Below are 52,919 nucleotides of genomic sequence, written 5' to 3'. Positions count from 1 at the left end.
TGGCAACCGGAAAGATTGAAAGTATTTTAAAAAGCATTTCACCTTCCCCATCTATAAATTTATCCCTTCCCAGGGTACTGATAAATCGCATGATTTTCATATCCGCATTCCAGACAAAGGCGGGAGGGTAGCTACTGATATATTGTTCAGCATCAGCTTTGAACCATTCATTTTGATCAGGTTTTAGTTTGATTTCAAATGTCTGTTCCATTTGGACTATCTTGATGGCAGGTTTACCCACGATCCCACTTTTATCTAACCAATTTCTAACAGGGAAAGGTAAGTCCACAATCATTTCTTTGGTGATGGTTTTTTTGTCTTGTATTGAAGATTCTTCTTGAATAAAACCGATCTCTTGGTTGACCATTTGCTTAAAATTGAATTGAGCGTAGGCAACTATTGATACCAAAATGATGATAAGGTTTGGTATAGAGCCAAATTTAGCCTCTGACCAAAATTGAAAAATCAGAATTTGGGAAAGAACAGCCCCAACAATTCCCCAAATCCACCAATTGGAATGATTGATAAGAAATAGGATGGCAGAGATGGATATTATGATAAGCACTAGGAGCCAAATTAAACCCATAGGTTTAGATACTGGAAGCGTAAATTCTTTCAATTCGGCCAATTCGAAAGCTTTTAAAAATGCCAAAATATGTATGAGGGCATGAATCAAGATGAGAATAATAAAGAGGACTTTCATTGAAGTAGGATTTAATGGGTGAAAGTTAGTTTGAAAAACCCCAAATTCTCCTGACAAGAATCATGTATTCAATTGATTTTGGTTTTGACTAAAAGCAGCAGTACAGGATATATTTACAATTCAAGAAAAACTTAAGGGAGTCCTGAATTTCTTAAATTCATTTCCCTTTACTCTAAACAAATACTTAGACTTTGAATTACTGAAAAATGGCACATTCTCAGACCATATACCTCAATGAAAAAAACAAAGGGTTATTGAATCCATTTTCCTTTCAAGTTGACCCTATGGAACGGTTGCTTTTGGTCAATTTTGAAAGTGACCCTGATGTCATTTACAAGGGATTTGAGCCTCAATATTTTGACGATCAAATTCATGGAAAGGGACTTCTGGTCATAGGTTGGAGGAATGACCTGAAAGTGGATGTCTATCATGAACCAGGGTTAAAGCTCCGAGAGGAGACCTATGATATTGCCGGTAAAGGTCTCAATCAAATGAGTGAAAGGAATTTCGAAAGCGCTGTTTGCGAAATATTGGATGCAGGGGTTTATGCTGATATTATTTTTGAAGATAATCTTGGGAGGAAGGTTGAAATCAGGATTTTAGAACAGCATCCAAAAAAGAGGAATCCATTTGGTCTATTGGCACCAATGGGGGATGCAGCAGAGAATCCTTCGGCTATGCCTTTGGTATATGTACATGATTTTTATTTTGTAAGGAGAAGGCATTCCAATTTTCAATTAAAAATTGATGGGAAACACCACAAACCGGATAAATTCCCGATCCCATTGGATGGTACATGGATGTATTTTACCAGATATTCGGGAGATCCATTTATTGTCACATTTAATCCTGCCATAGATGGAAATTTAAAAACCATGGAGAATATTGAAAACCAAAAGGTAAAAAATGGCAGCACTGAACTGGAATTATCTGAAAACGGTCCGGCAATGGAAATTAAAAAGATGACAGAAAAGACATCTAACCACGAAATAAATGTGGTTTTTGCGCCCGCTTTTCCCCAGTTGAATCTGCTCCGTAATTCGGTAGAAGTGTCAGGAGTCTTTTCAATAAAAGGACATAGCAGTACCGGAAGGATTGGTGGGGAATACCATGTCAAAAAATATGGAAACAAAATTAGTATAATACTTGAACCCTCTGAAGGCTGGATTCCCAATGAATCCAAACTTACTATCAGGTTTCTTTATGCGGTTGTCAAGATATTTAAGCATTGGCCAAAGACATACAGATGGACAGCCGAATTGGAAGAGGTGGATGGTAGTTGGGAAATGAAATCCGATTGGAAAAGGTTAAAATAATCCTCTAGATTTTCAATGAAGGCCTGAACCTGATTTGGTCCGGATAAGGGAAAGCATGGATGAATTCTCCATCCAGAATCCTTTTTTGGATTTTCTGCCAAAATTCAGGATCAAATAGATCTTTGTGGTATTCAAAAAAATATTCCCTGACATCTAACCTTCCGATCATAAATCTTTTGAAATCTTCAGGGAACACATCATTTGGGGCGATATCATACCAAGGACTTGATGCATAGATTTGCTCATAGTTTTCGGGTTTAGGTTTCCATCTAAAATTTATATCTGTCATGAATTCGATCTCATCATAATCATAGAATATAACCCGCTTTTGTCTGGTCACTCCAAAGTTTTTGGTCATCATATCTCCTGGAAAAATATTGGCTTGAGCCAATTGCAATATTGAATTACCATATTCTTCTACAGCTGCTTTAGCTTCCTCATGGGTACAGGTTTCCAAATAAATATTCAAAGGAGTCATTCTCCTTTCGATATATACATGTTTGATGATCAGTTCATTATTGTTGATTTCTATTAAGGAATTGACCGTATTCTTTAACTCTTCCATTAGCTTTGGATCAATTCTGTCCAAGGGAAGGTGGAATTCTTCAAATTCATGGGTATCGGCCATTCTTCCGACCCGGTCATGAAGTCCGACCATTTTATATTTCTCTCTTACTTCTTGTCTAGTCATTGTTTTGGGAGGATCAAAATAATCTTTGATCATCTTGAATACAATATTGTAAGACGGCAAAGTAAATACTGTCATCACCATCCCTTTAACACCTTCGGCAATTATAAACTGATCTTGACTTTGGCCCAAATGGTTCAAAAAATCTCTATAAAATTCCGTTTTACCGTGTTTGTTGAATCCTATTGAATTATATAATTCATGGATTTTTTTGTTGCTAATAACTGAATTGAGGAAAGAAACTAATTGAGAAGGAATGTCAGTTTCGACCATGAAATAGGATCTTGTAAAACTGAAAAGGCCACTCATCAAATTGGGATTGAATACCATTGTATCTACAGCTATGCCTTTCTTTCCATGAATGAAAGGTATTACAAAAGGCATCCATTTATTATCAACCCGAATTCTCCCAATAAGGTAAGCAGCTTTGTTTCTATAAAACACACTTTTCAAAACATGGGTTGTGGTGTCTTCAGTTGCCTTGTATCTTGTCAAAATCACATCTTTGATACTTTTGACAAGAAACCGGACATCCTCGTCCTTGTTTAAATAAGGAACTCCAAACTCAAAGTCATCAAGGATTTTCTCAATGATGGTTTCGATATCCCATTCTGCGGAATAACTATTAAAAAGATTTTCCGAAGCGTAAATTTCGCAGGCATTGTAGCCTTCATGAACAAACATAAGGGAATCATTGATGGCAAGACCGGGGTAGGTTTTTCTGATAACAGAATTAAAATATGTTTCAGCGAGTTCTTTGTCTTTTCTATTTGAAATGACTTCGGAATATTTTGATTTTGATTCGTGCCAAAAATCAAAATCAACAACAGCTTCCCCAAGGAAATCGCTTAACTTTTCTCGTGTTGATCTAACTTGATCTTTATAAAGTCTGAGCCTTTTGCGGTGGTTCAGTTGCATACCAGTCCAATCCCTTTTTTTGAAATATTGAGGTGCGGATATGGTGAGTTCCTTGAATGTTTTAAAATAAGACTCAAAACCACCGAATATCAGCTGGACCGAATGTTCAATTTTTTGTTTATCTATAATTTTTTTTTTCATCATTTTCCAAAGGGATTTTTAAGGTAAACCCGTGCGAAACTTGATAGGAAATATAGTTAGAATTAAAATTTATCCTGTCCAAATGAAATAAAACTCTTGAAAAAATGCAGTTCGAAATGCGCATAATTGGATTTGACAATCAACATTTTTTATTTGAAATGAAATGGGTAGCCAGAAAAATTTTTAATGGATATAGATATAATTTACAGGCTTTTGCATAAATAAATCAATGCCAATTTCAACCATTTTCTTTTGAAAATTATCTTTAGATTTTGACAAAATAAAATTTTCGCAATCGATTGTTTGGACATTCTAAAAACATTATTTACCTTTCTAGCGTGTTATTCATACAATGAATATCTACAATAGGTTTAATAGGTTTGAGAGATGAAAAAGGTCGGCGCAATGTTCCGACCTTTTTTGATATTTGGGATTTTTATGTTTCATTCGTAGTCATTTAGCCCATAAGAGATGAACCTTTTTTCCTTTTACACCATCAGACATTTGATGATACTTTCATTGGCCCTACTCGGTGCCTGTACTTTTGAGAAAGAAAAAAAAGAAGAGATAGTTTTAGAAACAGAAATAAGTCTTGAAGAGGAACATAGACAGTTGCTTTCGATAGGTCTGCAGCAGATTCCGAAATGGGGAAGTTTTTGGAAAAAAACAGACCCAGGTTTTGATCCTTCGAGGTTCATCTTGAGCAGAGAAATACCTTATGAATCATTGGAGTGGCCGGAAGAAAATTTTATACAGCCAGGAAGTCCATTTTACAAATATTTGATACCTCATCCGGAGGGCGAAGGTGTTGTGGATATTTACAGCTACAAGGTAGTGATTCCGGAGGAGGACAAAGTTTCTTTTAATCCCGATTCTGAGGTGATTTATTTCAAATCTAATGGAATGCGGGAAAGGTTACTGTTCATGGGACCATCAGGGGGTTTTGAAGAAGCAGTATGGATCAGCCCTGAGTTATTGATGGTGACTGGTTTTTTTGAAGATGAAGAAGGAGTAACTCCTAAGATCTGGCTGATCAATCCAGAAGAACAGATTTATTTTGAATATATTCATCCCTACCACACAACCCAATATCCTAAAACAAAGTACCTAGTAGAGAAACTTGACAACATTGATTTTTAATGGATCTAGGGGAAGTAATAAAAAAGCTTGAACTAATGCTTCAAAACCCTTTACCTGGAAGATTGGGGCAAATCACCATGGCGCCCCAACCTGTAGATGAAGAGCGTTTTGTGTCTATGATCAGGGACGACCATAGAAAAGGGGCTGTATTGATGCTTTTTTACCCTGATGCAGGAAAAAGTTTTGTTCCATTTATCAAGAGACCGAGTTATCCAGGTGTCCATGGAGGTCAGATTGCTTTTCCAGGAGGAAAGTGGGAACCTGAAGATGCGGACCTCAGTATCACAGCTATCCGGGAAGCTGAAGAGGAAATCGGAGTAGATGGGAATAAAGTCCAGATTTTGGGAAAGCTTTCGGATGTTTATATCCCCCCTAGTAATTTCATGGTTTCTCCATATATCGGTTATGTCGAAGAAAAACCAAAATTCATTCCAGATCCCAAAGAAGTTGAAAGAATCATCAGCTGTCCTTTTTCATTGATTTTGGATAGAAATATCAGAAAAATAACAAAAGTAAAGGCTAGCTCTGGACTGAACCTTGAAGCACCATATTTTGATATTGAAAAGGAAATAGTCTGGGGTGCAACCGCAATGATGCTCGGAGAATTCACTTACCTATGGGATTCCCAAGAGTTTTGAAGTTTGTGGCTTTTGTGGTATTGTTGTAAGCCTAACAATAAAACTATGGAATTGGATGCACCTTTGATCAGCAATGATGCTGTTGTATTTGGATTGTTGATGACAGTTTTGGCTTTGGTGTTTACCACCTCCTCGAGCAAATCTCCCTTTTGGGTCAAATTCTACAGGATAGTTCCTTCTATCTTACTCTGTTATTTTATTCCTGCATTACTAAATTCATTTGGGGTGATCTCCGGGGAAACCTCAGACTTATACAAGGTTGCCTCTAGGTATTTGCTTCCTGCATCTTTGGTGTTATTGACATTGAGTATAGATTTTAAAGGTATCATCAAGCTGGGGCCAAAAGCATTGATTATGTTCCTTGCTGGAACTTTGGGTATAATAATAGGAGGTCCATTGGCCTTATTGACTGTATCAACTTTCCACCCGGATATCCTAGGTGGTGCTGGGCCCGATGAGGTATGGAGAGGTTTGGCAACCATAGCTGGAAGCTGGATAGGAGGGGGTGCCAATCAAACCGCCATGTTGGAAGTATTCGGTGCAAGTCCCTCCCTATTTTCGCAGATGATAGCTGTTGATGTATTGGTGGCCAATGTATGGATGGCAGTATTACTTTACTGGGCAGCAAAACCAGGGATCATAGACAAAATTTTCAAGGCTGATAGTTCTGCCATTCATGCCTTGCAGGAAAAGGTTGAGAATTACAGAGCCAATCTACTCAAAATCCCAACCATGGCAGATACCATGAAAATCTTTGGGATTGGATTTGCCTTAACTGGATTTTCGCATTTTATCGCAGATATTGTCGCTCCATATATAGGAGCAAATTACCCACAGCTAAGCCAATATTCATTGGATTCACCATTCTTTTGGATTGTGGTAATTGCCACAACAGGGGGATTGATCCTTTCCTTTACCAAAGCAAGGGAATTGGAAGGTGCTGGTGCCTCAAGGTTAGGCTCCGTACTTCTTTATGTGTTGGTAGCGACTATTGGCATGCAGATGGATCTGATGGCGATATTTGATAGTCCCATATTATTCCTGATAGGAATCCTTTGGATGATATTCCATGTATTGGTCATGTTGATCGTCGCATTCTTGATCAAAGCGCCGTTCTTCTTTGTAGCGGTAGGTTCACAGGCCAATGTCGGCGGTGCAGCTTCCGCACCGATAGTTGCTTCAGCCTTTAATCCATCTTTGGCACCGGTTGGCGTGTTGATGGCAGTTTTGGGTTATGCAGTTGGAACTTATGGTGCGTATATTTGTGGGTTATTGATGCAGATGGTGCATGGGTAGGGGTTGTGAGATTTTAGATTTAAGATTTTAGATTTGAGATTTGAGAAATGAGATTTGAGACTAAAGACACAAGACGTAAGATACAAGATGCAGAAGCTAGGCGAGATGCGAAAGCTGAGAAAGAGACATTATGACGCTTTGATAATTTATGCAATAACTACTTAAAAAGACCTCTCCTTGTCATGTCGACGAAAGGAGACATCTGAAGAGACGTAAGAACCAATAGTCAAGAAATAAGATGCAAGTTGCAGGAGCAAAACTAGATGAGAAAAAATAAGCAGGCAGGTATGTCAACTTGACTTCCACTAAAACAATTACAACCGTCCGCTAAGCCGAAACCACTATAACAATTACAACTTTACTAATTCCTATGGCAACCTACCGCAAATTTATTTTTATCTGCAACGGATCTGATTGTAAAAAGGGAGGATGCAAGAAATTGCAAAAGGAAATCAAAGACCTGATTGCATCTGAAGATCACAAAGGCCGGTACAAAATCATCAAGACAAAATGTATGGATTTCTGTAAATCAGGTCCTGTGGTGGTGGTGAATAATGAGGTGTTGAAAAAGGCAGATATAGTAGGGGTGAAGAAGAAATTGGGATAGGTTGGTTTAAAATTTTTTTGAAGGGTCAGAAGCTAGGTTAATCCTTTAATGGATAGTTTTAAAATTTTAAAAATAGTTTGGCAATCTATTATTGGTCTACCAGCTTGGTGGACGATTTCATTATAGCCTTCAAGAGTTGTGCTTTCTATTGTCCAAATTGCTCCCAAAGTCCGCAAAACTCAATGGCACTGCGAGTACGCATCCAATTTTGGATTATGTAATTGGTTCGCTCAGAATCGCGGTAACGTGCCATATCAGTAAGCGAAATATAGTCATCTGACTTTTCTGAGTAGAGACTAATTTCCCTTCCTTTTACTTCAATTTTTCTATTCTTAGCCATGTCCATTTTTTTTTAATTGGGGGAAATTGCCTAAATTAAACTAAAAACAAAGAGAATAAACGAAAATTATGGATGGAGTTTTTAATAAAAGCTACTCCAGATTTACTTCTACTATGGTATTCTTAAATGCTATATCAAGTTAGCAAAAAATCAATTTATTAAAAACAGCCAGATAAAATCCAAACAAAAAAGCCAGGTCTTTCAAACCTGGCTTTTAAATTAATGTATTCCGTTTAAGAACCTATTCCATCGGATCTTACTGAACATGGACTTGTGCTTGTCCAATGAAAGCCATAAGAACCATGCTTTCCCTACAATATGGTCTTCAGGGACAAATCCCCAATATCGTGAGTCAAGCGAATCATGACGGTTATCTCCCATCATAAAATAATAGTCCTGTTTGAAGGTATAGCTTGTGACTTTTTGACCATCTATAAAGAGTTCATTGTTTTGAACTTTGACATCTTTATGACCTTCAAACTGCTCAATTGTAAAAACATATTTGTTGATGTTGTCCCGATCCATTTCGATGGTCCAACCTTTGCCTGGAATTTCCAATGGCCCCAGATTGTCTTTATTCCATCCGAAATAAGCCCCGTCAGGAAATACTCTTGGATCACCAAAATCAATCCTATCAACTCTCATTGTAACGGATCCTACAGCAGGTGATTTCCCCAACCTTTCGGCTGTTTCAGCAGTTGCCATCACCATATATCCTGACCCGTTCGAAAAAGGCATATAGCTATCCACATTGACTCCATAATCATCAAAGAAATCAGGACTAAGGGTCCTATCAGTCATCACATCATAGGAGTATTGCATTTCCTCGGGATTTGTTCCAAGTTCGCCATTGACATAGATCTGTGTTTTTTTGATCTCCAGGACATCTCCTGGTATGGCCACAGCCCTTTTGATATAATTGGTTTTCAGATCAACAGGATATTCAAATTCCGCAGGATAATTGAAAACAACGACATCATTCCTTTTGACGGAAGTGAACCCTGGAAGACGGAAGTAGGGCAATTCGATCCAGTCTAAATAGGAATTGGCATTGGTGCCCCATATTTTTTGATGTGTTAGAGGCAACTGTAAAGGTGTTCTTGGTATTCTTGTTCCATAGTGCATTTTGCTCACAAAAAGAAAATCACCTACCAAAAGGGATTTTTCCATAGATGCTGTAGGAATGGTAAACGGTTCCAGCAAAAGCCATCTGATCAGAGATGCAGCAATTACTGCAAAAACCAAAGCGTCTGCCCACTCTCGGGCCGCTGACTTCTTATTTTTAGGTTGAGTCATTTTAGTTTAAAATTTTAGAAAGATAGGAAATCATCCATTGATAAAACACCTTTTTTATTTTTTATCCACTCTGCTACCAAAACTGCACCAACAGCAAATCCTTTTCTACTATGTGCGGTATGAGAAATCTCAATATCATCGATTTCAGAACGATAGCGTACTATATGGGTGCCAGGTGAGGGATCAATTCTTTTGGAAGTTATTGGCAAGTATTGATCGAAAGCGGACGTTGCTTCGGACAGTTTCCAGTCCTTTATTCTGGGAATTTCCTGAATAATGCCTTCGGCAAGGGTGATGGCGGTACCACTTGGGGCATCCTTTTTTTCGGTATGGTGAATTTCCTCCATACTAACATGATAAGAACTCTGTTCCTTCATCAAGGAAGAGAGAAAACGGTTTACTTTGAAGAAAATATTGACACCTACACTGAAATTAGAGGCATAAAAGAAAGCTGTGTTTTTCTCATTGGTAAGTGTTTCAATCTTTGGCTTTTTGTCCAACCACCCTGTCGTTCCTGCCACGACCGGGATTCCCCTTGAAATTGCCCAGCTGATATTTTCAAAAGCGGCATCAGGCTGACTGAATTCAATGGCCACATCAATTTTAGTGGAATCAAGCTCATCAAGTTCATCCCTGTTGTCAATGTTGATTTTTGCAGTGATTTGGTGTCCTCGGGATTCAGCGATTTCACCGATTATTTTCCCCATTTTTCCATATCCTAGAAGTAATATATTCATGTTTTGATCAGAAATTTATTTTTAGTGACAGTCCAATCAGATTTCCTCCCCCGGCAGTCAATGTTTCATATACAGGTTCAAACCTGAAAGTTAAATCTTCGCTGACATCAAACGCTGAAAGATGGGCATCTACATTTGCATCGACCATATTCAAAGCATAAATGCCCATAAACAGAAAGTAATTCAAATCCCTGTTCCTTCGCCAGAAATTCACGTTCCTTACAATCCCATCCCTGTTTAAGTTGGGAAATGCACGTTCCGGATCAGTCAAACCCCCTGGCTTATCTAATGCAAACAGGGCAGTTTTGAAGAGCTGATATCTTCTGTTGTTGAATTCAATAAAATAGATATTGGCAGCAAAACCACCATATATCAAAGGGACTTTCCAAGCTTTTCCGTTGTACACCTGACCTGCACCTGGGAGAATTGCAGATAGAATAGTAGCCTTTCTTGGATCCTTAATATTCTTATTACTGAAGTCAACTTTAACGGTATCTATATTTTGATTTTCATTTTGTGCCTGTGATGTTAAAGCAGGCAATAAAATAAAAACAGCAATGATATAGATGTATATCATTGCTTTGAAGTTAGGGTACAAAAGCCTGATGATTTTTTCCTTTTCCAAGGCTCAGATGATCTCCAATATTTCCAGGATTCTATTTAGGTCCTCAGATGATCTAAAGGGGATTTTTATTTCGCCTTTACTTTTGGCATCTGATTTTAGCTGCACCTTTGCGCCAAAATGATTGGCCAGGCGATTTTGTATTTTACCAATTTCATATTTTCTGACAGGATCCAAAGCAGGACCTTTGGTGGCACCTTTTTCTTCCTGACCTCCGTTGATTGCCTGTACCAATGCTTCAACTTTTCTAACACTCAGTTCTTCTTCTATGGTCTTTTTGAAAATTGCCAGCTGCCGATCTATATTCTCGACATTGATGAGTGCACGGGCATGGCCCATAGTGATTTTATTGTCCCTTAGTCCTGCCTGAATATCAGGAGGTAACTTCAGGAGCCTAAGATAGTTGTTGACAGTTGTTCTGTTTTTACCGACCCTGTCTCCAAGTTCTTCCTGTTTGAGATCACATTCAGCCAATAGTCTCTGATAAGAGTGGGCAATTTCAAGTGCGTTTAGGTTTTCCCTTTGGATATTTTCTATAAGGGCCATTTCCAGCATTTGTTGGTCATTGGCAGTCCGGACATAGGCGGGGATTTTTTCCAGGCCGGCCATTTTGGAGGCCTGAAATCTCCTTTCTCCTGCGATTAACTGATATTCGCCTTCTTCGAGTCTTCTAACCGTGATGGGCTGAATGATACCTTGGGTGACGATGGAATCTGAAAGTTCCTGAAGCGCATCCTTGTCAAAGTAAGTCCTTGGTTGAAAAGGGTTTACCTGTATTTCAGAAAGGGGTATTTCAAAGACACCGGCCGAAGGGAGTGCAGGTATAAGGGATTCAGGTTTATTTTTTTGTGGGGAATCCTGCAGCAAAGCTCCTAGTCCTCTTCCCAGCGCACTTTTCTTTGGTGTAGGTTTTTTATCAGCCATAAATATTATTCAATCAATTTACTTTTTCCATTCCGTTTTTAACCGCTATTTCATGGGCCAAGTTGAGATAAGCTACTGCGCCTTTGCCTTCTGCATCGAAAGCTATGACAGGTAGACCAAAACTAGGCGATTCACTTAAACGGACATTTCTGGGAATGATTGTATCAAAAACCAGGTTTTTGAAGTGCATTCTTACTTCTTCTACTACCTGATTGGAAAGTCTTAATCTGACGTCATACATGGTAAGTAGTATACCTTCTATTTCCAGTTCAGGATTGAGTCTGGTTTGTATAATTTTAATTGTATTCAATAGTTTGCCAAGACCTTCCAAAGCAAAGTATTCACATTGCACAGGAATAATGACAGAATTAGCTGCTGTCAGGGCATTGATAGTAATCAGACCAAGCGAAGGTGAACAGTCAATGACTACAAAATCATAGTCATCTTTGATATTACTAATGACAGCCTTCATTTTTTCCTCCCTATTTTCCAAATTGATCATTTCTACCTCAGCACCTACCAAGTCAATATGGGATGGAATCAAATCTAATTTTTCTATTTCAGTTTTGTGGATAATAGAGCGGATATCAATACCATCCACCATACATTCATAAATGCTTGTTGTGATTTCTTTTGGATCATGTCCCAAGCCAGATGTAGTATTGGCTTGAGGGTCGGCATCTACCACAAGGGTCTTAAATTCCAAAACTGCCAAACTGGCTGCGAGATTCATGGCTGTAGTGGTTTTCCCTACGCCTCCTTTCTGGTTAGCAATAGCTATAACTTTTCCCATAAAATATTTAGAGCCTAATAGATTCACCAATATTAAGCAAAATCAAATCTTTTCCTGCTTCCTTAGCAGCTTTTTTTGCGACTTCACTATCTATCTCTATGTAGGGAAAGGTATCATAATGCATTCCTACTATCTTTTTTGTTCCCACAAAATCAGCAGCTTTGATGGCATCTGCTATACCCATCGTGAAATTGTCACCGATGGGAAGGATGGCAAAATCAATTTTGAATTCTTCACTAATAAGCTTCATGTCGTAGGTAAGTGCAGTATCTCCAGCATAATAAAAACATCCTTGGTCGTGCTTGACAACAAAACCCCCTGCAACACCTCCGGAGGAGCCATCAGGAAGTGTACTGCTGTGAACCGCATGTACATATTTGACTCTACCAAAGTCGAATGTTTTGCTTCCCCCATGGTTCATGGGGTGATACCTCTCAACACCCTTTTCAGCAAACCAAACCGCAATTTCATAATTGGAAACCAACATGGCATTATTTGATTTTGTTATACTTTCGGCATCGGCTACGTGGTCTTCATGACCATGGCTGATCAGCACGTAATCAGGTTTGATGGAAGCAACATCTATATTAGATGCTTTGGGATTTGGGCTGATAAAGGGGTCAAAAAGAATTGATTTTTGGTTGACTTTAACGAGATAGGACGAATGTCCGAAATAGGTCAGTTCGATCATGTGATTGATATGCTTGTTTTTCCTAAGGTTACAAAGATATCATTTAAATTTTTGCATGAAATAGAATGTTATCCACAAGGGCTTGTGGATTACAGTAATGACCTCATTTTAAGTGTTTTGAAAGGGTTTGGTCATTAACCTTATCCTAAATTCACAATTTCATAACACCTCAATAAATCAAAAAGAGACCTTAAAGGTCTCTTTTTGATCAGGATTTCTTTTTGTTTGAATCTGCTGCTTTCATCGCATCTTCCAATTTTTGCTGGAATTTTGATTTCTTTTTGTTGACATTTTTAATTTTATTGGCCTCAACTTTTTCTCTGATTTTGGTATCATCTACAAAAAGTTTGATGACAGCCTGCTGTCCAAATGTCACCATGTTGGAAACAAAATAATAGAAACTCAATGCAGCTGGAAAAGAATTCAGGACAAACATAAAGACTACCGGCATGATGTATCCAATATTTTTCATTGGCCCAGTTTGAGCGGTCAACTGATTATTGAAATGCGTATAGGCTATCTGGGACACTGTCATCAGGATGGTAAACAAACTGACATGTGAACCATAAAATGGAATGGTAAACGGTAGACTCATGATCGAATCGTAAGTAGAAAGATCATGTGCCCAAAGGAATGATTCCTGTCTTAGTTCTATTGAATTGGGAAAGAAAAAGAACATCGCAAACAAGAACGGCATTTGGAAAACCATGGGTAAACATCCGGAAATCGGGCTTACACCCAACTGCCCAAAGAGTTTCATCTGCTCTTGTTGCATCTTGGTTGGGTCATCAGGGTATTTTGCCTTTAATTCATCGATCTCAGGTTTTATGACCCTCATTTTCGCCATTCCGATATAGGATTTGTAGGTCAAGGGTGATAACGCCAATTTGATGATAAGTACTATCAAAATGATAATCACACCATAATTTGAAAAGTACTTTTCAAGAAACTGGAATAGATTGACGATAATGTATTTGTTGACCCAACTGACAAAGAAATAACCCATGTCCACATTTTCTTCAAATCCAGGCGTGATTTTTCTTAAAAGGTTATAATTGTTAGGTCCGAAGAAATAGCTTACCTCTGCTTTGCCATTGTCCAAGGGCAACACTAAGGCTGCTTTCACGTTTTTGATAGATAGGGTGTCATTTGGAGTGACTTGCTCCAATTTCGCCGAATTGAACTGATTTTCAGCTATGATACCCGTAGTGAAAAATCTTTGGCTAAAACTCACCCATTTTACAGGTTCATTGACTTCATCATCATCTGAATCTGAGGTCAGACTAAGGTAATCAGACTTACCTGAACTTTTAAAGAAATTGATATTGGTTTTTCTTCGCGATTCTTCAATATCTGCTTCCTGTTTGATTAGTTTGGCGTCCCAGGTAACCTGAATATTTGCATCTGTAAGATTTCCAGCTAGCCCTACAAACTCAAGACTTTTGTTCAAGACATACTGTTCATTAGGAAGGGTATAGGTTCTAATGATCTGTCCAGAACCTGATTGTGCTATAAAAGTCAACACTGAAGCGGTATCGCCTTCAATATCAATAGTCGATAGGGTAGGATTGAAATAGAACTCATTTAAACTTAGGAGTCCTTTGTCGGTCTGAATCTTATAATCAAGATCAGAACTATTTTCATCCAAAAGTACTAGGGGTCTTTGGTCCCAAGTCTTGAATTCTTTCAGCACAACTTTGCTGATTTCAGCTCCTTTGGTGGAAAATGTAATTTCCATTTTATCATTTTCCAAAACAACATCTTCTTGTAGGCCTTTGGTAAAAGCTGCAAATGTGCCAAATTGTCTCTGGGCTATGATATCCTGAATACTATCAGGTTCAGCTTGAGGTATTTCGAGAACGGAATCAGTTTCTTCTTTGATTACAAGTTCCTGATTGGTTTCCTGATTTTCTACTTCAATAGGTTCCGGAGAACTTGCAAAGAAAATCGAATAAACCAACAATACTGCTGCGAATAGGATCAGTCCTGTCGCTTGGTTTCTATCCATATTTATTGATTGATAATGACTATCTATAAAACCCCATTAAAAGACACAATTGGTATACCTATGTTTGAAGTCAAGGTATTTTATGATAGGCAAAAACGAAATTATTTATTTTTTTTATTTTCAATGATAGCCTCTATAAACTTCACAAACAAAGGATGCGGGTTTAATACAGTGCTTTTATATTCCGGGTGAAACTGTGTGCCAACAAACCATGGATGGTTTTTTAACTCAATGATTTCAACAAGGCCAGATTCAGGATTTATTCCTGATGGGATCATGCCATTTTCCTGAAACAGTTCCAAGTACTTATTGTTAAATTCATATCTGTGCCGATGTCTTTCCATATTTTTGGTCTTACCATATGCTTGGGCTGCTTTACTGCCCTTTTTAATTTCACAAGGATAAGAACCCAATCTCATGGTGCCACCCATTTGGACAATATTTTTTTGCTCTTCCATCAGATCTATGACAGGATGGGGAGTGTTTATATCCATTTCAGTACTGTTTGCTTTTTCTAAGCCGATCACATTTCTGGCAAATTCAATTACAGCGACCTGCATACCCAAACAAATACCAAAGAATGGTATCTTGTTTTCGCGGGCAAATTTAACAGTTTCTATCTTTCCTTCAAGCCCTCTTTCACCAAATCCTGGTGCTACCAATATTCCATCTAAATCCTCCAGCTTTTTGTTGATACTTTCGGGATGAAGTTCTTCTGAAGAAATCAGATTTAAGTTGACCTTACATTCAGAGGGTGCCCCTGCATGTATAAAAGATTCAATAATTGATTTATATGCATCAGGCAAGGAAACATATTTTCCCACAAGACCTACATTGATTTCCTGAGTTGGATTTTTGAGCCTACCAAGAAAATCTTTCCATTGTTCGAGTTCAGTATTATTTTTTGAGCTCAATTTTAGCTTGGACAAAACCCTTTCATCAAGCTTTTCCTTTTTCATCAATAAAGGAACATCATAGATGGTATCAGCATCCATTGCCTCGATAACGCAATTGAACTCCACATTACAGAAAAGAGCAAGTTTCTTCTTTACCTCCAAAGGTAAATGATGTTCGGAACGACACACCAGAATATCAGGTTGAATTCCTGCTTCCAGCAATTGTTTTACCGAATGCTGGGTCGGTTTGGTTTTCAATTCTTTGGCAGCAGCCAGATATGGAATTAAGGTCAGGTGTATCACCAAGAAGTTGTTACTGCCGATATCCCATTTTGCTTGCCTTACAGCTTCTATAAACGGTAATGATTCTATATCTCCAACGCATCCTCCAATTTCAGTGATAATGACATCATATTTTTCTTCCTCACCAAGTTTGAAGAAATTTCTTTTGATTTCATCGGTGATGTGGGGAATTACCTGTACGGTTTTTCCTAAATACTCACCTCGTCTTTCTTTTGTAATGACATTATTATAAATTCTACCTGTGGTGACATTGTTTAACTGTGAAGTTGTTGTGTTGAGGAACCTTTCGTAATGCCCAAGGTCAAGATCTGTTTCAGCCCCATCTTCGGTCACATAACATTCCCCATGTTCATAAGGATTGAGCGTTCCTGGATCAATATTGAGATAGGGGTCAAATTTTTGGATTGCGACACTGAACCCTTTAGCCTGTAGCAGTTTGGCCAATGAAGCCGCAATTATGCCTTTGCCTAGGGAAGAGGTCACGCCTCCTGTAATGAATATATATTTGGTGGATGGAGCCATAAGAATGGAAGGAAGTTATATTTGTTTTGATTCTTATGGGATTCAAAATTAGGTAAAATATTTGATTCGGAGGCGGAATGCGCAAAGGAAATTTTGAAACTTTATATATCCCTTTATCGCTCCTTACAAATATCTACCTTATTTTTGAAGGAAAAATCCGAGATGGAAATAAAAGAAGCAGTCAGTGCCCTAAAAGAAAATGGAAGAATCAAGATCAAAGATGGTCAAGGCACTATCTTGGAATTGATTGAAATTTCCAAATGGGATGCTGCAATGGATGACTGGGAGGGGATTTTTCTCTTTTTTGATCTTTTCCAAATCAGATCTGTTGCCGAGCCATTTTCAGATGTTTCTTTGGATATCATAGAGTTCGCCTCAAAACCCACTATATATCACACTCCAGTAAACAGAGTGTTGAAATCAGGTCCCATCAAAGAAAAGAAGGTGAAGTTTGCAGTAATCCGCAAGGATTTTTGGAACAGGTTATTGTTTGCCTATTCCCAACCTCTGATCCTTCAATATAGTAAGTCAGAAAATTTTGATTTTGAAACTAAAGAGTATTTCCCACTTTTGAGTGCGGGGACAAAAGAAATCTTTTTGACTCCGGAAGGGGATATCAGAATATTGAAAGCATGAATTTTAAGGAACATTTAAATCAGATCGAGATTTTTGGTCGCGTTGGAAAGATAGCTGATAGCATTGGCTTGGAAACCTACGTCGTGGGAGGTTATGTTAGAGATTTGATTTTAAACAGACCTTGTAAAGATATTGACTTTGTATGTGTGGGCAGTGGGATTGCCTTGGCACAAAAAGTTGCAGATAGTTTTGATCAACATGTCCCACTTTCGGTTTTCAAAAATTTCGGAACGGCCAATATCCGTTTGGAAGAATGGGAGGTAGAATTTGTCGGAGCGCGAAGGGAATCTTACAGGCATGATTCCAGAAAACCTATCGTTGAAGATGGTACTTTGCAGGAAGATCAGGAACGTAGGGATTTTACCATTAATGCTATGGCGATATCTGTCAATGCCCACAATTTCGGGGATCTGATCGATCCTTTTGACGGGATGGGAGATATCAAGCGGAAAATCATCAAGACCCCGACTGACCCGATAATCACCTTTTCCGATGATCCATTGCGGATGATGCGGGCCATTAGATTTGCTGCCCAGCTCAAATTTGATATTGAGCCTGACACATTTCTTGCCATAGTCCATGATGCCCACAGGATAAAGATTGTATCCGCCGAGAGAATTATCGATGAACTCAATAAAATTATCATGACGGATAAGCCTTCCTATGGTTTCAAGTTATTGTTTGTCAGCAAACTGCTGAATGAGATCTTTCCGGAAATGGTGGAGCTTCAAGGAGTGGATTCTGTTGGTGACAAAACCCACAAGGATAATTTCTACCATACCCTTCAGGTTCTGGACAATATTGCCACAGTGACAGATAATATTTGGTTGAGGTGGGCAGCCATTATGCATGATATTGCAAAGCCTGCTACAAAAAGATTCAATAATAAAGTTGGTTGGACTTTCCATGGCCATGAGGACAAGGGTTCCAGGATGGTTCCGGGGATTTTCAGAAGGATGAAACTGCCCATGGATGACAGGATGAAATATGTCCAAAAACTCGTCAAGCTCCATCTCAGGCCGATAGCTCTTGTTTCGGATAAAGTAACCGATTCAGCTATCAGGAGGTTGCTTTTTGATGCAGGGGACGATGTAGATGACCTTATGAAGCTATGTAGGGCAGATATTACCTCTAAAAATAACAACAAGGTCCAAAAATTTCTGTCCAACTTTGACAAGGTAGAACAGAAGATTTTGGAGGTGGAGGGAAAAGACCATGTGCGAAATTTTCAACCGCCTGTTTCAGGAGAAGAAATCATGGAAATGTTTGACCTTAATCCTTCCAAAATCGTTGGAGACCTCAAAGAAGAAATAAAAGAAGCTATCCTAGAAGGACAAATTCAAAACAATAAAGATGAAGCTTTGAACTTATTGTATAAATTAGCCGCCCAGAAAGGAATAACCCATAATAAATAATTTATGAAAATGAATAAAATGTTAATGACTGCCGTATTGGTTCTGATGGCAGCGATTACTGTATTTGGACAAAGTGAACAGCCTGTACAGACTGATGCTGAAATCAATAGAAAAAGGAATGAAGCTGACAGAAAAGTATATCAATTGGCCTTGAGGTATAATGACCTGCCCGCAGCAAGGATGAAACTAATTGAATTGATTGAAAGAAACCCCAGCAATCTTCAGTATGCAGAAACACTCGCTTCACTGTATTTTGAGTCCGGGCAGTATACGTCGGCTGCCATTTCAGCCTTAGACATACTTGAAGTCAGTGATAAAAGTTTGGCAGCCCTAGAAGTAGCCGCCTACTCTTTAGAGCAATTGGGGGCTATGGATCGAGCACTTCCAAATTTCGAACGTCACTACTTATTGACCGGAAATCTATTCAGTCTTTACAAAACGGCCTATATGCAGTATTCGCTGAACCGTCAGGAAGAAGCATTGAATTCGATCAATATGCTGGTTAAAAATAATAAATCAAGTGAAGAAAAAGTAGGATTCCCAAAGGAGGATAATACCCAACAAGAAGTAACATTGAAAGCTGCAGCACTTAATCTTAAAGGAATGGTGTACATGTACCAAAAAGATAAAAACGAAGCAAGAGAAGCTATTACCCAGGCTTTGGAATTGCAACCGGATTTTGAGTTGGCACAGGAAAACTTAAAAGAAGTTCAAAAAATGTAATGTATAACTAAATGTTTGTAGGTTTAAAGTACAACCAAATCAAAATAGGCAATTCAATTGCCTATTTTGATTTTAACAAGTTCCTTATGGTCAAAGACATTTAATTTAACACACAGAAAACATTTTCTTAACACATTTATTTTTGAGTATAGACATCTTTGTAAATGAGGTCTATGCAATGTATTGTTATTTATATTTTTCTTTTGTTTCCTTTAATTCTGCTTTCTAAACCAGGGAGTGACCAAAAAGAGGATATTACAATTATTTTGTTAAAAGCGGAAAGCGGTTTCATATCTGATCCCGATTCAAGCTATTTTTTTGCAATTAAAGCGCTAGAATTGAGCAAAGAATTTGATGATAAAATTCTACTGGCAAGGATTCATCACCTGTTGGGTAAATTATTATTTTTTAAAGGTATTTATTCTGAATCTGCGAGAAATTTACTTTTGGCAGAAGAATTATTGGTAAAAGAAGAATTCAGTCCCTTGCTGATAGATAATTATAATTTTAGAGGAAAAGTCGCATATAAAACTCAAAAAATCGATGATGCAGTGCAGCTTCATCAGAAGGCCTATGAGATTTCTTTAAACTGTAATGATGAGACAAGACAAGCGATTTCTATTGGATTAATAGGATTTGTACATGAAAAAAAACAAGAATATCAAGAGGCCCTCAACTTCCAATGGACTGCATTATCAATTTTCAGAAAATTGGGAAAAGAAGCTTTAAGCTCAGAAATCAATGAAAATTTAGGTAGTATTTATGAGGATCTTGAAATATTTGATTCTGCTTCCTATTATTTCCATAATGCTTTTAGTTTGAATATTGAATCAGGAGATAGTCTGAACATGATAAGTATCATAAACAATCTTGGGGATGTTTACAGAAAAAAGGGACAAATTGAGAAAGGACTTGAATTTTCCAAAGAAGCATTGGCGCTGAGCAGAATTTTGAACCAACCTTATGAAGAAAGTAGTGCGCTTAGAGATTTGGCAAGAAGTTATCATGCGTTAAGCGAATTTCAAAAAGCCTACACTTATCTTGACAGTAGTCGAGTAATATATCAGGAGATATATAATAAGGAAACTGCAACTCAAATGGCATTGATGGATGAGTTGTTTCAAATGAAATTAAAGGATCAGCAAATTTCGGAACTTGAGCAGTTGAAAGATTTTGATTCCAAAATTCGAATACTTTTTGTTGTTTTGATGCTTTTACTAATTGGTACAGCTTGGTTGATTATCAGCAAAAAGAGCATTAAGTCAAAGGTAGATAGACAGCTGCTGGAAAGTGAAAAAGAAATGATACTCACTCAACAAAAATTAATGGAAACTGAATTGTATAATATCCAACTCAAAGATGAAACCCTTTCTAAAGAACTAGAATCAAATGCAAAATCCCTAACCGCTCAAACACTGCATGTCATAGACAAGAATAAAATGATGGAAGGAATAAGACAAAGACTTCAGAATTCCCTTGATAAAGACACAAAAGAACAAAAAAAGAATATCCGAAATTTGATAAAAATGATAGATTTCAATTTTGCTCACGACACTGATTGGGATGACTTCAGAAAAAATTTTGAAAAGGTACATGAAGATTTTTTTCAAAAGCTTCACCAACATGCTGTTGGATTGACACCCTCTGAACTAAGGTTAGCCTCATTGATGCGGATGAATCTTAGCTCCAAAGACATAGCATCAAGCCTAAATATTTCACCTGATAGCCTTAGAATTTCAAGATATCGGTTAAGGAAAAAATTGGCGATCGGAAAAGGAGAAAGTTTACAGCAATTTATTCTTAGTATATAGTTTACGATTTGTTAATCTTTTTTTAATATAATGTAAGTTATTTATTTCCAATGTTTTATATATATTTTTTGATTCTATTGCTATCGTTTTGTTAACGTTTTAAAATTCTGTTGTTTCCTTTTTTATAATATGAAATAGTAGGTCAGTTTTCTTCAGGTATCTAATTTTGCATTCAACAAATAGATACAAATGAATAATAAAATTTTACAGTCTGTTTTTGGTTTATTGGTTGTTTTTTCTTCCTGTGGCCCAAAAGACACGGGCCAACAAACTCATTCTTCTTCACCCAAAATCGAACCCCTTTATGTCACTGAAAAGGTGATTCACGATACGGATGATCCTGCCATTTATATTAATAAATCCGATCCAGTTAAAAGTTTTATTATCGGCACAGACAAAGATAAAGACGGAGCTTTATATGTATTTGATCTAAAAGGTAAGATCATAGATTCTTTGGTGGTCAGAGGGCTGCAGAGACCAAATAATGTGGATGTTTCTTATGACCTGAATCTCGGAAGCAGCCAAATTGATTTTGCAGTCACAGGAGAGAGACTTACCTCTAGGTTGAGATTTTTCAAGTTACCGGAAATGGTAGAAATCCAAGAAGGGGGAATTGAAATTTATCTTGGAGAAACCCAACCGGATTACCGTGATCTCATGGGTGTTGCTGTCTACCATGACAAAGAAAATGAAAGGCATTATGTAATTGCTGGTAGAAAAGATGGTCCTAAAGATGGCACCTACCTTTGGCAATATCTTATCAAGACTGAAAGTGGTCAATTGGAGCTCGAATTAGTCCGAAAATTTGGCAAATATAGTGGGAACAAGGAAATAGAAGCAATTGCTGTAGACAATGAACTTGGATATATTTATTACAGCGATGAGGGGTTAGGGGTGAGAAAGTATTACGCGGACCCAGCGAAAGGGAATGAAGAACTTGCACTTTTTGCAACAGAGGGCTTCACATTGGACCACGAAGGGATTTCAATTTATAAGCATGAAGATGGAACTGGTTATGTTCTTGTTTCAGATCAGGAAGCAAATTTTTTCCATGTATTTCCTAGAGAAGGTTCCTCAGAAGATCCTCATTTTCATAAAGCAATTGCGAAACTTCCAATGTCCACTGTTTCCAGCGATGGTTCCGAAGTGGCCAATTTCAATATCAGTCCAGAATTTCCCAAAGGGCTATTTGTAGCCATGTCAGATGACAAGACTTTCCAGATTTATGATTGGAGAGATCTTGAAAAGTATATCAAAGAGAAAAAGTAATAACACAAACTAAACTTTATATGAAGCACAGATTACTAATTTCAGCAATTTCCTTCTTTATGCTGTTTGCACAGAATTTGTATGCACAGGCAGTTTTAAGAGGTAAAATCATTGACGATCAAAACTTATCCCTTCCTGGGGCTAATGTAGTTTTGGAAGGAACCAATAAGGGTTCTGTAACCAATCAGTTGGGTGACTATGTGATTTTGGGAGTTCCTGCGGGCAGTTACAATTTAATTGTTTCCTACTTAGGATATAACACAGTTACAAAAGAAATTTCGATTCAAGATGGACAAACCTTGGATTTAAGGTTTGAGATGAGTCCCGGAACTATTGACGGTGTGGAATTTATAGTATTTGGGGATAGACTCAAAGGACAAGCAAGGGCTTTGAACCAGCAGAAAACCAATTCAAATATCACCAATATAGTAGCTGCCGACCAAATCGGTCGTTTTCCTGATGCGAATATTGGAGATGCCATGAAGAGAATACCAGGTATCACTATGCAAAATGATCAAGGTGAGGCTAGGGATATTATTATCAGGGGCATGTCACCCGAGCTAAACTCTGTGATGATCAATGGAGAAAGGGTTCCTTCAGCAGAAGGGGACAATAGGAGGATTCAGATGGATTTAATACCTGCTGATATGATCCAAACTATCGAGGTGAATAAGTCTGTTCTGCCTGATATGGATGCAGATGCCATTGGTGGTGCTGTCAACTTGGTTACACGTAAGGCTCCCAATGGCCTTAGGGTTTCAGGAACTGCTGCTTCCGGGGTTAACTTTCTTTCCAATAAACCAATTTGGACAGGCGGTTTAATAATTGGAGACAGAATTGCAAATGATAAATTGGGGATCATTTTTTCAGGGTCTTATAATAACCATAACTTCGGTTCTGACAATTATGAAGCCAGATGGGTCCAAACAGAAAATCCTAACCATCCGGTAGTGGTGGATCGATTTGATCTTAGAAAATACAATGTTCAGAGGGTCAGAAGAAGTACTACTTTGGCATTGGATTACGACATCAATAAAAACCATTCAATAGTCTTAAATGCAATGTACAATTGGAGAGATGACTGGGAAAATAGATGGAGAATGAGGGTAGATAGGTTGGATAGGCCATTTAATGATGGAAACTTCACTGAATTGCAAAACGATGTGTTTCAATTGCGTGGAAGAGCATCTGTTCAGACAAAAGGCGGTATAGATAATGATAGAGTTAGAAATACCCGTTTAGAAGACCAAAGGGTGATCAACACTACTTTGTCGGGAAGCCATTTATTTGACAAACTCAAAATGACCTGGAATGCAACCTATGCTAAAGCTTCTGAAGACAGGCCCAATGAAAGATATATAACCCACCGAGGCAATGCCGATATGGTATTGGACATCCGTGACCCATTCAAAGTATTGACTACATTTGCAAATCAGGAAAGTGAACTTGGTTTGGGATTGAATGAAATATATGAGTCAAACAACAATACTTATGAGGAGGATTTCAATGCTAAATTGGATTTTGGTTTACCATATGCATCCAATAAAGGTTTTCTGAAATTTGGCGGTAGATTAAGGTCAAAATTTAAGCAAAGAACAGATTCTTATGATGTGTATGAACCGTTAGGGGATCTTGGTTCAAATGGAAATGATTTGGGAGATTTGCCCTTTTCCTTTCAAAATGACAGAGTCTTTCTTAATGGACCTCAATATGTTCCCGGTAGATTTGTAGATAGGGAATTTTTAGGTGGCTTGGATCTTAAAAATCCTAATTTGTTTGAGTTTGAAGATGCTGTCGCAGAGTACATCACTGGCAATTACCAAGCTTCAGAAACAATCACTGGTGGATATGTCATGACAGACTATCAATTCAATCCAAAGTTATCTGCTATTTTTGGTTTGAGGCTTGAAAATACAAATCTTGAATATAGGGGCTTTGAATTTGATGAAGATGAAGAAATTTTCAATCAGTCTGCCACAGTTTCGGATAATTATACTAACGTGATGCCCGGGGCTCATTTCAAATATGACATTTCTGATAATCAAATTTTAAGATTTGCCTGGGCGAATACCTTGGCAAGACCTAACTACTTTGATCTGGTTCCTTATGCAATATTCAGTCCCGACAACCAAACCTTGGTAAGAGGCAATCCCAATTTGGTACCGACAACCTCAATGAATTTTGACTTGATGTTTGAAAATTATTTTAAATCAGTTGGAGTTTTCACTTTAGGTGGTTTTTATAAAGATGTAAACAACTTTATCTATCAAAGAACTGAGTTTAACGTTATTGATCCGGATTTTGGAGAGTTGATACAAAGGTCCAAGCCTGAAAATGGCGGTACTGCCAATGTATATGGTTTTGAAACATCCATACAAAGACAGTTTGATTTTCTGCCAGGAATTTGGAAAGGACTAGGCATGTTCCTTAATTATACTTTTACCGATTCGAGGACAACAGGAATCGAAGGACGTGACAATGAAGATCTTAAATTGCCCGGTACAGCCAGGAATATGTTCAATGCATCACTTTCATTTGAAACGGCAAAAATTGTATTGAGAGCTTCCTTGAACCATGCAAGTGGGTACATAGATGAAATAGGTGGATCAAGTTTTGATGATGCCTTTTATGATAGACAAACCTTCTTGGACGTGAATGCATCTTACGCCTTTACCCCAAACTGGAGAGTGTTTTTTGAGGTAAATAATTTGACCAATCAACCGCTAAGATATTATCAAGGAATTAGGTCAAGGACGCAGCAGGAGGAATACTATAATGTACGAATCAACTTTGGTGTAAAATTTGACCTTTTCAACTAATCTATTGATTACTTTTGGGCGGCTTCCATACAAAATGGAAGCCGTTTATTTTGAATAAAAAAAAATCTTTAAAAATGAAATTATCTTATTCAGCCGCTCTTGCATCATTTTTATTTTTCTCCTTTTTTTTCATTTCCTGTAAATCAAAAGAGGAAAAGCAACAAGTTTTAATCGATGAAGCAGAAATTGCACCAAGGCATCTGAGGGTCGTATGGGCAGAAGATCCTTCTTCCAACGCAGTTATTTCATGGACTACTTTACATGAACATGGCAAAAACCATAAGGTTTATTTTGATACAATAAGTAAGGAAGGCGAAAAACTTGATTATGCTTTTCAAACATTGGCATCGAAAAATGGCTCGATTTCCTTAGTCGATGAAGATTTTAAAGAAGGAGTTCCACAAGGATATTATCATCATGCAGATTTAAATAATCTCAAACCATCGACCGCTTATTATTTTGTGGTGGAATCGGATGATTTGGTTTCAGATGAGTTTTATTTTATTTCGGGCCCCGAAGATGATAGTGAGTTTTCTGTCCTTTGGGGTGGTGATTCTAGGATGGGTGGGCCTGAACCAAGATATGCAGGCAGAACTCCACATGTAGACAGACAGGAAATGAATAAAAGGATCAAGGCATTGATTGATGAAGACCCAAATATTATTGCCTTTATACATGGAGCGGATTATGGAACAACAGCTGATTGGAGGCATTTATTTTGGTGGTTTGAAGACCATGAAATAGTCATTGGTGAAGGCAATAGACTTTTACCTCTGATTTTATCAAGGGGAAATCATGACATGCAAACTGGATTTGAAGAAAATTTTTGGCTTGGTGATACACAAAGGAAGAGAGGATTTGATTATTATTTTTCTACCCAACTTGGTTCTCAAGCAGCGATGATTACCTTGAATACTGAAATAAGTGTTGCTGGTGATCAGCGGGATTGGTTGGAAGAAAACCTTGCTAGTAAGCGAAAAGAAAACAAGTGGCTGTTAGTCAACTACCACAGACCGGCTTATCCTGTTGTAAAAGACTTTGAAAATGCCACATTCAAAAGAGTCCGAGAAACATGGGTACCCTATTTTGAAAAATATAATGTTGATCTGGCTTTGGAATCAGATGGGCATATTCTGAAAAGGACCGTGCCAATCCGTAATAACAAGTATGATGAAACGGGCATTGTTTATATCGGGGAAGGAGGTCTTGGAGTTCCTCAGCGTGTCGCGGACAGTACAAGATGGTTTATTCAACCTCCTGGCTTTGCGATGAGTGCCCACAATGTCCAGAAACTAACATTTTCCAAGGATTTTATCAAAATAAAAGCATTTGGTATGGATGGAGGGATTTTGGATCAATTTGAAGTTAAACCTCGAAAAATGGATTGAAGTAAAATATGAAGGTTGTTCCAATTGAGAGAATTCTTTGGCTTTTTAAATCTGCTTTACTTCTTCAATGTATAGGTGTATTTTTTTATCTCAAGGGTGGCAGTGCTATCGAAACCATGCTTTTTATGGAAGTTGGATTAGAACAAGCCCAATCAAAGCTTATTGAGAACATCGTCGCATGGGTATTTTTAATCTTTGGGCTAGTTACTTTTTTTAAGCCGGACAAATATTTGTTGGTCATTATTGCCCTGCTGACTTTGGGATTGGCTTATGTCATCAAAAGACAAGCAGGGAGTCCTTTCACTGATTGGAGTATTCCTGCTCATTTTATTCGAATAATTTTACCAATCGGAATTCTTTTGTTGGCGAATTACAATAGAAAAATCAATAGTGCATATTGGTTACTCTTGGTAGGATTGATCGTGACGTTTATAACACATGGACTCGAGGCCTGGTCATTACATCCAAGATTCATTGATTACCTTTTGATTTCCTCTGAAAATACTTTGGGACTAAGAATTAAACAGTCAACTGCAGAAATATTACTTAAAGCCATTGGATCACTCGACATCCTTGCGGCAGTCTCCGGATTAATTTTCTCCAAAAATGCTATTTTTTATTGGATGGCATTTTGGGGATTTATCACAGCATTTGCTCGGGTCACAGAATTGGGATTAGGATTATTTCCGGAGGTCCTTATCAGGGCCGGACATTACTTGGTCCCCATTGGACTGGTTTGGCTGAATGGAATTCGGAATGAGCTTAAGGCTCCATAAAGAATCTCATCTTTTGTTTTCCGATACTGCCTAACCCTACATAAAATTTGATGGCCATGGCGTTATATTCAGGCGTTTGCCACTGGATATTGACACAATTTTTATCCTTAGCTACTTTTCTGATTCTATCCATAATATCAGTCCCAATTCCTTTTCCTCTACATACTTCGCTGAGGTACAGACAATCCATATAAAGAAAGGGTGCTGCATCCCATGTAGAAAAATCTATGGTATATGAAGTAAAACCTTCCACTTTACCGTTGATTTCAACCATCCAGCAGTTCAATACTTTATTGGTACCAAAAATTGCATTTCTAAGTCCTTCTTCTTTGCCTTCAGGCGAATATTCTGCCCTTTCATATTGGGCATGGGCAGCACTCAACTTTACCAATTCAGGCAAGTCTTTTTCTTCACAAGGTCTGATAATATAGTCCATGGGTTTTGGGTCTTTGATATAAAACAATAAATTCTACGGAAAAATGAAGAAAAAAATTGATTTCTCTAAAAGGGAAAGGCAAAATCTTCAGATTACTTGATAGACAGGATAAATAAAGTAATAAAACATGATACCCGATAGGCAACAGGCAATAACAAAACTGATTCCCATTATTTTTTTGTATTCAATAAAACGCTGAATTCTACCCTCGTTTTCTTTAAAGGATCTGATGCCTCCAGGGATGTAAACCTGTAACAACGCAACCGAAGTCATGAAGTAAGTAACCAACAAAAACAATAAACTAAAGAATATATCCATAACAATCAGATTTTAATTCCACTTACAAAATTAAATTTCCCAGATTAATAAATAGATTCATTTGAAAATGGTAATGATTTGTTAAAATACTGATGATGTTAGCATAATACCATCAATGGCTCAGTGAATTATAAAAAAGCTTTTCAAAATGCTATAACCAATCTTACCTAATTTGGTTCTTATTTTGCAGGATTTGATCTCAGGATAAAATATTTTTAATTTTAATCTGAAAAATATTAAAATAAAAGGTTCAGCCTACACTTTATAGATGTTCTTCGTTTATATAGGTCTATAAGCCTTATATTTGAGATTGATTGACCAGTAAAAATCACAAATCTATCAAAAAGTTTATAAAGAAATTTTTCAAAATTTTGGGAATTACCATAGGAGTGTTGTTGCTTTTATTGGTGATCACAATTTTGTTTGTAAGAAGTCCTTGGGGGCAAAATATAATTATTCAGAAAGCCACCTCTTATGTTTCCAATAAAACAAATACGCATATTGGCATAGACAGGCTATTTATAACCTTTAAAGGTGATCTGTATCTGGAAGGGCTTTACATGGAAGATCGGAATGCAGATACGCTTATTTATTCCAAAAAGCTGGAAACAGGTCTCGCATTTTGGCCACTGATTAATAATGGGAATATATTTGTATCCAAGCTTGAATGGGAAGGATTCACTGCAAATGTTAAAAGAGACAGTGTTAATGAGGTTTTCAACTTCGATTTTTTAATGGAAGCCTTTATTTCTGAGTCTGAGGAAAGTAAGGAATTTATAGAAGAAAGGGATCCCAATCCTTTCCCACAATTGTCCATAGGTCCGGTGAATCTGATAGATTTTGACTTGAAATATGATGATCAATTATCGGGAATCGAGGCAAATGCCTCATGGAAGAGAATTCACCTGAACATAGATCATCTTGACCTGAACAAAATGAATTATGGGATCGAGGAGTTTCTGATTGAAGAAGCAAATATCATTTATCTGCAGGCCAAAGCATTTCCGGAAAGTGAGGAGCCCGAAACATCATCAGAGTTGCCTTTGCCTTTGCTGGTTCTTGATAAATTTCAGATTCTAAAAACCAATCTTGATTATCGATCTGTTCCTGATGGCCTACATACCATTATTTATTTGGATGACTTATTGTTGTCACTTCCAGAAGCCAATCTGGAGGAACAAAAGATATTATTGGAAGCCTTTACTTTGACAAATTCGAATATTTCTCTGAAAATGGAAGAGGATGAGAATTTGGATGAACCAATTGTAGTAGATGAACCGTCATCAGGATCATTTGAATGGCCTGATTGGTGGGTAGAGATTGGGTCGATTGATCTTGAAAATATCGGTTTTGATTATATTCAGTCAGGGGCGGAAGTAAAAAACGGCTCATTTAACCCAGATGCCATAAATCTGCAAGACCTTAATTTTTCTGTCCGCAGCCTATTATTAAAGGAAAATAGTGCAAAAGCTCAAATTGATCAGATTTCCTTTAGAGAAGGAAGCGGGCTTTTATTGGATCAGTTTTCCACAAAATTATCAATCACCGATCAAAACCTGGATATAGAATCTTTTCTCCTGAAAACTGCAAAATCGGAATTAAGAGCAGATTTATTCCTGAAATATCAAACTTTGGCAGGATTGATCGACAATCCTGAAAACGCTGAATTTAATCTCTCAATCAATGGGTTCAATACTGATGTCTCAGAAGCATTGTTTTTTGTACCTGAATTGAATAAAGAGCTGTATTTCAGAGAGTTGGTTAAAAATGGTCTTGTTGCAAGCGGTCAGGTTAAGGGAGATATTAAGAACCTTTTCATTCCAAAATTAAACCTGAAATACGGCGAACATACATCATTGAATATTCGATCAGCTGATTTGTCAAATTATCTTAATTCAGAGAAAATCAAAATTGACCTTACCGAAATGGTTTTTGTTACAAAGGCCGAGGTAATCGATCCTTTTTTAGGGGAATTGGATTATAATATCCCTGAAGAAATACACCTGGAAGCAAATGCAAAAGGAGGGTTGAATGAAATGATTGCAGATGTTTTATTAAATACATCTGATGGAGATGTAGCTTTTAAGGTTGACTTCAAAGACAACAAAACATATTTTTTAAATTCCACTTTGGCTTTGGATCAACTGGATCTGGGTAAAATCATGAATCTCCCCAAACTAAGACCGATTTCTTTGGTAACTGAGATTAAAGGTTCAGGTACTGAACTGAGTGATCTGGATGGTTTGATGACAATGGAAATTGACAGTTTGATCTGGGAAGGTCATGATTTTTCGGATTTGGGATTTTCTGTAGTGGCTAAGGATGGAATTGCGGAACTTGACTTAGGATTTCAAAATGAGGTATTGGACTTTGATTTGGATCTGAAAGCCAAACTGGATACCATTAATCCTGAAATCGATTTTGTTTTGGATTTACGGCAATTCCAAACAGCTGCATTTGGGCTGACCAAACAGAATATCAATGCCAAGATGAAAATCATCGCTTCAATGGAAGGAGCGTTCGATGATTTTGTGGCAAATATGAGTATTGAGGAGGGGGGTTTCAATTACAACAGGGCGTCATATCCTCTAGGAAATATTGAATTACATGCAGCATTGGCGCCTAAATCTTCAGAATTTAAGATCAAATCAGATTTTCTGGTCGGAAGTTTTCAGGCAACTGGTTCGGTAGCGGATATCTCCATGTCCATGGAAAACTATTTCCAGGAATTGATAGCGCAGGAAGTTGGAGACCATGAAGTAACCGACATCACAGTTAAAGCAGATTTCAGGTTTCACCCCACTCCATTTATAGATCAACTTTTGGTGGCCGGAATTGAAGATTTGGATACGGTTTATTTGGACCTTTCATTTGATTCAGAGGCCCAAAAATTAAAGTCTAATGTATTTGTTTCAAAGGTTCGATATACAGATGTCGAACTGGATACTTTTAGAATCGATATCAGAGGAGACAGCTCCACCTTGAAATTGGATGCGGGATTTCAGAACATTGTCGTTGGCCCGGTCAATATGGGTGAAACCAATATATTGGTGGAATATGACAATAATATTCTTGATTTTGGCTTTATCTCCAGAAGTGATACGTCCAAAGTGATGCAGTTATTTGCTGAATTAAGGTTATCGGGAGACACGCTTGCCTTTCATGTGGATCCAAAAGGACTGATCCTTAATTCAAGAGAATGGTCAATCCCTGAAGACAATTTGGTGACCTATGGTCCAAAATTCCTGAATTTCAGGGAATTCACCTTTTCGAGAGAAGATCAATCACTTGCTTTTACAAATGAGTTAAATGATATTGAAGCAGAGCATTTTGGACTGATTTTTAAGGATTTTAGATTGAGAACACTTTTGGGATTTTTGAACCCCGGTGATCCATTGGTAAAAGGCATTGCCAATGGGGAGTTGATTGTGGAAAACCCTTTTGATGCCATGGGCCTATTGGCTGATCTTGAAATACGGGAAATGGAGGTTTTCGAAATACCATTGGGTAAACTATCCTTGGAAGCCAAAGCAAAAACTTTGGAAGAATATGACTTTAACCTTTCACTTAAAGAAGGAGGTATAGACCTTGACCTGGTGGGTACCTTTGAGGCCGATTCAGTCAGTTCAAATCTTGACCTTGACCTTGATCTACATGTCTTTCAAATGTCATTATTGGAAAATTTAAGCGATGGAGTCGTCCGAAATGGAAAAGGGATTATTTCGGGAAATATTAAGTTAGGCGGAAGTGTCCAGGAGCCTGACTATAAAGGAGAAATGTTTTTCAAAGAGGCAGGGTTTCTTTTATCAGATTTCAATACTTCGTTTCTTTTGCCTGAAGAAAAAATAAATATAGATAACTCAGGGCTTACGTTTAACAAGTTCAACATCAAAGATGCAAACGGAAACGATTTTTTGATCGATGGAAAAATTCTGACAGATGATTTCACAGATGTAGGTTTTGATCTTAAGCTTGTTACCAAAAGCTTTCAGGTCATGAATTCCACCCAAGCGGATAATGACCTGTTTTATGGAAAGGCAAATGTTGACATGGACATGACAGTGGGAGGGTCGATGAGTATTCCGGAAGTCAACGTGAAATTGAGAATGAATAAAGAGTCCAATATTACATTTGTTGTTCCTGAAGACCAATTGGATCTGATCGAACGGACCGGAGTGGTTATCTTTGTCAATCATGAAGACCCTTATGATCTTCTATACCAAAGAGAAACGGATATTTCGACCAAAGGAATTATTGGCTATGATGTCAAGGCCAACTTGCAGGTAGATCCCGAATCTGTTTTCAACCTGATTGTGGATGAAAGTACAGGGGACAATCTTAGGCTTCAAGGTGAGGCTGATCTCAATATGTTGATGAATCCTAATGGTGATATTTCCCTTTCAGGAAGGTATGAGGTAAAAAGCGGTCATTATGAATTGAACCTATTTGGTTTGGTCAACAGAAGATTTGAATTGAGGGAGGGAAGCTCTGTAGTCTGGAACGGAGATCCAATAGATGCTAGATTAGATCTTACCGCGATTTATAATGTGCGTACTTCTGCTGCTGAACTCATGCAGGCCCAACTGAGCGGCAGTGAAACCAGAGGACAATTCAGACAGGTGGCTAATTTTATGGTTTATCTCAATATTGATGGAGAAATGATGAAACCTGAGATTTCCTTTGAACTAGATATGGCGGAGCAGGAGAGAGGAACTTTTGGGGGTAATGTTTACGGTATGATTCAGCAGGTAAACGAACAGGATGATGAGCTGATCAAGCAGGTTTTTGCCTTGCTGGTGCTGAATCAGTTTTTTCCGGTCATGGGTAATGATGGTACTTCCGGCGGCTCTGTCAGTCTTGCCCGGTCGAGTGTCAGTCAGGTCCTTTCCTCCCAACTCAATGCATTGTCGGACAAATTTTTTGGGGACACGGGATTCTCAGTCGATTTTGGCTTGGACACTTATACAGGTGGCCAATCGGACGGACCTGGTGACCGGACTCAACTAAACGTTGCTGCCCAACAGCGCTTGTTGGATGATAGATTGGTGATTTCTGTAGGGGGACAGGTGGATGTTGAAGGCGGCAGCCAAGAGGTAAACCAGGGAGATGCATTGTTTGGAGATGTCAGTGTGGAATATTTGTTGGACAACCGCGGGCAATGGAGGGCTAAAGCATTCAGGAAAAACCAATTTGAATCTGTGATAGATGGTCAGCTGATCGTCACAGGTATTGCATTTATCTTCAATAAAGAATTCAATGCATTTAAGGAATTATGGAGAAGAGCTCCTAAACAGGAAGCAGTCACAGAAGAAGAGAGTGCAGAACAAGAAGATACGGAGATTGACTAAGAAAAAACATTAAATTAAAATATGGATAATAAATATGCCATACTGTACTTGGTCTTCCTCATCACGGTGCCATCGTGCGGAGTGAAGAAGTTCATTCCGGAAGGAGAAAGTCTATACACTGGAGCAGAATTGGTCTTGGATGCAGATTTGCCTAAGCGTGAACTTTCTGCTTTGGAAAATGACCTTGAACCATTGATCAAACCCGACCCCAACAGTAAGATTTTAGGAGTCCGATTTGGACTGTGGGCTCACTATAAAGGAAGTAAAGAAAAACCGGGTTTTATTAATAGATTTCTGAAAAAAAAAATAGGTGAAAAGCCTGTGTATCTCAGCGATGTTCAGCCTGAAAGGACCGGAAATATCCTTACGAACAGATTGGAAAACAAAGGCTACTTTTATGCCCTGTATAAATATGAGGTCCAAGAAAAGGAGGATTTTTCCAGTATCAAATATTCCTTGGAATTTGGAGAACCATATCGTCTGGAAACTATAGAATTGCTCGGGGATACATTGGAGGTTATTCGGGAAATAGCCAACGACTTTGACAAAACTTTACTGACAAAAGGAACAAAGCTCGATCTGGACGCCCTGAAAGAAGAAAGGGAAAGGATAGACTCCCAACTCAAGTCCAAAGGTTATTACAATTTTAATCCTGACCTCCTCATTTTTGAGGCAGATACCAACCATTATGAAGATAGGAAATTTGACTTATACCTTAGACTCAAAAGCAACACCCCGGCCAAATCCACATACCCTTATACCATAGAGCATATCAATGTTTTTCCCAACTATGCCCTCAATGAAGATACCACTGATGCAGATACAGTTACAATAAATGGAATCGATATCATACAGGAAGGGAAGGTCTTCAAGCCGCATCTTTTAGAACAATATATTCTCTTCAAAGAAGGAACAAAGTATAATCCCCGAACATCTAGGCTGACTTCCAACAGACTTTCTTCCATTGGTAATTTCAGATATGTCAATATTTCATTTGATCAAACAGATACAGTGAGATTAGAAGATGGTACCTATTCCTTGGATGCAAAGATTTTACTTTCTCCGCTCAGCAAGAGGTCCTTAAGGGCGGAAATCCAGGGCGTGACCAAATCTAATAGTTTTGTCGGGCCTGCATTGTTGTTGAGTTTCCAGAATAGGAATCTTTTTCATGGGGGTGAGTTGTTGACTTTTACGACCAAATTCGGATATGAACAACAGATATTGGCTGGTGACAGAGAAGGTTTAAGGTCTATAGAATTGGGATTGCAGGGTTCTTTGATTTTCCCTAGGGTGATATTTCCCGGACCTGTGAATAACAGGTTTCAATATTCAATTCCCAAAACCAAAATAAGTACAGGATTTGAATATCAAAACAGAACAGACCTTTACGTGCTCAATTCATATAATGCCTCATTTGGATATTTGTGGACTGTCAACAGGTATGTTTACCATGAATTTAATCCAATCAGTCTCAGTGTGGTAAACTTGGCAAGAACAACTCCGAGGTTTGAAGAAATTCTGAACTCCAATACGTTTCTGAGGAGAAGTTTTGAACAGCAGTTTATTTCAGGAATGAATTATACTTTTAATTTCAACCAATTGGTGGATACTGAAAAAAAGAACGCCATCTTTTTTGCGACCACGGTGGATTTTGCAGGCAATTTATTTAAGGGGATCAATACCATCCTGGATTCAAAAAATCCCGGGTTTGTATTCGGACTGGAATATGCTCAATATCTAAAAGGAGAATTTGACCTGAGGTATTATCATAAATTCACCCAGGAAAAAGTATTTGTGACAAGGCTGTTTTCGGGATTGGGGGTTCCATTGGGAAATTCTTCCTCTCTGCCATTTGTGAAGCAATTTTTTGCTGGTGGTCCGAGGAGTGTCAGGGCATTCAGAATCAGGTCTTTGGGACCGGGCACCTATCGACCTTTAGGGGCTGATGCAGGAGGGTTTTTTGATCAGGCAGGTGATATCCGTTTGGAAGGAAACATGGAATATAGGTTTCCCTTTAATAAATATCTAAAAGGTGCTTTTTTTGTTGATGCGGGTAACGTTTGGTTGTACAATGAAAATCCGGCACTTGTTAGTGACGTGGACCCAAATAAAGGTAGAGGAAAATTTTCATCCGAATGGGCTAAGGAATTGGGAGTTGGAACTGGTTTCGGTTTGCGGATTGATATCCAATTGTTCGTTTTGCGCTTTGACCTTGCAATTCCGGTCCGAAAACCTTGGGAGTTGGAAAATAAAAGGTGGCTTCAAAGTTTCAATTTCGGGGACGGTGACTGGAGAAGACAGAATATGATCCTTAATTTTGCGATAGGATATCCTTTCTAGTGCTATGTTAAAGATGAATTGACAATCTTTCCCGCAGAGACGCAAAGACGCAAAGAAGGATAACTTGAATCTTTTTGCGATGGTGATAACCTTTAAATATTAGAATTAACATTATACTAGGATTTGCCTGTCACCATTTCAGCGTGTAATAGGCTGTGGAAATACCGCTAAACTTTCATGGCCTTCATCACCTACTGCCTGCACTGCAAAGAAGTAATTGTCCTTTGAATAGGGTATGGTCAAAGTTGTGTCTTCTGTGTAGAATTTCTTTTCCCACATCGAGGAATCAGTTTCTCTCATCAGAACATAATATCCTTTAGCTTTTCCAAGGGCAGGTGATTCCCATCTTAAAGTAGAGGTATTACTCAGCCTTCTGACATCTATGCCCACACTTTGAGGTTCTGAAGGTGCTGATGCCAAGTATGCCAAAGAAGCTAAATTGATCCCTGTGATCTTTCTCATATATTCAAAGTCAACAAACTCTGGAAGATCGCCATATTGGATTCCGTTTTCCATCCTGACATTCTCGTGTTGGTGGTAATAATTTTCATTCATCTCACAGACCCGGATTGCTGTAAAGCCTTCCCTTGCAAAAGGAGTATGGTCACCACCCCTCAGAAATCTGTCATTTCTATACACCAATTTCACCTCCAATTGGTCCACATATCTTTCACCTACTTCTTTCATGTATCGCGCCAACTGCCTGGATTTGCTGTCATTTTCCCCATTGGTATAGCGTCTAATGGCAGCCATCTGCTCATCTTCTGCAACAGGTACACCTTCAGAAAATATCCTGACACGGGTGTTGTCATTGATGTTGGTTTGTGAAGAATGGCTGTTGCCTATCATGTCGTTATTGAGCATGGCCACCAAATTCCAATTTTCTTTTTTGGCTTTCTCAGCCAAGTATGCAGCCCCCTTTAATCCCTGTTCTTCACCGGAGACTATCACAAAAATAATGGTAGCAGGATATGATTTTTTGGACATGATTTTGGCCAGTTCTATCACAGCGGCAACTCCCGAACCGTCATCGTTTGCTCCCGGAGCATCGATCTCAGTATTCATTACATCCAAAGCACGGCTGTCTATGTGAGCAGAAATCAGGAATATTCTGTCATCATTAGGGTCAGTCCCTTTAAGCGTGGCCATGACATTCCCCAATTTACTGTCAGTGGGAATCCTCCTTCCATCAGCCGGAATGATAAATGTATCTATGTAGGAAGTTAACCTTCCTTTGGAATCAGCCTCAAATGATTTGAATAGATTAAGTACATAATTTTGGGAGGCCAGGATACCTTCATTGGAATTGTCTGCACTCAGCGTGTGCCTTGTCCTGAATGTTGCCAAGTCCCTGACATATTTTTCCAGACTTTCGGCTGATATTTCAGAGATCATACTTTCAATGGTGGCATCCCTGTGAATTAACTGTGTTTGCGCAAAACCCATATTTACATTCAAAAGAGCGATAAGTATTAAAATTCTTTTCATTTATAGAATTGGTGAAGGTGAAAGGTTTAAATTTACCTGTAGTATGATACAATTTAAAACATTATTACATGAATGAATTATTAACTCCTCAAGAAGGAGAATATGGACACTTTTATGAAGGCTATATTTCTTGGGTCAAAGGAAAAGATATCCCAAAGCTATTGCTTTCACAGATTGAGGAGATTAGGGGGCTTTATGAAAAAATGGGGGAGGAAAAAAGCAACATAGCTTACTCCCCTGGCAAATGGACAGCCAAGGAGGTTTTGGGTCATATTACCGATACTGATAGAATCATGTGTTTTAGGGCTTTGTGTTTTGCCCGAGGTGAAAAAGCTGCCTTATCTGGATTTGATCAAGATAAGTATGTCGCATCTGCCCACTTCAACAATATGCCTTTAGTAAGGTTATTGGAAGATTTTGAAATGTCCCGATATGCCATTACCTCACTATTGAATTCGCTACCTGTTGAATCATTAAAAAATACCGGTATTGCCAATGAAACTGTAGTAAGTGTTCGGGCTTTATTTAATATAATTCCAGGCCATACCCAACATCATTTGAATATTCTGAGGGAGAAATACCAGTAGTATAAATTAGCTAAATTTTAAGTTATCAATTTAAAAACCAAAGATTCCCTCATTTTTGGTTAAATTTGCTGAATTTATCTAGATCAAAAATTTTAATAATCATGCAGAGAACAAGAGCACAGGAATCAAGAGCCGCCATCGAAAAACTTTATATCACTATGAGACATCTCTTTATGAGAGGGTCTTATAAGCCTATGGGAGTTTCAGGGGAGTCGCTTGTAGATTCACTTTTGGTGTTGAGTCCTGAGATTTATGGATTATTGTCCCAGGATGAAAAAATTGAGTTGGATGGCCTTTTATATGTAATGGAACGTTTACCACGTGGCATTGAAGAATGCCGGTATATTCGATTGATCAGTAGAGAAGGTTATGAGAACTCCACATTTCCAGCGATCGTTCCAGCCAAAAGGAAGAGGAATTGCTATAGAGTAGATCAGGATCAGATGTATGTTGAAATGACTAGAGGCCGCTCAGATATCTATGATATTCTGACCCACTTGACATTTTTATATATAGAGGCAGAAAAAATCAAATCCAACAGCACTGATTTCAAAGGCAGGTTTGACCTAAATTGGGAAATGCTTGCAAAAATTGTTGAGAAAGAAGATAACGGAGAAGAAATAGATCAAGAAGTGGCCTGTTCCTATTTGAGTCATGTGATAGGGAGAACTTTTGATGAAACCCATTCTGCTGTGGTTAAATTTGAAGAATCCCCTCACACTAGCAGTCTTTTTTCCATAGTGTACCATATGGGTAAATTGGCAATCGATGAGGTTTTTGAAAAAAAGGATAGGGAGATTTCTTTTTCCTCAACATTAAGGCAGAGGGTTGGACATCATGTGTATGGTGAACTCTGGGCCAATAAAATAAAGTCCGTATTGTTTGAAGAGGGTTTGATTGATAGGCCTATACACATTGTATCTGCCAACCTGCATAGTTTTCTGAATACCATATATGGACACCAATTTTTGGGGCTGACTTCATTTGATCAAATAGAAAAAATGGCAATGGATATCAGTGTCAGGGCTAAAAATAACAAGGGTAAAGAAATTATGAATTACGCCCAGAAAAATGGATTTATTGAGATCCAGGATGAATCCGGCACCAATATCAATGTCCAGGTTTTTGACACGGCTAGAATGTCCAAAGAAACAATCCTCCCTGGATTGAAAATTTCGGATGATAAAAAGAAGAAGCCTATCATATTGGTCATGGATTATGCTTTCGGGGAACAGGCCTATGAGTGTTTTGATGAATTGTTAAAGCCATTTGAAACGAATGAGGGTAAAAGTTATCCTTTGGATGTTCATTCTGCTTCTATAATGGGTAAAGCAGGAATTCTTACGGGAAACAAAGGGGATATCATGATTCCTGACAGTCATGTTTTCGAAGGAACCGCAGACAATTATCCGTTTAAAAATGAACTCAAAAAAGAAGACTTTGAAGGCCATGATATTGGTGTATATCAAGGAACCATGTTCACGGTATTAGGGACCTCTTTACAGAACAAGGATGTGTTGAGTTATTTGATGGAGTCTTCTTGGAAGGCCATTGGACTTGAGATGGAAGGGGCGCATTATCAAAAAGCGATTCAAAGCGAAAGCAAGATCCGTCAGAACATACGCAAAAATGTAAAAGTGCTATATGCCTATTACGCATCTGATAATCCATTGGAAACTGGAAGTACACTAGCCTCCGGAGCTTTGGGTATGGATGGGGTAAAACCAACCTATTTGATCACATATAAGATGCTTGAGAAAATATTCTCCTAATACCATTATTTGGAATCATTCCGTCATTTGCTGATTTCAAAGAATCCATGCTAAGTTATTAGCATGGATTTAATTTTTTATTCTGTTTTTTGGACTGAGTATACTGTGTGTTATTAATCATGGACTAATATGATTTTGGTCAGGTTTTCTAGAACTAATTCTTTTCAATTTTACATCATCAATCAAACAAAAAAAAGATGAAGCAGTACAGTTTTTGGATATCAAGGATCATGGTTTTGGCTCTTGTATTCGTAAGTTCACAAGTATTTGCACAGGTAAAATATACATTGGCACCTGCGTCGGAAATGAAGATTTCCGGAGGTTCTACCCTACATGATTGGGACATGACCTCCACATCAGCAAAGGGCGATGGTCAATTTGTGATAGAAGGTAATCAGTTTAAAGGTATCAAAAGTTTAAGGGTTCAGTTAGAAGCCGAAACTTTGAAAAGCGGTACCAGGGGATTGGATAACAATGCCTATAAAGCATTGGATACCAAAAAACACAAAGATGTGGTTTTTACCTTAAAAGAAATCACAGGAAGTGGCAGTAGCTATCAGGCAAAAGGAGATTTTACCATATCCGGAGTTACCAAACCGGCATCCTTTCCCGTGAAATTGACCCAATCAGGAGGAAACCTCACCTTCGAGGGGAGCTTCGACACCAAGCTTACCAATTTCTCTATTGATCCTCCAACTGCCTTATTGGGCACAGTAAAAACAGATGACGAAATCACCATTTCATTTAAATCAATATTTCAACCTTCAAAATAATTCTCCTAAACAATGAAAAAGTTAATAATTGCCGCGATTGCTATAGTCGGATTATCATTTTCCGCACTAGCCCAAGGACTTCAGAGAGACATGCAATTCTGGAGACCTTACGACCAAAGAGGTCTCAATATCTTTGAAACCGGAAAAGAAGATTCTGTTGCCTACGAAGGCATGAGAGTTAGAATCGGTGGACACTTTGCCCAACAATGGCAAAACCTTAGCCACGAAAACACTGCAACACCAGTATTGAATGCAAACAATGTAAATGTCAATCAGCTTATTGAGATTGGCGCAGGTACCAACCTTGCTACTGCCAACCTTAACATTGACGTAGCTTTGGCAGATGGTTTGAGATTGAATCTGATCACTTATCTTTCTTCAAGACACCATCCAGAATCTTGGGTAAAAGGTGGATACATTCAGGTTGACAAGTTGGGCTTCTTGAATTTGGGGGAAACAGATTGGTTTGACAAATACCTTACCGTCCGTGTTGGACACATGGAAATCAACTATGGTGATGCCCACTTCAGAAGATCAGATAACGGTAATGCCATGTGGAATCCCTTTGTTGGTAACTATATTATGGATGCATTTACAACTGAGGTCGGTGGTGAAGTCTTCTTCCAAAGCAACGGATGGTTGGCGATGGCCGCAGTCACAGGTGGTGAAATCCAGGGTGGTGTAACCAATCCAGATAATAGAAAACCAAACTTTATCGGAAAATTCGGTTATGACAAATACCTCAATGATGATTTGAGAGTTAGGTTAACAGGTTCGGTCCTTACTACTAAGGGGTCTCAAGGCAACACGCTGTGGGGTGGTGACAGGGCAGGGTCAAGATATTATCTTGTAATGGAGAATACGCTTGCCAGCACTGCTGCAAACTTTACTTCAGGTAGATTTAATCCAGGCCAAAGAGATAATATTACAGCTTTTGTATTCAACCCTTTCATCAAATTCCATGGGCTGGAGTTCTTTGGTAACTTTGAAAGATCAACAGGCAAAGCAAGAAATGAAACTGAAGACAGAACTTGGAATCAGACTGGTGCTGACTTAGTATATAGATTTGGAACCTACGACAAGTTCTATTTGGCAGGCAGATACAACAAAGTTAATGGAACCCTTGCCGGATCTGGACTTGAAGTGAGTATGGATAGGATACAAATTGGTGGAGGCTGGTTTGTAACCAAGAATGTTCTAGCTAAATTGGAGTACGTTAGCCAAAACTATAATGACTTTGCTGCCGCAGACAGATTCAACGGTGGTAGATTTAATGGTCTGATGATCGAAGGCGTGATAGGCTTCTAATTCTAAATTCAAATGCGTGTCCTTTTAATCATTTTACTCATCCTTTTCAATCCTGACCTCAAAGAAAGAGAAGTCATTGTCACCCAGAAAGTAATCACTGTAAGTGGACAGACTTCGATAGGCGGATTCAATTGTGATTATGCTAAAAATGGTTTGAAGGACACGCTTTATATTGATTATGATGATTCTAAAAAAGAATTGATTTTTGATATCCCGGTCCACGATTTTTCATGTGGAAATTTTTTACTCAACAGAGATTTCAGGAAAACCGTCAAGGCAGAAAAATTTCCAACAGCCAAAGTCAAAGTACGTAACCTACAATCCAATTATGGGCATTATACCTGCGATCTTTCAGTGGACCTTGTAGGAAAAAAACTTCACTTCCCAGCCCTTGTGCTTAAAAGAACTTCCACCGGAGTCACAGGAAATTTGGTTTTAAGCTTTGAGGAGTTGGCACTGGAAACCCCCAAAAAAATGGGAGGATTGATCAAAGTGGAGGAGGAGCTTCATTTGGAGATACAGCTGAGATTTTGATTGGGTTGATTTTTTTAATCTGATAAAATCCCATATTCAGAAAATAATTTCAACCTGTGAATTAGATTTGTTCTACTTTGGGCTTCAGTTTTTATAAAAATATTTTTAAAATGGGTTTTTATGGTATTTTCACTAACATGAAGCTCTGTTGCGATTTCTTGATTTGACAAACCCAATTCCAATTGCTCTATAACATCCAATTTTCATATGTCATTTCAAATTTTATTTCACCATCCCCGTGTGTTCCAATTTCTTCCCATCCCATTTTTCTATAAAACATTTCAGCCCGTGTATTAGGTGAAGTGCCTAACCAAACATTAGTCCTAATTTGCTCAAAATACCAATCAAGCATTATTTTGTGAAGTTTCCTTCCAATACCTTGTTTTTCGAATTCAGGTTTTATAAACAATGCCCAAATGTTTTTTTCTTTTAAGTCAACAATTGAAAATCCGACAATATTTTTGTCAATTTCACAAATCCATCCTTTTCCCCTTTGGGTTATATATTCAATACAGTCCTCATCCGTTACGGATTCCGGATTAGATAATATGTTTTCCTTAACCGAATTTCTTACTATTTGTATTTGTTTTATATCCTCAATGGTAGCTTCTCTGAATATCATTTACTTGCAATTTCAGTAATTCAATTTTAATCCAACTCCAAATCCCATATCGCTATCGTAATGGGTTCTCATTCCTATATTTTTTCCGATAATATAATTCAATCCAACCATATATTCCAAATCAGTATTTACCATGAATCCAGCCCGTATTCTTTTTGATATCGGAATATCTTCCCTCATTAATGTTAATCGAACTATACCATCTTGGTAAACTTCTGCCTGAAAGTTGATCAACATAGGAAGGGTGTACATAATACCCAAACTGACGGCAGCTCTATAGTCTTTTTTATTAGTCTGACCGAAGAGATTTTCTTCCTTTTCGTCCCTTCCCATTTTGCGGTAACGCCAGTCAAAACCAACAAATGGCATCAGCCACTGCATTTTGCCGAGGTATCTCCCGAGGTGTGTTTCTACTTCGTATCCGTCCATATCACTGTATCCCAGTCTCCATTCGGTTCCAAAGCTCCAGCGCGTATTCTGTAACATGGCTTCTCCGTCATTCCCATTGGTTGCAAAATCATTATGTGCCATCAAATGCAGCATATTGCTTTCCCGTTGCAAATGATTATAGGCTTTGGCTTTGTTTTGAATTCGTGGATTGTCATAATCACCAACTTCAAACACGCGGTTCATACCGGCCATCATATGATACAGGATATGACAATGGAAAAACCAGTCGCCTTCAGTATTGGCTTCAAATTCTATGACATTGGTTTCCATAGGCATGATGTCCATCACATTTTTAAGAGGAGAATATTCGTTGTGCTCATTGAGCAACCTGAAATCAAATCCATGTAGGTGCATGGGATGGCGCATCATGGAATTGTTATATAGGGTGATGCGTATTATTTCCCCTTTTTTGACCGGAATTTTGTCCGTTTCGGAAAGCACTTTATTGTCCATACTCCAGACATAGCGGTTCATGTTTCCAGTGAGTTCAAATCGCAGTTCTTTTATCGGGGCGTTTGGGTTTAAGGTAGTGATGTGGGGTGACTTCAGCATGCCGTAGTTCAACGTTTCAATTTTGCCCAAAGGCATAGCGTGCTGCGCATGGTCATCCTGATTCATATTTCCCATATTGTGTTTGGAATGATCCATTTCCTCATCTTTACCATTCATATCGTCACTGGAATGATCCATTTCCTGCATGGGTTCCTGACTTGAGGTTTCCGAGTACATCACGGCATTCATATCCATTTTCTGCAAACTCATTTTCATCCCCATATCGTGCATGTCACCATTCATCTTCATCATATCGTTCATCATCTGCATGCCTTCAAAATATTTCAACCGGGGAAGTTTTACAGCAAATTGCTTTTCGCCCTGTCCCAAGAAAAGAGATGCACTACCGGAACGGTCCTCTGGTGTGGCGAGTAGTTCATAAGCGGTGCCATCATTAGGCAAGGTCACTACGATATCATAAGTTTCAGACACGCCGATGATAAAACGATCTACTTCAACAGGTTCCACGTCATTACCGTCATTGCCGACAACTGTGATTTTACCGCCTGCGTAGGTGATCCAGAAATAAGATGAACCCCCGGCATTCGCGATCCGCAACCGCACTTTATCACCTCCTTTGAATTCAGTAACCTGACTTTCTACCTGTCCGTTGATGAGAAATGCATCATAGTACACATCGCTCACATCCATGGCTTCCATCCGTTTCCATTCGTTGGTGACCTTGGTTTTAAAATGACCTTCTTTGATGGCTTCAGCGTAACTCTGAACTGTATTCTTTTTGATTCCAAACCAATCATTACCAGTGGCCAACATGCGCTGTACCTGATGAGGCTTTATATCGGTCCATTCGCTCAGCGTGATGGAAATGGATGGCAAATCGTCTATTCCCTTTCGGAAATGGGGGTCTTCCGCCCTTTTCAGGAAGACCAAAGAGCCATACATGCCAATCTGTTCTTGGAAACCTGCATGGCTATGGTACCAATACGTACCATTCTGCTTTACCGGAAAACGATAGGTAAACGTCTCGTTCGGTCCGATGGGCATTTGGGTAAGAAATGGGACACCATCCTGCTCATTGGGCAACTGTACCCCATGCCAATGCAGTGATGTATTTTCCTTTAAAAGATTATGAACCACAATTTCCGCTGTATCACCTTCGGTAAATGTGAGCGTGGGCATGGGTATTTTGCCGTTTACAGCGATCGCTCTTTTTTCTTTACCGGAAAATGCCACGGTTGTGTCTTTCACGTACAGGTCGTACCGCACCACATCCTGGGCTTTGCTGACTTCCATGCCACATAATGTTAACAGCGTGAACAGGAACAGCTTTTTCGAGAAAATAAATTCGAAATCCATTTAAAGGAATTTTATGGGTATAAAGGACTAATTGGCCTTCACAGTTCCCTGTGGCTTTTTGTCTTTTTCTTTTATGTCAACAACTTTACCACAAGTCAGCATTGAGGAACCGTAAAAGGGATTTTTAATATCCTGTTCATAGCTTAGCCAATAGGCCTTTTTCATCGGACAGAATTGATAATATACAACTTCATGTACTTTATCAGAATCCTTGACCAGGTCCCACATCGCGGTAGAAACATCATTAAAAGCAGCCCTTTGTTTATCGAGATTGTCGCCTGCCTTGAGCAATTTTTCAGATGATTTCAATAGCTCTGATTTTTGCGGAAAGTTTTCTTCCTGCTTAACTGTGTTGTACAGCGATTCGATGTGTGCGGATGCGGAGTGGCCATTGCCGATTACCAGCGCATTTTTCACATTGATATAGTGATCCAGAATACTGTTCGGATTTTGGGCATGAGCACCATATCCTATGACCATGAAGGAGAGTAACAAAAATGACTTTACCATTTGTCTTAGATTTAATATGCTAATAATTTATTTAGTTAATGGTTCGGCTTTAAAACCTGCTTTTTCCACGATTTCAAGCACTTGTGCTGAGGTTATTCCTTCCGAATGTATGGACAGGATTTTATCCTTGTTGCCTGTGTCGACATCCCAGTGGCAGATCCCTTCTGCATTGTCCAGGTGTGATTTGACGGCTGCCACGCAACCCCCACAATTGATATTTGTCTTAAATTGAAGATTTTGATTTTCCATTTTTTTGATGTTTTTGATTTTCATTTAAAATTTAATTGCTGCAGCATCCTGTTGAATATGATACAAAGTTGCTTATTCTCTTAAGAGTATGGCTTGTGTTATTTCTTGTTTGATTTGTGAGATTTACTGTTAATCTCACACCTTTTATTTTTTCCATTTTAATCGCAGACTGTTGGTGACCACGCTTACACTGCTCAAGGCCATGGCTGCACCTGCAATCATAGGGTTCAACAAGAATCCATTGATTGGATAAAGGATTCCCGCGGCGATTGGGATGCCGATTAAATTGTAAATAAATGCCCAGAAAAGATTTTGCTTGATAGTAGACACCGTTTGCTTTGACAATCGGATAGCATCCGGTATTTTGGTAAGATCCGATGAAATGATGGTCATTTTGGCTACGTCCATGGCAATGTCGCTTCCCTTGCCCATGGCGATGCTTACATCTGAAGTTGCCAGGGCAGTACTATCATTGATTCCATCGCCCACCATGGCCACAACTTTTCCCTTATTCTGTATGTCCCTCACAAAGTCGGCTTTCTGCTGGGGCAATACTTCAGCCATATAATGTATGATTCCCATTTGCTCTGCGATGGCTTTGGCAGTGGCTTCATTGTCACCTGTGAGCATATACACCTCAATGCCCATTTCCTGAATTTGCCTGATGGCTGCTACCGAGGTTTCTTTAATCTTATCAGAAATGGCGATTACTGCAAGTGCTTGTCCACTATTTGCAAACCAGATTACGGTTCTAGATTCTTTTCCCCATGATTCGGCTTTTTGAAGTAGCTCATCGGCGATGGATATTTTATTTTCCAACAGCAATTTTTTGTTGCCAACAAAATAGGTTTCATTTTGGTAATTTCCTTTTGCGCCTTTACCAGTGATGCTTTCAAACTGCGTTATGGCAATTGTTTCCACACGCTCTAGGTGTGTTACCACGGCTTCCGCCAAAGGATGCTCAGATTGCTTTTCTATACCCAGGAGGATATTTGCGGTGGCATCATTGTTATTCAACCATTGAATCCCTGTGACCAATGGTCTGCCTTCAGTGATTGTGCCTGTTTTATCCAGTACAATGGCATTCACTTTCTTAGCCAGTTCAAGGCTTTCTGCATCTTTGATCAGAATACCTTGTTCAGCACCTTTACCGACACCGACCATAATAGCTGTAGGTGTTGCCAATCCCAAGGCACAGGGACAAGCAATTACCAATACGGTAACCGCTGCTAACAGTCCTTGTACTAAGCCGTTATCACCACCCAAAACCAACCAAACGATGAATGTTAGAATGGCAATGCCAATCACAACAGGAACGAAAATACCGGCAATCTTATCAACCAGTTTCTGTACAGGTGCTTTGCTTCCCTGCGCTTCCTGTACCATTTTGATGATTTGGGCAAGCATTGTTTCTTTGCCCACATTTACCGCTTTAAATTGGAAACTTCCTTTTTGGTTGATGGTTCCTGCAAATACTTTCTCCCTTTCTTTTTTCTCTACCGGAATCGGTTCACCACTGAGCATACTTTCATCTACATAAGAGGCACCGGAAGTTACCATGCCATCCACCGCTATTTTTTCACCGGGTTTTACAAGGATAACGTCGCCAGCATGTACATCCTCAATAGGTACCTGTTTCTCTGTTCCATCAGGTTGAACCACCACAACGCTTTTGGGCTGCAGGCCCATAAGTTTTTTTATAGCGGAAGAGGTATTGCCTTTGGCTTTTTCCTCAAGAAGTTTGCCCAATAAAATAAAAGCGATGATAACGGATGCGGCTTCAAAATAAACGTGGGCGTGCAATCCCCTTTGATGCCAAAATTCCGCAAAAACCATATTGAATACACTGAAAATGTAGGCAATTCCTGTGCTCAAAGCGACCAATGTATCCATGTTGGCAGACCCGTGCTTGGTTTGCTTCCAGGCATTGATAAAGAAACTTTTCCCAAACCAAAGTACAACGGGGGTTGAAAACAGCCACATGATTTCATTGGCCTTTGGCATATCCATAAAAAACATTCCGATAATTACGACCGGTATTGATAATATTACCGCCCAAATGGTCCTGCTTCTAAGTTTCTGGAATTTTTGTGCATGAATGGCTTCCAAACTTTCCTGCTGTTTGGCTTCATCCTCTACTAACAAATCATAGCCTATGGATTGAACCGCTTTTTGTAGCTTTAAAGCATCTGTCATATTAGGCAGATACTCAACAGAAAGATTGCCGGTAGCATAATTTACAGAGGCATTGACCACACCGGGTTCGTGTTTCACAATACTTTCTGTACTCCCGGCGCAAGAGGCACATGTCATTCCCAATACCGGAAAAGTCCTTTTGATCGTGGTAACGCCATACCCAAGGTCTTTAACCGCTTTGACAGCTTCTACTATCGCTTTATCATTGCTTACAGTAACGGCTGCTCTACGATTGTTGAGTTCCACCTTATGACTTTCGACACCTTTGACTTGCCCAAGTCCTTTTTCAACTATTAACGCGCAGTGTTCACTGTCGACATCTTCCAAGGGAAGGTAAATTATTTCTTTATCACTTGTTGCCATATTCTTATTGATTAATTTGTCTATGCAAATTTGGCAACAAGTTCGAATGTGGCTATTGTGGAATTATGGAAGGGATTTGTAAGATTATATCTTATCCAGCGGTTTTCTTTTATCTTCCTTAATTTGTTTGAAATGACTGGGCGTAAGTCCGGTTACTTTCTTGAATTGATTGCTGAGATAGGCTACACTGGAATATTTTAGCTGGTAAGCAATTTCACTTAAAGACAATTCATCATACACTAATAGCTCTTTTACTTTTTCTATCTTCTGGGCTATTAAGTACTTTTCAATGGTAATTCCTTCTACTTCTGAAAACAAATTGGATAAATAGTTATAATCGTGATTTAGGCTGTTCTTCAATAAATCGGAGAGGTTGGTTTTGATTTCATTATCCTGTTGATGAACCAGGTCAATGATAACATTCTTTATCTTCTCGATCATCCTGCTTTTTTTGTCATCAATAAGCTCAAATCCAAAAGTCAGCAGGTGATTATCTATGACCCTTTTTTCGTTATTACTAAGTTCTCCTTCAAATTCTACTTCACCTAATTTTACACTTTTAGGGCTAAAGCCAATTTTCTCCAGTTCATTTTTCACTACCATTATGCAGCGGTTACAAACCATATTCTTAATGTAAACTTTCATTTTCTGATATTTATAGTTTGATGCGTCATGTTTCGTTCTTTTCTCGCAGACTTAATCATTTTACCCAATACTTCCATTTTCAGTTCGTATTCGTAAGGGTCCCGTTCAGGAGTACCTTCTTTGCCGATGTATCTGTCCTTCATCTCGGCTAAACTTGTTTTTCTCATTTCCTTAGTAGCCCTATCATTTTTTGTCTTTCTTGCTTTCAAAATATTCCGCTCAGTTACTTTTCGTTTTTTGCTCTCAAAGTCAGGAAATTTAAAGGTGTCATTACCGCAATTGAGGAGTTTTTATAATCTTTAATATTCCGTGTAATAATAGCATCTAAACCGTTAATAGTTAAAGCGGATGAATATTGAATGGAATCCTCATAGTCTGAGAAATTGTTTTTTAGGGCTTCAATAATTTCTTTTTTGGTGGTTCCAACGATTTCGGTCATTTCGGTTAGCGTTTCAACAACTTCAATTGTTTTTTTGTGTCCTAAAAATCTCCTTACAATATAGTATATGTTATTAATGCTTACTGCTGATAAGTAAATCGTTACCAGTCCTTGCTCATTAAGTTCAAAAAGTTCACTTTCAGGATTTGCATGAGGTTCTCTGTCTGTAAAAAAGTCTATGACCACATCGGAGTCAACAAAAAGCTTATACGCCATATTTTTTTGAAAGTTCCTCCGGTAATATTTGCTTGTAGTCAAGATTATCGTTCGCTTTAATTATCCCCCTCAATTTTCGAACTTTAGGAGAAAGTTGCGTTTCCTTAATTTTCATTCTCTCTACGGCTACAAATTTGAAATAGTTTTCAACCATTTCTGACAGGCTTTGCCCTTTTTCTTTTGCATATTTTTTAGCAATCTCTATAACCTCCTTCTCAATAGTCAATGTCAATTTTGTATTCATCTTAATTTTTATTTAAAACAAAGATACGTGTTGAGGTTTAAATTTACAACACGTATCTTCTAAATGAGAGCCAACAACTAAATATACTCCACCAACCCCTCCAACTTCATCCCCCTACTTCCCTTAATCAAAATCAAATAATCTTCCAGTTTAGAGTCGGAAAGCCAAATTCTAAACGAAAAAGGGTCGGGGAAATATAGTGCATTGGGTGCCGTTGCCAATGCGGATTGGATTAGCTTTCCGCTTAGGCAGATTTTGTCAATATTCATCCCCGAAAGAATCTCTCCAAGTTGCCGGTGTTCAGCGTCAGCATGTTCCCCTAGCTCCAGCATATCCCCAAGGATGACCATCTTGTGGGATTTACCTTCCATTTTATCGAACGCTTTTAACGCTTCTTCCATACTAGATGGGTTGGCGTTATACGCATCGAGAATGATAAGGTTGCTGCGCTTCTCCACGAGTTGGGAGCGCATGTTGGATGGTCGGTAATTGGATATTGCCATTGCGGCCTCGGCTAACGGAACACCGAAAAACTTCCCCACAGTTAGTGCCGCAGCGATGTTGTCAAAATTATAACTCCCTATTAGTTGTGAGTGAAAAACTTCCTCGCTACCCTTTACCCGAATACTTACAAAGGGATCCGCTGCGACCATTTCCAATTCGCAGAAACTGCCCTTTTCCGGAAAAAGTACAGGGGAATCAAACCTCCTAATCATATTGGAAAATACCTGCTGCCGGGTATTGATAAATACTTTTCCTGAATTTTTCAGTAAATGCTGAAACAGTTCCGTTTTGGTTTTTAATACGCCATCCGGACCTCCCATCCCTTCCAAATGGGCTTTTCCAATATTCGTGATAAAGCCATGGGTTGGGTTGGCTATATCACAGAGTTCCTGGATATCACCCTGCTTGTTGGCTCCCATTTCAATAATGGCAATTTCCACCTCATCAGTAATACGCAGAAGGGTCAAAGGCACTCCAATATGGTTGTTCAAGTTTCCGACGGTCGCCAAGGTTTTATAGTTGCAACTTAGGACTGTTTGGAGAAGCTCCTTTGTAGTGGTTTTTCCGTTACTTCCCGTCAACGCCACGATTGGAATACTTAACTGCTCCCGGTGAAATGCCGCTAACTCCTGCAAGGCCCTTAACCCATCTTTAACCAATATATATCGGGGATCATTGTCCACTACATAGGCTGTCTCATCTACCACAACCGCTGACGCACCCTGCTCCAAAGCTGTTGCCGCAAATGTATTGGCATTGAAATTCGGGCCCTTGAGCGCAAAAAAAAGGTTTCCTTGTCCAATCTGCCGGGTATCGGTGGACACACCTGTTGATGCGAGAAAATGTCTATATAGTTGTTGAATGTCCATGGATTGGATTGAAGAACGATAGAAACAATACCTCAAAAGGAATTTTTTTTGACCCCTTTTTGAATAAAAACAAAAGTAATATATCCGGTATCAAAAAGTATCGTTTAACTTTAAAAATTAAAACCGCATGCGTCCCATTTGCCTCTTGGTCTTATTCTTTACGCTAGGTTTGGCTTCCGCCCAGCAGCGATATACACTAAATACAGCTATTCAGGCCGATTTCCAGGGCAAAAACTTATCCATGCCTTTTGCCGGAGGCATCAATGCCGCACAGATTCAGACTTTGGACGTCAACGGGGACGGATCGGAAGAATACATTGTCTGGGACATCAATTCACGAATGTTGAATGTGTTCCGGGAAATTGAGAATGGCGGATTTGAACATTTACCTCAAGTCAGCTATTTTTTTCCATCTGATATAAGTGGATTTTTGGTATTGGCTGACTTTGACGGAGATGGCCGCAAAGACCTGTTTACAGGAAGTCCCTTTGGGATCAAGGCATATAGAAACATCACTTCTGCAACATCCTCCACGCTGGAATGGGAAGAGGCTCAGCCATTCCTCCGTCTGGACAACGGCTCCAACGTAACGGCCAACAGCTTGGATATTCCATTGATTACAGACATTGACGGGGATGGTGATTTGGATATTCTAACCTTCAACTTCGCTACCGGGGATTACTTGGAACTTTACAACAACACGAGCATAGAACGAAAAGGAGTAGCGGACATCGATGGATTTGCCTCTGCGCAAATTCGGTGGGGAAGATTTGAATTTTGCGGTTGCGGGATCTTCGCCTTTGGGTTTACCTGCACGGGCTTGCCCATTACCGCTGAACTTTCATCCCAGGAAACGGCACGCATTGAGCATTCAGGCGGGCACTCCATCCTCTATCAAGACCTGAACGGCGATGGTGTCCGAGATCTGTTGATGGGGCAAGACTTATGCAACACCCTATATTTTCTACCCAATTACGGTACAGATGCGGCACCAGTTTTTAACGAGTTCCTGCTCGAACTACCCCAAACAGGTGTTTTACCGCAGTTTCCAATCTTCCATGCAGCCTATATGGTTAAGGAAAACCTAATAATAACCACCAATTCCTCCGAGCCTTCTTCAAATTCTTCGTCGGACTATGGCTCCAGTCTTTACCAATATTCTTTGACAGACGAAAACGGTTTAGAAACAAACCGCTTTTTGCAAAAGGAGATGTTTGATTTTGGGGAAAATGCAAGGCCATACTTTGAAGGGAACCCGGTAAACGGAACCCTAGTGGTCATTGCCAATCAAATTCAAGACGGACAAGCGATAAGTAAGGCTTTCCGATTTGCTTTGGAAGAAGGAACACTCCGGGTTACTAATGAAGATTACCTGAACCTTTCGGAACTTCGGCTTAGGGAAATGAGCTATCAGTATTACAGA

The 52,919-nt window shown here is 38.8% G+C and carries 46 protein-coding genes; 21 read left to right on the top strand and 25 right to left on the bottom strand.

The window, feature by feature from the left end:
* A partial coding sequence (locus ACEW8U_RS20860; RefSeq protein ID WP_373523986.1) for a DUF6544 family protein occupies positions 1-703 on the bottom strand: 703 nt, incomplete at its 3' end.
* A 206-nt stretch (positions 704-909) separates the two neighbouring features.
* On the opposite strand from ACEW8U_RS20860, the gene ACEW8U_RS20855 reads away from it, so the two are divergent.
* Positions 910-2,019, top strand: coding sequence for a hypothetical protein (locus tag ACEW8U_RS20855; protein WP_373523985.1), 1,110 nt, complete (start codon positions 910-912; stop codon positions 2,017-2,019).
* 4 nt (positions 2,020-2,023) lie between these two features.
* Here ACEW8U_RS20855 and aceK read toward each other — a convergent pair whose 3' ends face one another.
* Complete coding sequence (aceK, locus tag ACEW8U_RS20850) at positions 2,024-3,769, bottom strand: bifunctional isocitrate dehydrogenase kinase/phosphatase (protein ID WP_373523984.1); 1,746 nt, start codon at positions 3,767-3,769, stop codon at positions 2,024-2,026.
* A 468-nt stretch (positions 3,770-4,237) separates the two neighbouring features.
* Between aceK and ACEW8U_RS20845 the strand changes: the two genes are divergently transcribed.
* From ACEW8U_RS20845 to ACEW8U_RS20830, 4 genes are all read left to right on the top strand, one after another.
* A complete protein-coding gene (locus ACEW8U_RS20845) occupies positions 4,238-4,906 on the top strand; it encodes a bifunctional isocitrate dehydrogenase kinase/phosphatase (RefSeq protein WP_373523983.1) in 669 nt (222 codons plus the stop codon).
* Positions 4,907-4,941: 35 nt separating this feature from the next.
* Positions 4,942-5,544, top strand: coding sequence for a CoA pyrophosphatase (locus ACEW8U_RS20840; protein WP_373523982.1), 603 nt, complete (start codon positions 4,942-4,944; stop codon positions 5,542-5,544).
* 45 nt (positions 5,545-5,589) lie between these two features.
* Complete coding sequence (locus tag ACEW8U_RS20835; RefSeq protein ID WP_373523981.1) at positions 5,590-6,840, top strand: DUF819 domain-containing protein; 1,251 nt, start codon at positions 5,590-5,592, stop codon at positions 6,838-6,840.
* A gap of 370 nt (positions 6,841-7,210) precedes the next feature.
* Positions 7,211-7,447 (top strand): ferredoxin, encoded by a 237-nt coding sequence (locus ACEW8U_RS20830; protein WP_373523980.1) that lies wholly within the window; start codon positions 7,211-7,213, stop codon positions 7,445-7,447.
* A gap of 145 nt (positions 7,448-7,592) precedes the next feature.
* Here ACEW8U_RS20830 and ACEW8U_RS20825 read toward each other — a convergent pair whose 3' ends face one another.
* From ACEW8U_RS20825 to ACEW8U_RS20785, 9 genes are all read right to left on the bottom strand, one after another.
* On the bottom strand, positions 7,593-7,787 hold the full coding sequence (locus tag ACEW8U_RS20825) for a hypothetical protein (RefSeq protein ID WP_373523979.1): 195 nt from the start codon (positions 7,785-7,787) through the stop codon (positions 7,593-7,595).
* A 219-nt stretch (positions 7,788-8,006) separates the two neighbouring features.
* Positions 8,007-9,083 (bottom strand): signal peptidase I, encoded by a 1,077-nt coding sequence (lepB, locus tag ACEW8U_RS20820; RefSeq protein ID WP_373523978.1) that lies wholly within the window; start codon positions 9,081-9,083, stop codon positions 8,007-8,009.
* Between the two features lie 14 nt (positions 9,084-9,097).
* Positions 9,098-9,820 carry a 4-hydroxy-tetrahydrodipicolinate reductase gene (gene dapB / locus ACEW8U_RS20815; RefSeq protein WP_373523977.1) on the bottom strand — a complete coding sequence of 241 codons (723 nt, stop codon included), beginning with the start codon at positions 9,818-9,820 and terminating at the stop codon, positions 9,098-9,100.
* 7 nt (positions 9,821-9,827) lie between these two features.
* A complete protein-coding gene (locus tag ACEW8U_RS20810) occupies positions 9,828-10,397 on the bottom strand; it encodes a DUF5683 domain-containing protein (RefSeq protein ID WP_373523976.1) in 570 nt (189 codons plus the stop codon).
* Between the two features lie 51 nt (positions 10,398-10,448).
* A complete protein-coding gene (locus tag ACEW8U_RS20805; protein ID WP_373523975.1) occupies positions 10,449-11,366 on the bottom strand; it encodes a ParB/RepB/Spo0J family partition protein in 918 nt (305 codons plus the stop codon).
* A 13-nt stretch (positions 11,367-11,379) separates the two neighbouring features.
* Entirely contained in the window at positions 11,380-12,159 is a 780-nt protein-coding gene (locus tag ACEW8U_RS20800) for a ParA family protein (RefSeq protein ID WP_373523974.1), read from the bottom strand.
* Between the two features lie 7 nt (positions 12,160-12,166).
* Positions 12,167-12,850, bottom strand: coding sequence for a metal-dependent hydrolase (locus ACEW8U_RS20795; protein WP_373523973.1), 684 nt, complete (start codon positions 12,848-12,850; stop codon positions 12,167-12,169).
* 208 nt (positions 12,851-13,058) lie between these two features.
* Positions 13,059-14,858 carry a membrane protein insertase YidC gene (yidC, locus tag ACEW8U_RS20790; protein WP_373523972.1) on the bottom strand — a complete coding sequence of 600 codons (1,800 nt, stop codon included), beginning with the start codon at positions 14,856-14,858 and terminating at the stop codon, positions 13,059-13,061.
* A 101-nt stretch (positions 14,859-14,959) separates the two neighbouring features.
* On the bottom strand, positions 14,960-16,579 hold the full coding sequence (locus tag ACEW8U_RS20785; protein ID WP_373523971.1) for a CTP synthase: 1,620 nt from the start codon (positions 16,577-16,579) through the stop codon (positions 14,960-14,962).
* 162 nt (positions 16,580-16,741) lie between these two features.
* On the opposite strand from ACEW8U_RS20785, the gene ACEW8U_RS20780 reads away from it, so the two are divergent.
* The 8 genes from ACEW8U_RS20780 to ACEW8U_RS20745 all read left to right on the top strand — a co-directional run bounded on the left by ACEW8U_RS20780 (position 16,742) and on the right by ACEW8U_RS20745 (position 27,416).
* Complete coding sequence (locus ACEW8U_RS20780) at positions 16,742-17,215, top strand: hypothetical protein (RefSeq protein WP_373523970.1); 474 nt, start codon at positions 16,742-16,744, stop codon at positions 17,213-17,215.
* Positions 17,212-18,630, top strand: a complete 1,419-nt coding sequence (locus ACEW8U_RS20775; protein WP_373523969.1) for a CCA tRNA nucleotidyltransferase — start codon at positions 17,212-17,214, stop codon at positions 18,628-18,630. Before ACEW8U_RS20780 ends, ACEW8U_RS20775 begins: the two co-directional genes overlap by 4 nt.
* A 9-nt stretch (positions 18,631-18,639) precedes the next feature.
* On the top strand, positions 18,640-19,353 hold the full coding sequence (locus tag ACEW8U_RS20770; RefSeq protein ID WP_373523989.1) for a tetratricopeptide repeat protein: 714 nt from the start codon (positions 18,640-18,642) through the stop codon (positions 19,351-19,353).
* 338 nt (positions 19,354-19,691) lie between these two features.
* Positions 19,692-21,164 carry a tetratricopeptide repeat protein gene (locus ACEW8U_RS20765; RefSeq protein ID WP_373523968.1) on the top strand — a complete coding sequence of 491 codons (1,473 nt, stop codon included), beginning with the start codon at positions 19,692-19,694 and terminating at the stop codon, positions 21,162-21,164.
* Between the two features lie 189 nt (positions 21,165-21,353).
* The gene (locus tag ACEW8U_RS20760) at positions 21,354-22,433 is read left to right on the top strand and encodes a phytase (protein WP_373523967.1); all 1,080 of its coding nucleotides are present in this window, start codon (positions 21,354-21,356) and stop codon (positions 22,431-22,433) included.
* A 20-nt stretch (positions 22,434-22,453) separates the two neighbouring features.
* Positions 22,454-25,252: a TonB-dependent receptor gene (locus ACEW8U_RS20755; protein ID WP_373523966.1), complete on the top strand. Its 2,799-nt coding sequence runs from the start codon at positions 22,454-22,456 to the stop codon at positions 25,250-25,252.
* 74 nt (positions 25,253-25,326) lie between these two features.
* Positions 25,327-26,640, top strand: a complete 1,314-nt coding sequence (locus tag ACEW8U_RS20750) for a fibronectin type III domain-containing protein (RefSeq protein WP_373523965.1) — start codon at positions 25,327-25,329, stop codon at positions 26,638-26,640.
* Between the two features lie 8 nt (positions 26,641-26,648).
* The gene (locus ACEW8U_RS20745) at positions 26,649-27,416 is read left to right on the top strand and encodes a hypothetical protein (RefSeq protein WP_373523964.1); all 768 of its coding nucleotides are present in this window, start codon (positions 26,649-26,651) and stop codon (positions 27,414-27,416) included.
* Here ACEW8U_RS20745 and ACEW8U_RS20740 read toward each other — a convergent pair.
* Together ACEW8U_RS20740 and ACEW8U_RS20735 are read right to left on the bottom strand one after the other, a co-directional pair.
* The gene (locus ACEW8U_RS20740; RefSeq protein WP_373523963.1) at positions 27,403-27,852 is read right to left on the bottom strand and encodes an N-acetyltransferase family protein; all 450 of its coding nucleotides are present in this window, start codon (positions 27,850-27,852) and stop codon (positions 27,403-27,405) included. The genes ACEW8U_RS20745 and ACEW8U_RS20740 overlap by 14 nt on opposite strands.
* Before the next feature lie 87 nt (positions 27,853-27,939).
* Entirely contained in the window at positions 27,940-28,170 is a 231-nt protein-coding gene (locus ACEW8U_RS20735; RefSeq protein WP_373523962.1) for a hypothetical protein, read from the bottom strand.
* A gap of 371 nt (positions 28,171-28,541) precedes the next feature.
* Between ACEW8U_RS20735 and ACEW8U_RS20730 the strand changes: the two genes are divergently transcribed.
* Together ACEW8U_RS20730 and ACEW8U_RS20725 are read left to right on the top strand one after the other, a co-directional pair.
* A complete protein-coding gene (locus tag ACEW8U_RS20730; protein ID WP_373523961.1) occupies positions 28,542-33,518 on the top strand; it encodes a translocation/assembly module TamB domain-containing protein in 4,977 nt (1,658 codons plus the stop codon).
* A 21-nt stretch (positions 33,519-33,539) separates the two neighbouring features.
* Positions 33,540-35,858, top strand: a complete 2,319-nt coding sequence (locus ACEW8U_RS20725) for a BamA/TamA family outer membrane protein (protein ID WP_373523960.1) — start codon at positions 33,540-33,542, stop codon at positions 35,856-35,858.
* Between the two features lie 138 nt (positions 35,859-35,996).
* On the opposite strand, the gene ACEW8U_RS20720 is transcribed toward ACEW8U_RS20725, so the two are convergent.
* A complete protein-coding gene (locus ACEW8U_RS20720) occupies positions 35,997-37,346 on the bottom strand; it encodes a M28 family metallopeptidase (protein WP_373523959.1) in 1,350 nt (449 codons plus the stop codon).
* Between the two features lie 68 nt (positions 37,347-37,414).
* Between ACEW8U_RS20720 and ACEW8U_RS20715 the strand changes: the two genes are divergently transcribed.
* From ACEW8U_RS20715 to ACEW8U_RS20695, 5 genes are all read left to right on the top strand, one after another.
* The gene (locus ACEW8U_RS20715) at positions 37,415-37,933 is read left to right on the top strand and encodes a DinB family protein (RefSeq protein ID WP_373523958.1); all 519 of its coding nucleotides are present in this window, start codon (positions 37,415-37,417) and stop codon (positions 37,931-37,933) included.
* A 101-nt stretch (positions 37,934-38,034) separates the two neighbouring features.
* Positions 38,035-39,705, top strand: coding sequence for a hypothetical protein (locus tag ACEW8U_RS20710; RefSeq protein WP_373523957.1), 1,671 nt, complete (start codon positions 38,035-38,037; stop codon positions 39,703-39,705).
* A gap of 197 nt (positions 39,706-39,902) precedes the next feature.
* Positions 39,903-40,478, top strand: a complete 576-nt coding sequence (locus ACEW8U_RS20705) for a YceI family protein (protein ID WP_373523956.1) — start codon at positions 39,903-39,905, stop codon at positions 40,476-40,478.
* A 12-nt stretch (positions 40,479-40,490) separates the two neighbouring features.
* The gene (locus ACEW8U_RS20700) at positions 40,491-41,786 is read left to right on the top strand and encodes a hypothetical protein (protein ID WP_373523955.1); all 1,296 of its coding nucleotides are present in this window, start codon (positions 40,491-40,493) and stop codon (positions 41,784-41,786) included.
* Between the two features lie 12 nt (positions 41,787-41,798).
* Positions 41,799-42,320: a hypothetical protein gene (locus tag ACEW8U_RS20695; RefSeq protein ID WP_373523954.1), complete on the top strand. Its 522-nt coding sequence runs from the start codon at positions 41,799-41,801 to the stop codon at positions 42,318-42,320.
* 14 nt (positions 42,321-42,334) lie between these two features.
* On the opposite strand, the gene ACEW8U_RS20690 is transcribed toward ACEW8U_RS20695, so the two are convergent.
* From ACEW8U_RS20690 to murF, 11 genes are all read right to left on the bottom strand, one after another.
* Entirely contained in the window at positions 42,335-42,490 is a 156-nt protein-coding gene (locus tag ACEW8U_RS20690) for a helix-turn-helix transcriptional regulator (RefSeq protein WP_373523953.1), read from the bottom strand.
* Positions 42,491-42,507: 17 nt separating this feature from the next.
* On the bottom strand, positions 42,508-42,942 hold the full coding sequence (locus ACEW8U_RS20685) for an N-acetyltransferase family protein (protein ID WP_373523952.1): 435 nt from the start codon (positions 42,940-42,942) through the stop codon (positions 42,508-42,510).
* Positions 42,943-42,954: 12 nt separating this feature from the next.
* Positions 42,955-45,198, bottom strand: coding sequence for a multicopper oxidase domain-containing protein (locus ACEW8U_RS20680; RefSeq protein ID WP_373523988.1), 2,244 nt, complete (start codon positions 45,196-45,198; stop codon positions 42,955-42,957).
* A 90-nt stretch (positions 45,199-45,288) separates the two neighbouring features.
* The gene (locus tag ACEW8U_RS20675) at positions 45,289-45,771 is read right to left on the bottom strand and encodes a DUF3347 domain-containing protein (RefSeq protein WP_373523951.1); all 483 of its coding nucleotides are present in this window, start codon (positions 45,769-45,771) and stop codon (positions 45,289-45,291) included.
* A 27-nt stretch (positions 45,772-45,798) separates the two neighbouring features.
* On the bottom strand, positions 45,799-46,020 hold the full coding sequence (locus ACEW8U_RS20670; protein WP_373523987.1) for a heavy-metal-associated domain-containing protein: 222 nt from the start codon (positions 46,018-46,020) through the stop codon (positions 45,799-45,801).
* 144 nt (positions 46,021-46,164) lie between these two features.
* On the bottom strand, positions 46,165-48,579 hold the full coding sequence (locus tag ACEW8U_RS20665) for a heavy metal translocating P-type ATPase (RefSeq protein WP_373523950.1): 2,415 nt from the start codon (positions 48,577-48,579) through the stop codon (positions 46,165-46,167).
* Positions 48,580-48,663: 84 nt separating this feature from the next.
* The gene (locus ACEW8U_RS20660; RefSeq protein ID WP_373523949.1) at positions 48,664-49,224 is read right to left on the bottom strand and encodes a helix-turn-helix domain-containing protein; all 561 of its coding nucleotides are present in this window, start codon (positions 49,222-49,224) and stop codon (positions 48,664-48,666) included.
* Positions 49,221-49,433 carry a hypothetical protein gene (locus ACEW8U_RS20655; protein WP_373523948.1) on the bottom strand — a complete coding sequence of 71 codons (213 nt, stop codon included), beginning with the start codon at positions 49,431-49,433 and terminating at the stop codon, positions 49,221-49,223. Before ACEW8U_RS20655 ends, ACEW8U_RS20660 begins: the two co-directional genes overlap by 4 nt.
* A 14-nt stretch (positions 49,434-49,447) precedes the next feature.
* Positions 49,448-49,879: a type II toxin-antitoxin system VapC family toxin gene (locus ACEW8U_RS20650; protein WP_373523947.1), complete on the bottom strand. Its 432-nt coding sequence runs from the start codon at positions 49,877-49,879 to the stop codon at positions 49,448-49,450.
* Positions 49,869-50,123: a DUF6364 family protein gene (locus ACEW8U_RS20645; RefSeq protein ID WP_373523946.1), complete on the bottom strand. Its 255-nt coding sequence runs from the start codon at positions 50,121-50,123 to the stop codon at positions 49,869-49,871. The genes ACEW8U_RS20650 and ACEW8U_RS20645 overlap by 11 nt, the downstream gene beginning before the upstream one ends.
* Before the next feature lie 77 nt (positions 50,124-50,200).
* Positions 50,201-51,496: a UDP-N-acetylmuramoyl-tripeptide--D-alanyl-D-alanine ligase gene (murF, locus tag ACEW8U_RS20640; RefSeq protein WP_373523945.1), complete on the bottom strand. Its 1,296-nt coding sequence runs from the start codon at positions 51,494-51,496 to the stop codon at positions 50,201-50,203.
* 127 nt (positions 51,497-51,623) lie between these two features.
* On the opposite strand from murF, the gene ACEW8U_RS20635 reads away from it, so the two are divergent.
* The coding region (locus ACEW8U_RS20635; protein WP_373523944.1) for an FG-GAP repeat domain-containing protein at positions 51,624-52,919 on the top strand (1,296 nt) is incomplete at its 3' end.

It is taken from the genome of Aquiflexum sp. (assembly GCF_041751335.1).
In the GTDB taxonomy this organism is placed as follows: Bacteria; Bacteroidota; Bacteroidia; order Cytophagales; family Cyclobacteriaceae; genus Aquiflexum.
This window is presented reverse-complemented; position numbering and strand designations above follow the sequence as displayed.

Coding starts and splice junctions, on each gene's coding strand:
- ACEW8U_RS20745 (WP_373523964.1), top strand. CDS start 26,649: ATGAAGGTTGTTCCAATTGAGAGAATTCTTTGGCTTTTTAAATCTGCT.
- ACEW8U_RS20670 (WP_373523987.1), bottom strand. CDS start 46,020: ATGGAAAATCAAAATCTTCAATTTAAGACAAATATCAATTGTGGGGGT.
- ACEW8U_RS20800 (WP_373523974.1), bottom strand. CDS start 12,159: ATGGGAAAAGTTATAGCTATTGCTAACCAGAAAGGAGGCGTAGGGAAA.
- ACEW8U_RS20825 (WP_373523979.1), bottom strand. CDS start 7,787: ATGGCTAAGAATAGAAAAATTGAAGTAAAAGGAAGGGAAATTAGTCTC.
- ACEW8U_RS20715 (WP_373523958.1), top strand. CDS start 37,415: ATGAATGAATTATTAACTCCTCAAGAAGGAGAATATGGACACTTTTAT.
- ACEW8U_RS20705 (WP_373523956.1), top strand. CDS start 39,903: ATGAAGCAGTACAGTTTTTGGATATCAAGGATCATGGTTTTGGCTCTT.
- ACEW8U_RS20685 (WP_373523952.1), bottom strand. CDS start 42,942: ATGATATTCAGAGAAGCTACCATTGAGGATATAAAACAAATACAAATA.
- ACEW8U_RS20735 (WP_373523962.1), bottom strand. CDS start 28,170: ATGGATATATTCTTTAGTTTATTGTTTTTGTTGGTTACTTACTTCATG.
- ACEW8U_RS20830 (WP_373523980.1), top strand. CDS start 7,211: ATGGCAACCTACCGCAAATTTATTTTTATCTGCAACGGATCTGATTGT.
- dapB (WP_373523977.1), bottom strand. CDS start 9,820: ATGAATATATTACTTCTAGGATATGGAAAAATGGGGAAAATAATCGGT.
- ACEW8U_RS20855 (WP_373523985.1), top strand. CDS start 910: ATGGCACATTCTCAGACCATATACCTCAATGAAAAAAACAAAGGGTTA.
- ACEW8U_RS20750 (WP_373523965.1), top strand. CDS start 25,327: ATGAAATTATCTTATTCAGCCGCTCTTGCATCATTTTTATTTTTCTCC.
- ACEW8U_RS20760 (WP_373523967.1), top strand. CDS start 21,354: ATGAATAATAAAATTTTACAGTCTGTTTTTGGTTTATTGGTTGTTTTT.
- yidC (WP_373523972.1), bottom strand. CDS start 14,858: ATGGATAGAAACCAAGCGACAGGACTGATCCTATTCGCAGCAGTATTG.
- ACEW8U_RS20665 (WP_373523950.1), bottom strand. CDS start 48,579: ATGGCAACAAGTGATAAAGAAATAATTTACCTTCCCTTGGAAGATGTC.
- ACEW8U_RS20840 (WP_373523982.1), top strand. CDS start 4,942: ATGCTTCAAAACCCTTTACCTGGAAGATTGGGGCAAATCACCATGGCG.
- ACEW8U_RS20680 (WP_373523988.1), bottom strand. CDS start 45,198: ATGGAAGTCAGCAAAGCCCAGGATGTGGTGCGGTACGACCTGTACGTG.
- ACEW8U_RS20720 (WP_373523959.1), bottom strand. CDS start 37,346: ATGAAAAGAATTTTAATACTTATCGCTCTTTTGAATGTAAATATGGGT.
- ACEW8U_RS20660 (WP_373523949.1), bottom strand. CDS start 49,224: ATGAAAGTTTACATTAAGAATATGGTTTGTAACCGCTGCATAATGGTA.
- ACEW8U_RS20700 (WP_373523955.1), top strand. CDS start 40,491: ATGAAAAAGTTAATAATTGCCGCGATTGCTATAGTCGGATTATCATTT.
- murF (WP_373523945.1), bottom strand. CDS start 51,496: ATGGACATTCAACAACTATATAGACATTTTCTCGCATCAACAGGTGTG.
- ACEW8U_RS20805 (WP_373523975.1), bottom strand. CDS start 11,366: ATGGCTGATAAAAAACCTACACCAAAGAAAAGTGCGCTGGGAAGAGGA.
- ACEW8U_RS20645 (WP_373523946.1), bottom strand. CDS start 50,123: ATGAATACAAAATTGACATTGACTATTGAGAAGGAGGTTATAGAGATT.
- ACEW8U_RS20845 (WP_373523983.1), top strand. CDS start 4,238: ATGAACCTTTTTTCCTTTTACACCATCAGACATTTGATGATACTTTCA.
- aceK (WP_373523984.1), bottom strand. CDS start 3,769: ATGATGAAAAAAAAAATTATAGATAAACAAAAAATTGAACATTCGGTC.
- ACEW8U_RS20835 (WP_373523981.1), top strand. CDS start 5,590: ATGGAATTGGATGCACCTTTGATCAGCAATGATGCTGTTGTATTTGGA.
- ACEW8U_RS20740 (WP_373523963.1), bottom strand. CDS start 27,852: ATGGACTATATTATCAGACCTTGTGAAGAAAAAGACTTGCCTGAATTG.
- ACEW8U_RS20775 (WP_373523969.1), top strand. CDS start 17,212: ATGAATTTTAAGGAACATTTAAATCAGATCGAGATTTTTGGTCGCGTT.
- lepB (WP_373523978.1), bottom strand. CDS start 9,083: ATGACTCAACCTAAAAATAAGAAGTCAGCGGCCCGAGAGTGGGCAGAC.
- ACEW8U_RS20755 (WP_373523966.1), top strand. CDS start 22,454: ATGAAGCACAGATTACTAATTTCAGCAATTTCCTTCTTTATGCTGTTT.
- ACEW8U_RS20795 (WP_373523973.1), bottom strand. CDS start 12,850: ATGATCGAACTGACCTATTTCGGACATTCGTCCTATCTCGTTAAAGTC.
- ACEW8U_RS20710 (WP_373523957.1), top strand. CDS start 38,035: ATGCAGAGAACAAGAGCACAGGAATCAAGAGCCGCCATCGAAAAACTT.
- ACEW8U_RS20695 (WP_373523954.1), top strand. CDS start 41,799: ATGCGTGTCCTTTTAATCATTTTACTCATCCTTTTCAATCCTGACCTC.
- ACEW8U_RS20675 (WP_373523951.1), bottom strand. CDS start 45,771: ATGGTAAAGTCATTTTTGTTACTCTCCTTCATGGTCATAGGATATGGT.
- ACEW8U_RS20725 (WP_373523960.1), top strand. CDS start 33,540: ATGGATAATAAATATGCCATACTGTACTTGGTCTTCCTCATCACGGTG.
- ACEW8U_RS20770 (WP_373523989.1), top strand. CDS start 18,640: ATGAATAAAATGTTAATGACTGCCGTATTGGTTCTGATGGCAGCGATT.
- ACEW8U_RS20780 (WP_373523970.1), top strand. CDS start 16,742: ATGGAAATAAAAGAAGCAGTCAGTGCCCTAAAAGAAAATGGAAGAATC.
- ACEW8U_RS20650 (WP_373523947.1), bottom strand. CDS start 49,879: ATGGCGTATAAGCTTTTTGTTGACTCCGATGTGGTCATAGACTTTTTT.
- ACEW8U_RS20810 (WP_373523976.1), bottom strand. CDS start 10,397: ATGATATACATCTATATCATTGCTGTTTTTATTTTATTGCCTGCTTTA.
- ACEW8U_RS20785 (WP_373523971.1), bottom strand. CDS start 16,579: ATGGCTCCATCCACCAAATATATATTCATTACAGGAGGCGTGACCTCT.